Raw genomic sequence first — 57,671 nt, 5'->3', positions numbered from 1 at the left:
AAGAGTCCCTCATTATTACGCCTTTTTTTAAAAAGATGGACCTCGCTAGGCGACACAGATAAACTCTTAACTCCCATATCCAATAGTGAACTATCAACGAAATTTAGAGCTTCCTTTTTTACCCATGCCGCACGTTCTGTTCGGGGTTCTTCAGGATTATGCCCTTTACAGCCTGGATAAATATAATTTGGGTTAGAATTCTTACCAGTGCTCTTCGTTACAGCTTCTTTGAGCACAGACAACACCGATCCTAAGATAGCATCCTGATTTAATTTGGTAAATTCGTAACAATCTCTTATTAGATCAAATACTAATCGAGGTGGTAATGTTTTATATCGTCCTGCTTTTTTGAGTCTAACATGCTCATTAATTCGCGCTGGAGTGAGTCTTTTCATAGTACCAGTAGAAAATTGGCTCACACCATTTTTAGCATGTACCACATTAAGTAATTTTAAGCTATGAATGTACTGTTTAATTACATCTTTACTCATTCCTTCTGAAACATCTCTGTTAGGGACAGGCTTAAATTCTTTTTGTTCAACTTCTTCGGAAAGTTTAAGTTCTTCAATACATGCAGTAGAAAAATCAAATGGAATAATTTTTCCTTTGTAAATGTGCCAGAAAAGATGCTCGCTGTTACCTTGAGGCTTTTGTGCGAGTTTTCCACTTTTCGTGTGACTTATATAATATCCAACTGTATTTAACCAATAACATGCCTTAATACGCTCTTCTAAGGACAGTCCTAACGATTGTTCTTCATCAAGTAGCTTCCGGGTAATATATGGATTTTCAACTGCAAATTTAGCTGATTCATTTTCGTCAACTAAAATGATATTCTGCTTTAAATATTCTTTTACCTGATTGTTATAATCATAAATCCCATTAGTTATATCACCTTCCTCTGCGAGTTTAGTCATTAAAGCCATCAGAAAATCGTCAGATAAGCATGACAAATGTCGACTAGAAATATTAATATTTTCACCATAAATAAGAAATGCATTTATAAGTGCAGTCACCTTCAAAATAGACTGATACACTGTACGGCCTTTTCTTAATTTACCGCTATTTTCCAACGGATTATCAGTAGCTGTTATCCAATATTTAAAAGCAATCAATAATGGAATGTGTTTTATATTAGTAAGTTGTAAGCCATCATCTAAAATCACAACATCCCATTCTATTTTCTTACAAAAAGGTTTTTCATTCCCGTTTTGAATCTCTATATACCAGATAGGATCCATAAAATCATTTAACAACCAGTACGGCTTACGTTCATTGTAGTCATAAAGACCTGTGACATTATTTGTTGCGATTTTTAATGCCCGAAAATCACCATTAGCTACCGAAAATTCATGTAGATTAGTTAGTTCTTCTTTTGTCATCTCCGATAGCTTTAAAGACCCATTTACCACATTATCTATCAATGTTAATGACATAATAAGTTTTCCTTAAAACAATTCACATCAAGAGGATTATCCAGTGCGGCTTTATATAGAGGAATAAGTTCTTTATCTGGTCTTCGATAATTAGTTGCCTTACCATCAAGAGAAAAATGACTCAGAATAAATATTGCAGCTTGATGCCACCGCTCTACAATTGGCTTAAATACATCATGTTGTGATGCAGATTCCATCATAGTCTGTATTGCTATCAAAACCTGAAAAAGTGGGGTCGTTAACGTAAAAACTAATTCATCAATATTATCTATAATAGATTGATTATCTTCGTTGACCGTACACGTTTTTACTTGTTCAAGGTTCGTTGGTAACTCTTTTAGACCGTGGTTACACAGAAACTCTTCTAAACTATTCTCATCAAAATCTAAAGCATCAAAGAGAAATGGTGATTCTTTCAACGCTTCGAATATAATTGCGTTTTGAAACTGACGAATCCAACGTTGGTTAAAATAGTCCATAAGAGGTTTTGGTAAATAACTTTCTAACATATCGAAATCCACGTCCTTGTGCCCCAGAGCTTCTGCAACTGCCTTCAATGAGCGAGTTTCAAGATAAATTTGCAAAGCTCTAGCTTTACGAATACTGCGAGGAGTTACAATAACCGCTAGATCTTTTGCTTCATTTTTCGTTAAAACTTGATTTATCACCTTAGGATGAATTTTATATATAAATGAAAATGGTTTATTTGTATTTTTATAAGGAGAATTTTGGGGATTAACACAATATGAGTTAACAATTAACGATTTATGATAAACACTTTGATGAGATAAAGCGTGACCAAGATCGTTCGGTCGTTCAGGTTTATTTAATGACGCTTTTAGCATCATATATCGCCAATCGCTTCCTCCTTGCTCCTTTAATTTATCTCTTACATAACGAGTATGCTCTATTAATAGCATAACAATTGATTTTGAATAATCGTTTAAAACAATTTCTTGTTGGGCAATAGAAGCTCCTTTTCGGTTTTTAAAACTAACTGCCACCCATTGTTTCCCTACTTGTTTAAACCCCACTTGATTTCTATTTTTATCATAGAGTTCCCAATCTTGAAGCCAAGCTGGCGTTATTTTAGGATGTTCTAATACCAAAAGAGAAACTATTGTATTTAATGTAGATATGTTTGGTAAATTAAGCTCTTTTAATAACAAATCACCTTCACCAGAAAAACCTAAAAATCCAGTTTTTGATGAAACTCCTCCAACACCAAAACCATAGTGATAAAAAGTGGCGATTACGTTATCTAAGTTATTAATACCAATAGGGTAACCCTGCAATCTTAAACCTTTCTGAGGAAGAGGTTTAACTTGACCGCTATTAATATACTCCATATTTCTCTTGTGGCGATTAGACATTTCTTTGTATAATTTATGGCTAATAATTCGAATATGCTTAAGGTCTCGATTAACCTGTTCATGTATTAGGTTTAATACTTCTTCATCTTTTATTTCTAGAGGCATATTTACCAACCAACGATCCTCTTCTTTTTTACTTAATTTTCCGCCGATAGATATACAATGTTCATTGTCAACTGGCTCTTTAAAGGAAGGAATAAGGAACGGTTTAATTGGATCTTCAAATACATTTGTATCAATAAAGCACTGCGTAAAGTGACTAACAATTGCTGTCCATTGTAAATGAAATGTCTTAACATCATTACCATTTATCATCACCTGAAATAATAGAGAATTATAAATTCCCTCCATAAATACTGTAGAGTTTTCAGCTTTTAAAGAATGCTCTAACTTTTCTAGTGTCGTACAGTGTTTCGCAAATTCATTCATAAGAAGAATAAGGTTATTAACAACGTTTCTTGCAGTATCTCTCTTTAATGTTTGAGTGAAATTATTGATGCCTGAATGTATATAAGATGTAAATTTTTCTCCATAGGAATCAAAAATAGTTGCAAGATGAAGTTGTCTCTGGTTTCCCAACTTATCTTGATAATGCCATCCTGAATAATAAGAAAACAATTCCTTGTTGAAACCAAGTGAACTAAATATTTTAATACAAACTAATTCATCTGGTGTTTCGCTGCGATCTGATAATTTATAATTATTTAAGGTAGTGTTATGTAATAATGCAAAGTGTGAAAAGATTTTAATAAATCCTATGCTGTAAGTGTAGCTATCTCTTTTTGAGAAACCGACATGCTCACTGTACAGAAAGCCAATCAAAGCAGACAAGTGTTCATTTAATTTGTTTTTGTTGTTTCGGATGTCAAGCGCACTGTATGTAGTATTTGATGGTTGAGTCACTACACTTACATAAAGTAAGTATATATTCATATATGTTTCATACATATTCTTTCTTACTATGCGCGGTATCTTTTGCATAATATCCAATAACTCATTACGATACCCAATACCTAGAACTGATTTTAGTTTTGGGTAAAAATTTAACTGCTTTGTATTCACATTAACTAACCTAATCAAACCATTTCATTTAAACAAGTTATACAAAGATTGACAATTGTCAACGATACAGAGCACATATAAAACAAGTTAATAGCGTTAAAAACCAGTTAGTTAGATAACATTTGATAACTAAGTTAAATCTGGAAAATAACGCTAAAATCTATCCAGAAAACTAGGAGCAAATCATGTCAAACGGTCGTGTTTTACACACCATGCTGCGCGTTGGCGATCTTGATCGTTCAGTCAAGTTCTACACCGAAGTTATGGGAATGAAACTTCTTCGCACTAGCGAGAACAAAGAGTACGAATACACCCTAGCGTTTGTTGGTTACAGCGACGAATCAGAAGGCGCAGTGATTGAGCTAACCTACAACTGGGGCACGTCGGAATACGATTTGGGTAACGCATTTGGTCACATCGCGATTGGCGTCGATGACATTTACACTACTTGCGATGATATTAAAGCAGCGGGTGGCAACGTGACTCGTGAGCCAGGCCCGGTCAAAGGCGGCACAACACACATCGCCTTCGTTAAAGACCCTGATGGCTATATGCTTGAACTTATTCAAAACCGCCAAGCTTCAGCAGGCCTTGAAGGCTAAGCCGAAGATAAGCTTGTACCTAAAAGGATGGCTTAGCCATCCTTTTTATTCATGCTTTACTTGAGAATGATTACCATTTAATATTAAACCACTTTGTTAACACGGAGTGACAACAATGGATATTCGTGATTGGGAAAACCACACTCTCCTTGCCGATACAGCACTAAAAGATAACGATCCACTGCGCAGTATTCTTCATTATCAACAAGCGTTAGCCGTCAGTGACTTACTGTCTGAAGTCGCTGAAATTGAACTCGAAGAGCGGCTAATGATTTCGGTCATCTCTTGCCATAATTTGGCCAGTTTTTGGCGTAGCGTCGGTGATGATGGTTATGAGTTAAAATACCTACAGCTCGCCTCTGAGAAAGTTCTAACGATGGTACCGCAGTGCCCGAACTCTGAATGCAGCGCGTTTATCGACTCAGTCGGTTGCTGCAAAAAAGCGCTGGTGGAGTTTATGAAACGCCACCCTAACCCCACTATCGCACGTTTAGTGCAAGACATAGACACTGCAACCAACTGCAACCTCATCGCGAAATTTAAACTCAATTAAAAAAGCCTGCATAATGCAGGCTTTCATTTCTAGATTTGAGTGCGCCCTAACGAAATGACGACGCGTCGGTTACGGTCTTTACCTAATGGTGAAGCATTATCGGCAACCGGCCGGCGCTTACCATACCCCTGCACTTGAATTCGATCTTCCGGCAAGCCTAGAGATTTAAAATAACGTTGCAGCGCTTCAGCCCGTTGCTCTGACAAGCTCTGGCTAACACTTTTACTATCGGAATTATCGGTGTAGGTCGACACCAATACTAAGTCGATATCTTGATTATATCGAATGTATTCTGCTATTTGCGCCAACCGTTTTTGTGAGGCTTTATTCAGTTCGACACTGGTTAGGTCATAGTGAAGGATAGTAAATGCGATATCTTCAAAACTGTATGGCAATAAATTGGCAAGACAGTCACTGAACGTGTTGTATTTGGCTTGAAACTGAACGGACGATAACGCGACTTCAATTCGCTCGTTTCGCCCTTGCCACTCTTGGTAACTGAATGTTGGATAACGTCCTTTCTCAAGCTCAGTCAAAATGCTCCACGCCATTTGACCACCGACATAGCCATCAAACTGTTTAAAAAACGTCAGATTCGTTAATCTCTCGGCACTGTCTCCTGGGCGCCATACAGGAGGCATAGAAACAAGGGTAACATTACGGCTTTCTCCCATTGGCCGGCGCATCTTAAGCTCAAAATCCAAATTGATTTTCTTGCTGGCGTGAGATGTAAACTGCGCTTCACCAAAATTTGGAATCCGATGTGAAAGACGACACTCCAAAGGCGTATCGACAATCATCTGCCACGACGACTGCTGCGGCGTAGCCACATAATGCCGTTCAAGCGCTGCCGCTGGAAGGCTAACTGCCAGTGGCATGATGGCAAATAATAAGTAAGCTAAGGGGGTTCGTTTCAATGTCATCTCTATCTGTACCGCTAAAAAAGTGGCGACTTATTGCCGCTTAACACGTTTCCTTGACCAAGGATGCAAAAAGCTCGCCAATACATGAGAATCACTTTCTTGTGCTCGATAGTTTTTCTTACTGGAAGAATCTGCAATAATGCCGAGCTTGTCACAATAATCTGGACTCTCATGACTGAACAGAATGACCAACTGACCCTTAAAAAGCGCTTTCGAGGCTATTTTCCTGTGGTGATCGACGTGGAAACAGCCGGTTTCAATTCTCAGACTGACGCCCTGTTGGAAATCTGCGCTGTGACATTGAAAATGGATGAGGAAGGCAACCTACACCCAGCGTCTACTTTACATTTTCATATCGAACCGTTTGAAGGCGCCAACCTTGAAAAGGAAGCGTTAGAGTTTAATGGCATTCTCGACCCGTTTAGCCCATTACGCGGAGCCGTCACAGAAGAGCACGCTTTAAAAGAGATCTATAAACAGATCCGTAAAGAGCAAAAAGCAGAAAGCTGTAGCCGAGCAATCATGGTCGCCCATAATGCGAACTTTGATTTAAGCTTTGTCATGGCAGCCAGTGAACGTGCCAAACTCAAGCGCATTCCTTTCCACCCCTTTGCCGTGTTCGACACCGCGACGTTAAGTGGCCTTGCCTATGGGCAAACGGTGCTCGCACGCGCTTGTAAAGTGGCAGGAATGGAGTTTGATAATAAAGAAGCACACTCAGCGCTTTATGATACTGAAAAAACTGCTGAGCTCTTCTGCGGTATCGTCAATAAGTGGAAAGCCTTGGGTGGCTGGCCATTGACCTCTGCACAAGAGAACGAATAATCCCCAATAAATATTGAGCCGAACATGAATCCTGTCGTAATTTCTGTATGTATAATGCTGTTGCTCGCGCTGATGCGGGTCAACGTTGTGGTCGCGCTAACCTTTAGTGCGATTGTTGGCGGTTTAGTGGCCGGAATGCCGCTTGTCGAGACCGTATCTGCATTTGAGAGTGGTCTTGGTGGCGGTGCGACGATAGCACTGAGTTATGCCATGCTAGGCACCTTTGCTGTTGCCATCTCCAAATCGGGTATCACCGATCTTCTCGCTCGTAGCGTGATTAAGCGTATCCACGGTAGAGACGCCGGTGCCGCAAGCACAGGGTTAAAATATACCGTGCTGATCGCGTTGATCCTGATGACCATGTCATCGCAAAATGTCATTCCTGTGCATATCGCGTTTATCCCTATTTTGATTCCACCTCTATTAGGCGTGTTTGCCAAATTAAAAGTTGACCGCCGTTTGATCGCTTGTGTCTTAACCTTTGGTTTAATCACACCTTATATGGTTCTACCTGTTGGGTTTGGTGGTATTTTCCTCAATAACATTCTGCTTAAGAACCTGCATGACAACGGACTTGCCAGCGTTGATGCAAGCCAAGTTCCTACCGCAATGCTACTGCCAGCGGCTGGTATGTTGTTTGGCTTGGTGACCGCGATTTTCTTTAGCTATCGTAAACCTCGTGAATACCAAGAGACTGAATTAACCCAAGTAGATGAAAACCCGACACATCATATCCAAGGTAAAAACATTGCTGTCGCCGTCGTCGGCATTGTTGCGGCACTGAGCGTCCAATTAGTGACAGGCTCGATGATTGTTGGCGCACTGGCTGGCTTTATGGTGTTTACTTTTGGCGGTGTGATTGCTTGGAAAGAGACTCATGATGTGTTTACTAAAGGTGTACACATGATGGCAATGATTGGCTTTATCATGATTTCTGCGGCGGGTTTCGCTGCTGTCATGAAACAAACTGGTGGTGTCGAATCGCTGGTACAAGCCCTTTCAACCAGTATCGGTGATAACAAGCCAATGGCAGCACTACTGATGTTAGTTGTTGGCCTGCTAGTGACCATGGGTATCGGCTCTTCATTCTCAACGATTCCTATTATCGCCACTATTTATGTCCCACTTGCGGCAGCGTTCGGCTTTTCTCCAATGGCCACCATCGCACTGGTAGGCACTGCAGCAGCACTGGGTGATGCCGGGTCACCCGCTTCTGACTCGACATTAGGCCCAACATCTGGTCTTAACGCAGATGGTCAACATGAGCATATTTGGGAAACCGTGGTTCCAACCTTTATCCACTACAACATTCCACTCATCATATTTGGCTGGATTGCGGCAATGACGCTTTAGTTCATCCATCGCATAAAAAAGGTCTGGCATTTGCCAGACCTTTTGCTTTAACTCAGTCTACGTACGAAAATTACCAACCGGTAACTTCACGTAGCCCTTGACCGATTTCCGCTAGCGACTTAACGGTTTTCACACCAGCCGCTTCAAGCGCTTCGAACTTATCTTCTGCCGTCCCTTTACCACCAGAGATAATCGCACCAGCGTGACCCATGCGTTTACCTGGAGGCGCAGTCACACCCGCAATGTAAGATACCACTGGCTTGGTGACATTCTCTTTAATGAACGCTGCTGCTTCTTCTTCCGCTGTTCCGCCGATTTCACCAATCATCACGATGGCTTCCGTTTCAGGGTCTTCTTGGAACAGTTTTAGGATATCAATAAAGTTTGAACCAGGAATTGGGTCACCACCAATACCAACACAGGTAGACTGACCAAAACCTTCGTCAGTGGTTTGCTTAACCGCTTCGTAAGTCAATGTTCCACTACGAGAGACGATTCCAACTTTACCTTTCTTATGAATATGACCTGGCATAATACCGATCTTACATTCGTCAGGCGTGATAACACCAGGACAGTTCGGACCAATCATACGAACGCCAGTTTCTTCAAGCTTAACTTTAACGTCGATCATATCCGTCGTCGGGATACCTTCAGTGATCGTAACGATGAGTTCAATACCGGCATCGATCGCTTCTAAGATTGCATCTTTACAGAAAGGCGCTGGGACATAAATGACCGTCGCAGTTGCTCCAGTTGCTTCAACCGCTTCACGTACTGTGTTAAATACAGGCAGACCTAAATGCGTTTGACCACCTTTACCAGGGGAGACGCCTCCTACCATTTGTGTGCCGTAAGCGATTGCTTGCTCTGAGTGGAAAGTGCCTTGACCACCAGTGAAACCTTGGCAGATTACTTTCGTGTCTTTGTTAATTAATACAGACATTATTTCGCCTCCGCAGCAGCAACAACTTTCTGAGCAGCATCAGTGAGCGACTCAGCAGCAATGATATCAACATCAGAATTAGCCAGAACTTCGCGACCTTTATCCGCGTTCGTACCTTCAAGACGAACGACAACAGGAACGCTGACTCCAACCTCTTTAACCGCACCGATAATGCCTTCTGCGATCATGTCACAGCGAACAATGCCGCCGAAGATATTAACCAGTACCGCTTTTACGTTGTCATCAGAGAGGATAATTTTGAAGGCTTCGGCAACACGTTCTTTCGTTGCACCGCCTCCCACATCGAGGAAGTTCGCTGGTTTACCACCATGTAGGTTAACAATGTCCATTGTTCCCATTGCAAGACCTGCACCGTTAACCATACAGCCAACGTTACCATCAAGCGCCACATAGTTAAGTTCCCACTGTGCGGCATGCGCTTCACGCTCGTCTTCTTGTGAAGCATCGTGCATTTCACGCAGTTTAGGCTGGCGGTACATGGCATTAGAGTCAATGTTGATTTTGCCATCGAGACACAGCAAGTTGCCTTCACCCGTAATCACTAACGGGTTGATCTCAAGTAATGCAAGGTCATATTGAGAGAACATAGTGCCAAGACCCATAAAGATCTTCACGAACTGTTTAATTTGATCGCCTTGCAGTCCAAGTTTGAATGCCAGTTCACGGCCTTGATAAGCTTGAGGGCCAACTAATGGATCGATCGCCGCTTTGTGAATTAATTCAGGGGTTTCTTCGGCGACTTTTTCAATTTCAACACCACCTTCTGTGGATGCCATGAAAACAATGCGACGCGAACCGCGGTCAACAACAGCACCAAGATACAGTTCATTAGCGATGTTAGAAGCTTCCTCTACGAGGATTTTAGAGACTGGTTGACCATTCGCATCTGTTTGATAAGTCACTAGGTTTTGACCTAGCCATTTTTGGGCAAATTCACGGATGCCATCTTTGGTGTCATGCAGTTCTACACCGCCCGCTTTACCGCGGCCGCCAGCGTGGACCTGACATTTTACGACCCATTTTTCTCCGCCAATTTTACCCGCTGCTTCCGCCGCTTCTTGTGGCGTATCACATGCGTAACCTTCCGGCACTGGCAAACCGAATTCTGCAAACAGCTGTTTGGCTTGATATTCATGCAAATTCATTGTGTTATTCCGTAAGTTTATATCCTTTAAAGGATTTATTATTTCCATTTAGCCCTAAAGGGCTGATGACTTTTACGTCTGTAGGGTGCTTCTCAAATTCAGCCGTTGTATCGGCTCAAATGAAGGCCAGAGGTTGAGCAATCTAGCCGTTGAAGTAATCGGTGCTTAAGTGATTAAGCACCGATAAGCTTCGATTACACGTCAAGCAGAAGACGTGCAGGATCTTCTAGAAGTTCTTTAATGGTCACCAAGAAGCCAACCGACTCACGACCATCAATCAAACGGTGATCGTATGAAAGCGCCAAATACATCATTGGCAAAATCTCTACCTGACCATTGACTGCCATTGGACGTTCTTGGATTTTATGCATACCCAAAATTGCCGATTGTGGCGGGTTGATGATAGGCGTCGACATTAATGAACCAAAAACACCACCGTTAGTGATAGTGAAATTGCCGCCCATTAGCTCATCGACGGTCAACTTGCCGTCACGTCCTTTAATCGCAAGGTCTTTAATGCCTTTTTCAATGTCGGCAAATCCAAGAGTATCACAATCTTTGAGCACTGGCGTAACCAAGCCGCGAGGGGTAGAAACCGCCATGCTAATGTCAAAATAGTTGTGATACACGATGTCATCACCATCAATCGATGCGTTCACTTCAGGGAAACGCTTTAGTGCCTCGGTAACGGCTTTCACGTAGAAAGACATAAAGCCAAGACGAATACCATGACGCTCTTCGAACATATCTTTATATTGCTTGCGAAGATCCATGATTGGCTTCATGTTAACTTCGTTGAATGTCGTTAGCATCGCCGTGCTGTTTTTCGCTTCAAGAAGACGATTTGCAACCGTTTTACGCAAACGTGTCATTGGAACACGTTTTTCACTGCGAGCGGCAGCAGGCGCTTCAACCGCCGCTGGAGCATCGGATTTCGGCGCTTCTTTTGCTTTGGCAAGATGCGCTTCGATATCTTCACGTGTAATACGACCACCCACACCCGTGCCTTTGACTTGGCTAGCCTCAAGACCATGTTCGCCTAATAAGCGGCGTACCGCTGGGCTTAACGCATCATTGCTTTCTTCGGTCAAAGACGCTTTGTGGCGTTTATCAGGAGAAGATTGTGATTCTGCCGTAGTATCTTTTGTCGGTTCGCCGGCCACAGCGCCAGGTTTAAGCTTGGCTAAAAGCTGTTTAGACAGAACCGTTGCGCCTTCTTGCTCAACGATCGATTCTAAAACACCGGATTCAGGCGCAGGCACTTCCAGCACCACTTTATCGGTTTCAATATCAACTAAAACTTCGTCACGTTCTACAGCATCACCGGGTTGTTTGTGCCATGTTGCCACTGTTGCATCTGCAACCGACTCGGGTAAGTCCGGAACCAGAATTTCAATTGTCATATCTGTTTCATCCTTTTTACTTCTAGTTCTAATCTAGGGTCAGAGCGTCATCAACCAACGCTTTTTGTTGTTTCAAGTGGACTGACATATAACCCACCGCCGGAGAAGCGGATGCTGGGCGTCCTGCGTATTTAAGGTCCGCACCTTTAGGAATTGCCGCTCGGAAGTTATGTTGGCTGCTATACCAGGCGCCTTGGTTTTGAGGCTCTTCCTGACACCATACATAGTCCACAACGTTCGGATACTTCTCAATTGCCGCTGTCACGTCGTCAAGTGGGAACGGATACAACTGCTCAATACGAACAATAGCAACATCGTCCTGTTCGTTGTTGCGGCGCTGTTCGAGTAAGTCGTAATAAACTTTACCCGCACAGAAAACAACACGCTTGACTTGCTCAACAGGAAGTTCTTCCACTTCTGGAATCGCAGCTTGGAAACCACCTTCCGCGAGGTCTTCCAAAGAAGATACACAGAGTGGATGGCGAAGCAGTGACTTAGGAGACATCACAATCAAAGGTCGACGCATTGGGCGAACCACTTGGCGACGAATCATGTGATAAACCTGCGCTGGTGTTGAAGGGACAACCACTTGCATGTTTTGCTCTGCACAAAGCTGTAAGTAACGCTCTAGACGTGCTGAAGAGTGTTCAGGACCCTGTCCTTCGTAACCATGTGGTAACAGCATTGTTAGACCGCATAAGCGCGCCCACTTCTGTTCCCCAGATGAAATAAATTGGTCGATAACCACTTGAGCACCGTTGGCAAAATCACCAAACTGCGCTTCCCAAAGAGTGAGTCCGCCCGGCTCTGCCGTTGCATAACCATACTCAAACGCCAATACCGCCTCTTCAGACAACACAGAGTCAAACACTTGGAATGGCCCCTGCTTATCGTGAATATTACAAAGTGGAATATAGGTGCTGGCATCACTTTGGTTGTGGAGTACAGCATGGCGATGGAAGAACGTACCACGACCTGAGTCTTGACCTGAGATTCGAATGCGTTTGCCATCATCGACCAGCGTAGCGTAAGCCAAGATTTCTGCCATCCCCCAGTCAATCGCTTTTTCACCGGTCAACATCGCATTGCGATCGTTATATAGCTTATTAACTCGGCTTTGCAGTTTATGGCTTTCAGGATACTGACAAGCACGCTGACCTAACTCAATCAAGCGCTTACGATCAAATTGATTCGCCCATTTTTCATCCCACTCATGGCCGATATATGGAGACCAATCCACCGAATGCATTGCCATCGGACGCCACTCTTTCACCACGACTTCACCTCGGTCCAAGGCGTCACGGTATTCGTTAATCAGTTGAGTGGCGGTTTCGATATCGCTTTCGTTTTTATCAATCAAGACATCTGCATACAACTTACGTGGCGTTGGATGCTTCTTGATTTTCTGATACATCAACGGTTGCGTTGCATTAGGTTCATCCGCTTCATTGTGACCATGACGGCGGTAACAGACCAGGTCAATCACCACATCACGTTTAAACTCATTACGGTAATCAAGCGCAATGCGAGTCACAAAGGCGACGGCTTCTGGATCATCGGCATTAACATGGAAAATAGGTGCCTGAACCATCTTCGCGATGTCAGTACAGTACATCGTGGAGCGAGTATCCTTCGGGTTTGATGTTGTAAAGCCCACTTGGTTATTCACCACAATACGAACCGTACCACCAACTTGGAAACCACGCGCTTGAGACATATTAAAGGTTTCTGCAACAACACCTTGTCCAACCACAGCGGAATCACCATGAATGGTAATCGGCAGTACTTTGCTACCGTCTGAATCTTCGAGGCGATCTTGACGAGCACGTACAGACCCCATAACCACAGGGTTAACAATTTCAAGGTGCGATGGGTTAAACGCAAGCGCTAAGTGGACATCACCACCTGCCGTCGCGAAGTCTGCCGAAAAGCCCTGGTGGTACTTCACATCACCCGTACCCCAGGTTTCATCGTGCTTACCAGCAAACTCATCAAACAAATCTTGCGGCTTTTTACCCAACACGTTCACCAGCATGTTTAGACGCCCACGGTGTGCCATTCCCACAACCACTTCACGCATACCGCTTGAGCCTGCGTGACGAATTAATTCTTTTGTCATTGGAATAAGCGCATCGCCCCCTTCAAGAGAGAAACGCTTCGCGCCTGGGAATTTAGCACCGAGATAGCGTTCAAGACCTTCTGCCGCGGTCAATTCTTCTAAAAAGGTCAGTTTTTCTTCAGGGGTAAAAGAAGGTTGACCAACAACAGATTCAAGGCGTTGTTGAATCCAACGCTTTTGCTCTGTGTCTGTCATATGCATATATTCAGCACCAATCGATCCACAGTAGATCTTATTTAACGCGGCGTGAATATCTTTAAGTTGCATTGTGTCTTGACCAATAGCGAAAGAACCGACGTTAAACGTCTCTTCGAAATCGTCTTGGGTCAAATTATGAAATGCTGGGTCTAGTTCAGCCACTGTTGGGCGGATCCATAGACCTAGAGGATCTAATTGAGCTGCTTCATGTCCGCGGAAGCGGTACGCATTAATCAGCTGTAGGACTTTTACTTGTTTCGCATCGACATCAGGATCACTAACTTGGACACTGTAATGCTTCGTCTCTTGAGCGAGTCTCCGGAAGTAGTCACGGACACGTGAGTGTGGCTGTTCAGCGACACTGTCTGAGTTTTTTGGTAACTCATCAAAAACACGTACCCACTCCTCACTTACCGAGTCGGGATCACTTAGATACAGTTCGTAGAGGTCTTCTACGTACGTTGCATTGGCGCCAGCCAAGTGTGAAGACTCGAGCCATGCCTTCATCACGCCGTTGTGCATATTTTCCCTTTACCAGTAGTTTTCACGTTTGCTGCGGTCTACGCCGAGCTCTATTTAACGTCGGCGACGTTAGCCATCGCCGACCAAGATGTTGCAGTCATTAAACCGAACGGTTCACCAGCATTGACTTAATATGGCCAATCGCTTTGGTTGGATTCAGTCCCTTTGGACACACACTGACACAGTTCATAATGCCGTGGCATCGGAAAACACTGAAAGCGTCGTCCAAATTTGACAAACGTTCGTCAGTTGCCGTATCGCGACTGTCAATCAACCAGCGGTAAGCTGCAAGCAGCCCAGCTGGACCAATAAATTTATCCGGATTCCACCAGAATGACGGGCACGATGTCGTACAACAAGCACACATAATACACTCATATAAGCCATCTAAATGCGCGCGCTCTTCCGGCGATTGCAAATTTTCTCGAGACGGTGGTAAATCGCCGTCAGAAATCAAGAAAGGCTTAACTTTTGCATAGTTATCGTAAAATTGTGTCATGTCAACGATAAGATCTCGCACAACCGGTAAACCGGGCAATGGACGGATAACAATCTTACTTCCAGATAAAGCTGAAAGTGGTGTAATACAGGCTAACCCGTTCTTACCATTCATGTTTAAACCGTCTGACCCACATACGCCTTCGCGGCATGAACGACGAAACGCAATAGATGGGTCTTGCTCTTTCAGCAAAATAAGTGCGTCCAACACCATCATGTCAGAGCCTTCTTTCACCTCAAGCTCATAATCCTTCATATACGGCTTTTTATCGACGTCCGGATTATAACGATACACAGAGAAGTTCAGTTTCATTGTCGTGTCCTCCCTTAGTATGTACGTACTTTCGGTGGAAAGGCATCACGGTGAACGGGTGTCATATTGACATCACGCGTGCTCATTTCTCCGGTTTCTGGATTATAAATAGAGTGGCATAGCCATTTCTCGTCATCACGTTCAGGATAGTCGAAACGAGCGTGAGCACCACGGCTTTCCGTTCTAAAGTTTGCGGCAACCGCTGTTGAGATTGCTGTTTCCATCAAATTATCCAGCTCCAGACACTCAATACGCTGGGTATTGAACTCTTTCGATTTATCGGATAGATGACCTTGCTGTAAGCGCTCACGGATTTCTCTAAGCTCATTGAGCCCTGTCGCCATTGCGTCACCTTCACGGAATACCGAGAAGCTATTTTGCATACATGTTTGTAGATCTTTACGAATCTGCGCTGGGTCCTCACCACTGGTGCTGTTCTCCCAGCGCATAGTGCGGGCCAATGACGCCTCAATATCAGATTCGGTTGCCGGGCGAGCTTCTGCTTGAGCGGCTAAGGTTTCGCCTAAATGCAAACCCGTTGCACGGCCAAATACCACTAAATCTAGCAACGAGTTACCACCGAGCCGGTTTGCGCCATGCACAGAGACAGATGCAATTTCGCCACAGGCAAACAAGCCTTGAACTTCAACATCTTGACCTTGCGGGTTTTGCTTCAACGCTTGGCCAGAGACTTGTGTTGGTACACCACCCATCATGTAGTGACAAGTTGGGATTACAGGAATCGGCTCTTTAACTGGATCAACGTGAGCAAAGGTACGTGACAACTCACAAATACCAGGAAGACGTGATTCAAGTACATCTTTACCTAAATGATCGAGTTTCAATTTAATGTGAGGCCCCCAAGGACCATCGCAGCCACGGCCTTCACGAATTTCGATCATCATCGAGCGTGCAACAACATCACGTCCTGCCAAATCTTTGGCATTCGGTGCGTAACGTTCCATAAAGCGCTCGCCATCTTTATTAAGAAGATAGCCACCTTCACCACGGCAACCTTCGGTTACCAGTACCCCAGCGCCAGCAATACCGGTGGGGTGGAACTGCCACATTTCCATATCTTGCATTGGCACACCTGCACGCAATGCCATACCAACACCATCACCGGTGTTAATGTGAGCATTGGTAGTTGAGGCGTAAATGCGACCTGCCCCGCCTGTTGCGAGGATGGTTGCTTTCGACTTGAAGTAACAGATCTCTCCGGTTTCCATGCAGATTGCAGTACAACCGAGAATTGCGCCGTCTTGGTTTTTCACCAAATCCAGTGCATACCACTCAGAGAAAATTGTGGTTTTATGTTTAATGTTTTGTTGATACAAAGTATGCAAAAGCGCATGGCCTGTACGGTCAGCGGCAGCGGCAGTACGCGCCGCTTGCTCACCACCAAACTCTTTTGACTGACCGCCAAACGGGCGCTGGTAAATAGAGCCATTTTCAAAACGAGAAAATGGTAATCCCATTTTTTCAAGTTCAATGACTGACTCTGGGCCCGTTTTACACATGTATTCGATAGCGTTTTGGTCACCGATATAATCAGAACCTTTCACGGTATCGTACATGTGCCACTGCCAGTTATCTTGGTGAGAGTTGCCTAAGGCAACGGTAATCCCGCCTTGAGCAGACACCGTATGAGACCGTGTCGGAAAAACTTTAGACAGCAAAGCACAAGTAAGGCCTTGCTCAGAGATTTGCAGTGCAGCGCGCATACCTGCACCACCAGCGCCGATTACAACGGCGTCAAATTCGCGAACTGGAATAGTCACTTACGCACCCCACAGAATAAATAGACCAGAGAAAAAATAACCAAATAGCACAGCAATCACACCTAGCTGGAGAAACGCGCGAAGCTTGGAACATTTGATATAGTCAGTAAGAACTTGCCATAGGCCGATCCACGCGTGGATAAGCACACATACCAGAGCAAGCATGGTGAACACCTTAGTAAAAGTGCCGCCAAAAAACTGGGTCCAGGAAGCGTAATTGATGTCTGCGAAGGCGCAAAAGCCAACCAGATACACGGTATAAAGCGTCATGATGATCGCAGTGGCACGAATTAACAGATAATCGTGTACCCCATTACGACCAAAAGAAGAGATGTGTTTTACCATACCATTACCCCCGCAAGAACAGATAGGATGATTGTTACACCGAAAGCGACTTTCGCGCTCATTGCGCCAGATTCAAGCTCTTCGAAATAACCGAGATCCATGAGGAGGTGACGAATACCACCAGCGATATGGTAAGCAAGGGCAGTAAGAATGCCCCATAAAATGAACTTAACAAAAAAGCCTTCTACAATTTCAGAAGCTTCCATAAAGCCCATTTGGGACGAGAGGGATGTGGATAGTAACCAAAGCAATATACCGATCGATACAAACGTTATCACACCTGACACGCGGTGAAGGATAGAAGCGATTGCTGTGATCGGAAAGCGAATGGTCTGCAAATCTAAATTAACAGGTCTTGACTTTCTTTCTTTCACGGGCTTGCTCACTCTGCTCTATCGAGCATTTATAGTTATCAACGAAAATCAGGTTGAAAACCCACAAAAGTTACATTTAATTAACATTTAATCGCCCATATGAGCGCACCATTTTGTAAAATAAATGTTAACAACAAGAATAAAAACAGCCTTCATGATTTGTTTCTAGCCTTGAATTTATAAGGTTTTCACCATAATTCACTACGCCACTATACGGCTCGCAACATTCTAATACAATTGATGTAACAATTTTTGCTACACAGAACAGATTTTTAACTTTATACGTTCAAAAAATCATAACAAGTGCACACATCCGAGGAGAACAATTGACTTTGCTTGCGAAGGCACGTAAAAAAATGGCACACAAAACATCCTGGACGGATTAAATAATAAACAAAGGAGATTGTTATGGCAGATAAGAAAGCGACCCTTCATATTGAGGGCAAAGCGCCAATCGAACTGCCGATTATGGACGGGACACTCGGTCCGCAAGTAATCGACGTTCGTAAACTTGGAGCCAATGGTTTCTTTACCTTTGACCCAGGTTTTCTTGCCACTGCATCTTGTGAATCTCAAATCACTTATATCGATGGTGCCAAAGGTGTGCTTTTACACCGTGGGTTCCCAATCGATGAATTGGCGAATAACGCTGATTATTTAGAAGTCTGCTACATCCTTCTTTATGGGGAAGCCCCTACACGTGAGCAATACGAGAAGTTCAAAAAGACAGTGACTCGTCATACGATGGTTCACGAACAAATCGCCAGTTTTTTCCACGGCTTCCGCCGCGACGCACACCCAATGGCGGTGATGTGTGGTGTGGTTGGAGCACTGGCTGCGTTCTATCATGACTCGCTCGACATCAATAACGATTCACACCGAGAAATCGCTGCGTATCGCTTGATTTCAAAAATGCCGACCTTAGCGTCAATGTGTTACAAGTACTCTATTGGTCAACCATTCATCTACCCACGTAACGACTTAAGCTACGCAGAAAACTTCTTACACATGATGTTTGCCAACCCATGTGAAGAATACGAAGTGAATCCAATCGTCGCTCGCGCTATGGATAAAATCTTTACTCTGCATGCTGATCATGAACAAAATGCGTCAACATCAACGGTTCGTCTTGCCGGTTCTTCTGGTGCTAACCCATTTGCGTGTATCGCAGCGGGTATTGCATCACTTTGGGGGCCTGCACACGGCGGTGCAAATGAAGCATGTTTGAGAATGCTGGAAGAAATCGGCAGTGTCGATAAGATTCCTGAGTTTGTTGCGCGAGCAAAAGACAAAGATGACCCATTCCGCCTGATGGGCTTTGGTCATCGCGTTTACAAAAACTACGACCCACGAGCCACGGTGATGCGTGAAGCGTGTCATGAAGTACTTACTGAGCTTAATATTCAAGATCCACTGCTTGATGTGGCAATGGAACTGGAAAAAATTGCCTTATCTGATGAGTACTTTGTTGAGAAGAAACTATACCCGAATGTGGACTTCTACTCAGGGATCATTTTGAAAGCGATTGGTATTCCTGTCTCCATGTTCACCGTTATCTTTGCGATGTCACGTACTATCGGTTGGATTGCACACTGGAATGAAATGCACAGTGACCCAACTAATCGTATCGGTCGTCCTCGTCAACTTTATACCGGTAAGCAATCACGTAAATTTAAGCCATTGCACGAACGTGAATAACGACTTGGTCATCAAAAAAGCGAGCTTCTAAGCTCGCTTTTTTTATTGCTAGGGATTGCATCCAATCTCAAGATAGTCGTCATCAAACTGGATTATCGATATCAATAAATTCCACGTCCAAATCATACGTTTGACTTAACCACTCACCCAACGCTTTCACCCCATAACGCTCAGTCGCATGGTGCCCTGCCGCAAAATAATGAATATTTTGTTCACGTGCACTGTAAGTCGTGCGTTCAGAAATTTCACCGGAAAGATAAGCGTCTAAATAATTCGCTGCCGCAAGCTCAATAAAGTCCTGTCCTCCTCCGGTGCACCAACCGATGGTTTCAATCTGATTTCCGTTGCCACTCGCAATATGCAGCGGCTGCCGATTCAGCACCTGAGCAATCTTTTGGCCAAACTGCTCTGCGCTCATCGGTTGTTTTAGTCTCCCTTGCATCACCACAGATTGAGGCGTCGGCTCAAGGCCACCAAGCACTTCAATATCCAGCAACTGAGCTAATTGTGCGTTGTTGCCCAATGTCGGATGAATATCAAGCGGTAAATGGTACGCATACAAATTAATATCATGTTTGATTAATTGACGAATACGCGTCCCTTTCATGCCTCGAATAGGCTCAGCCTCGCCTTTCCAGAAATAGCCGTGATGGACCAATATCGCATCTGCATTTGCTTCAATTGCTCTCTCAATGAGCGCCTTAGACGCCGTTACCCCGGTAATGACTTTTCTCACTTCAGATTTGCCCTCAACCTGAAGTCCATTCGGGCAATAATCTTTGATTAAATGCGGTGAGAGTTCCGCATTGAGTCGCTGTTCGAGTTCTAAATGATTCATTCGGGCTTCCCATCTTGTTCAATGTGAGAGGTTATAGCAATTTCAGGTTACAATGTCGAAATTATCCATTCAAGAGTGTAGCCGCCACATCGCATGCAGCATTTTTATCAGTGGGTCATTGAAACCCCAGCTCTATTTGAGCTTGAGCAATCAGCACCTTTTACCAGTTTCGAGCACTTAGGCTTATCTCAACAGCGCCCCGAAGCCATGGTTTATCAAGGTAACCCTCGCTTAGGGTTCGTATATCAGTACCTATGCGACCAAGTCTTGAAACATTCATCACAATTCGAGGTTGTCGAGCAAGAAATTCAACTCAATCAAAATGGTAAGACTCTCGGCGCAATTGATTTCATCGTTCGCGATCATCAGCAATCACAATTGCAGCACTGGGAAGTCGCGATTAAGTTTTACCTTCTGCACGGAGATAGTTGGTATGGCCCAAACGCGCACGACCGTTTAGATAAAAAGCTTCAGCGAATGCTCGAGCATCAACTGACTTTGACCCAGCATCCCGCGTTTATCGAGCAATACCCTGACTATCAGCACCTATTTACCCAATTACTCATGCAGGGACGGCTGTATACCAACCCGTTTTCTGCTCAAGCAGTCCCTCAATATTGTCTTGGCCATAAACTGAACTCAAGCCAAATCCAAGGCTATTGGTGCTACTCACATCAATGGCATCATATTGGAGAACCTCTCTTCGCACTTGAAAAACATCAATGGGCAACAGGGCTAGAGCCTCAACATCAACACACTCCAATCACTGAATTTTCCGGGCGATTTATTCATGCTCAAAGCGCAAGTGGTCAATTTTGGTTTATCGTTAATGAACAATGGCCACATGATAATAACTAATCACGTGCTCGGCTAAACGAAAAAACAAAAAAAGGCGACACAGTAACCTGCATCGCCTTCATGTTATTAATCAGTCTGTGTTATAAACCGGCTTCTGCAAATACTTGATTCACAATCTCTTGTGCTTCTTGTTCAATTTGCTTGAGGTGCTCAGCACCCTTAAAGCTTTCACAGTAAATTTTGTACACGTCTTCAGTACCTGACGGACGAGCAGCAAACCAGCCATTTTCTGTTGTTACTTTAAGGCCACCAATTGCCGCATCATTGCCTGGCGCATGAGTTAAACGCGCGGTAATGGCATCGCCGGCTAAAGTATCGGCTTTCACCATTTCTGCTGACAACTTTTTCAATACGTCTTTTTGTGGACCATTGGCGACGGCTTGAATTCGGTTGTATTGAGATTCACCGTGTTTCGCGGCCAACTCTTCATAATACTGCTGTGGGTTTTTGCCAGTCATTGCAGTGATTTCAGCAGCAAGAAGGCAAAGAATGATACCGTCTTTATCTGTAGACCATGGCGTACCGTCTTTACGCAGGAATGAGGCTCCCGCACTTTCTTCGCCGCCAAAGCCAAAGGTGCCGTTATATAAACCGTCGACAAACCATTTAAATCCAACCGGGACTTCACACAACTGGCGACCAAGATCCGCGACCACGCGATCGATCAATGCACTAGATACAAGGGTCTTACCTACCGCAACGTCCTTGTTCCATCCTTGACGATGACGGAATAAGTAATCAATACATACGGCAAGGTAGTGGTTTGGATTCATCAAACCTTTTGGCGTAACGATACCGTGACGGTCGTAATCGGGGTCATTACCAAATGCCAAGTCATATTGGTCCTTTAATGCCAGTAAACCTGCCATAGCATACGGTGATGAACAATCCATGCGAATCGCACCGTCTTTATCCAACGACATAAACTGGAACGTTGGATCAATGGCTTCGCTCACCAAAGTGATATCGAGCTTGTACGTCGCCGCAATTTGGCGCCAGTAATCAATACCGCTACCGCCAAGAGGATCAACTCCGATTTTAAGCCCTGACTTTTGAATCGCTTCAATATCGATGACATTGACGAGGTCATCAATATAAGGCTTAACTAAATCACGCTCACTATAAAGCTCACTCGCTTTTGCCTCAGACAGTTCCATGCGTTTCACGGCGGCTAGGTTGTCTGCAATTAAAGCATTGGCGCGATCTTCAATCGCTTGAGTCAGCTCTGCTTCGGCAGGGCCACCGTGAACAGGGTTGTATTTAATACCACCATCTTGTGGTGGGTTATGAGATGGCGTAATCACAATACCATCCGCTTTTTCGGCGTGAGTTTGGTTGTAGGTTAAGATTGCATGAGAGATACCCGGAGTTGGTGTGTAGCCACCCTCTTGTTGGGCAATTACTTGAACACCGTTTGCAACCAGAACTTCGACCACGTTCGCAAATGCCGGTTCAGACAAAGCATGGGTATCTTTACCCACAAACAGAGGGCCAGTTGTTCCCTGCTGAGCGCGTATTTCTGCTACCGCTTGCGCGATCGCCAAAATATGATTTTGATTAAATGTAGATTTGTCCGCGCTACCACGGTGACCAGAAGTACCGAAAACAACTTTATGTTCGGGGTTGCTTGAATCAGGTTGAAGTAGGAAATAATTCGAAACCAAAGCTGGAATATTATGCAGGTCTTGCTGCTGCGCTTTTTGGCCCGCTCTAGGGTGGTTAGCCATCATGACATCCTTTCTTGAAAATAATGATGAGAAATCAAAAGCCTCATAATAACCAGATGTACTGTATCATTAATGAGGCTTTTGTCAGACTTTTCATTAAATCGATTGGGTCACTTTCTCAATAAGCTCCGCAGGGAAGTTCATACGCGTCATGACTTGGTCGATCATTTGACGCTTACGGCTGGTGTTGGTATTCGTGATAACCCAAAAAGGCGAGTTAGGAATCGCTTTTGGTTTCGTGGTATTGCCACTTGTCAGTAGGGTCTGTTCGTTATCAGCAAAGTAGACTCGCTTGCGTCCTTTCACTTGAGCCGCTTCAGAAAAACCTTGGGCATCCAATTTATACAAAGTCGAAAGAACCAACATAAAACGGTCAATGGCTTTCTTAAGACCCGCAAACTCATCCGAAATCAATAAACCACGCATCTCTTTGACTAAATCATACGTTGTCTCTTGTCCTGCATCTTTGCTGACAACAATCCCTTTGGTTGGTGCAGATGTCAATTCTGCCACTTGGGCTTGCGGCGCTACGTAAGGCGCTTGCGCTTGACCATCGACATTTAGCAGACGGCGCAGAATATCCGATGCGCTCTCACCAATATGCTGGGTTTGACCTGCGATGTAACGGTATAGATCCTCATCAACCTCTATTGTTTTCATTCGCTTTTCACAATCTCTATGTTTAAACTCGGATGAATTATAACGAGATCTTCGCCGAGACTCTACGATAAACCAGTCACGAATAAGATAAAAAATGTCACAGCAGCTCAACTATAAAATTCAAGGTGAGGGTCACACCATTGTTTTGATCCATGGACTCTTTGGTAATTTAGACAATTTAGGCCTTTTAGCACGTGATTTAGTCCTTGATCATCAAGTGCTGAGTGTCGATCTTCGAAATCACGGTCAGTCCTTCCACAGCCAAACCCATGATTATGCTTCAATGGCTAAGGATATCGTGGAACTCCTATCGAATCTTGGCATCAAAACCTATACGTTGGTGGGCCATTCAATGGGTGGCAAAGTCGCGATGCAAGTCGCCAACTTGTCTCGTCAAAATACTTCAGCGCTGATTGTGTTAGATATGGCGCCAGTACAATATCACCAACGCCGCCACGATGACGTATTCGCGGGGTTGTTTGCGGTATTAGACCACAAGCCCGCTTCGCGGAAAGAAGCGATGGCGATTCTGGAACAACATATTGACACCGATGGTGTACGTCAATTTCTGAGTAAATCCTTATATAAGGAGGGGCAACATATGACATGGCGCTTCAATGTTCATTCCTTATATCAAAATTATCTGAACATTCTGGCATGGGAAACTCAGGCAAGTAACACCGTGCCAACCCTTTTTATTAAAGGCGCAAACTCCGATTACTTAACCCGTGAGTACCAACCACAGATTCAAGCTCAATACCCGATAGCCAAAGCTCATGTCATCGCCAACACCGGACACTGGCTACACGCGGAGAAACCCGCGGAAGTATTGAGGGTAATGCGCCGTTTTCTTAGTAAATAACGTATATTTCGGTGTTAAACGTAAAAAATCCTGCGAATATTCTACTTGTCATTACGCACTGAATTAACTTTGTGGATTAACAGTGGTATAGTTCGCGCAATAAAATTAGGCATAAAGGGATTCCATGCTTTACGACTATATGAACGTCATTGAGTCTATTGGATTAGACTTACTGTTTGCTGCGATTTTCTTTTTAATTGGTATGGCAATTAAAGATGTATTGAAATCCGGCAATGTTCCTCCTTTTGGGCGTCGTATTGTATGGTTGGTTTTGTTTCTCGGCTGTGCTGGGTTTATCGCCAAAGGGATAATTCAGTTAAGTTGGGAAGGAACGGGCTTAGGCTAATCCGTTTTATCGCTAATCACAGACAAGAGTAAAGGTAACGAATCTATGGCAAGTGTAGGTATCTTCTTTGGTAGCGACACAGGTAACACTGAAGCCGTTGCGAAGATGATTCAAAAGCAACTCGGCAAAAAATTAGTTAATGTCCAAGACATTGCGAAAAGCAGTAAAGAAGACATCGATAATTTCGATCTGCTTCTGCTTGGCATTCCAACGTGGTATTACGGCGAAGCACAGTGCGATTGGGATGATTTCTTCCCTGAACTTGAGCAAATTGACTTCTCGACCAAACTCGTTGCTATTTTTGGCTGCGGAGACCAAGAAGATTACGCTGAATACTTTTGCGATGCGATGGGCACGGTACGTGACATCGTTGAAGCAAAAGGCGGCACTATTCTAGGTTATACATCAACCGAAGGTTATGAATTCGAAGCATCTAAAGCGGTGCTAGAGGATGACGATAGCCAATTTGTTGGATTGTGTATCGATGAAGACCGTCAGCCTGAGCTAACCGAGCAACGTGTCAACACGTGGTGTGAGCAGATTTACGAAGAGATGTGTCTCGCTGAGCTCGAAGACTGATAACCATCCCCTGACTGTTCAGGGGATTTTTTTATCTACTTTCAACCGCTAAAGATTATTCCGCGGTGGTTAACTCTCGGTAAGCCGTCTTTTTTCTGACATAAAGCGTTCGCTGTACTTGCGAGACCACTTCGCCTTGAACATTTTTTATATGGATATCAAATATCGGGAAGTATTTATCGCCAGTTACAGTCTGTTGCAAAATGGCGTCAAGCTGCCCCTGAGAAATCACAAATTCAGCAAACAAATCCGTAGTACCCGGTTTAATAAAGTTGATGCTTGCTTGTTTATCCCACACATAATATTGATGGCCTAAAATACGCATCAACATCAGGGCATAAATCGGGTCAGTTAACGAAAAAATGCTGCCGCCATATTGCGTTCGATTGGCATTTTTATTCCACCAGCGCAGTTTGAGTTTAACGTTAACTTGCCGAAAATCCTGACTAATTTCAGTAATTTTAATTCCCGCTCCCCAGAAAGGCGGCCAACTGTTTAACAAAAATTTTGCCACGCTTGGGGTTAAAAGCTTAGATAGCGAAGAATTCATCCCTGTACTCCATCCAAATTGATTAAGTTAATAAATTGTAACTGGTCGGATGTTTGTAATCAGTGATTATCGTACAATTTTATGACGACCCTCTAGTAACCCCTTGAAGTTCGTGGTTTATTGTTCCCTTATACTAACCTATAATATTCGGAATAGTGAGTGCTGTTTATCGCTGCAGATCATCAACAGGAATGTATATGTCAGACAACAACCAAGCGTTGAAGGATGCTGGTCTCAAAGTAACCCTTCCAAGGCTAAAGATTTTAGAAGTACTACAGCAGCCTGAGTGCCAACACATCAGTGCAGAAGAGCTGTATAAAAAGCTGATTGATCTCGGCGAGGAGATTGGTCTTGCCACGGTGTACCGTGTATTGAACCAATTTGATGATGCGGGCATTGTTACTCGTCATCATTTTGAAGGGGGTAAATCCGTCTTTGAACTCTCAACCCAACATCACCACGATCACCTAGTGTGTTTAGACTGTGGCGAGGTGATTGAGTTTTCAGATCAATTAATTGAAGACCGTCAAAAAGAGATTGCGGCACGTTACAATGTTAACTTGACCAACCACAGTCTTTATCTCTATGGCAAGTGTGGTGATGGGAGTTGTAAAACTAACCCTGATGCACATAAAGAGAAGAAATAATAAAGGCGCTTATAGCGCCTTTTTTGATCGACAAACCTATTTAAAAGGCACATTTCTGTGCCTTTTTAGTTTCTAATCACCAATCTTTGCCCACGTATCACGAAGGCCAACGGTACGGTTGAATATTAACTTGTCCGCGCTTGACGTTGTATCAGCACAGAAGTAGCCCGTACGTTCAAACTGGTAGCCGGCTTGCTCTTGCGCCTGACCCAGGCTTGGTTCCACATAGCCATGTTTAATAACCAAAGACTCTGGATTAATGGTTTCAGCAAAGTTATCAGACGCCGCTGGGTTTGGTACGGTAAACAGACGATCGTACAAACGAATTTCAGCAGGCAGCGCTTTATCCGCTGATACCCAATGAATAACGCCTTTCACTTTTCGACCATCGGCTGGATTCTTGCCCAACGTTTGGTCATCGTAGCTACAGTAAATCGTTGTGATATTGCCTTGGTCATCTTTTTCAATGCGTTCAGCCTTAATCACATAAGCGCCACGTAAACGCACCTCTTTACCCAACACTAAACGTTTGTACTTTTTATTGGCTTCTTCACGGAAGTCTTCACGCTCAATCCAAACTTCACGAGTAAACGGAACTTCACGGCTGCCCATCTCAGGTTTGTTTGGATGATTTGCCACGTTCAAGGTTTCGACTTTACCTTGCTCGTAGTTTTCAATCACTAACTTAACTGGGTCAATAACCGCCATTGCACGTGGTGCGTTTTCATTCAAATCATCACGAATACAAGACTCTAACGAGCTCATTTCAATCATGTTATCTTGCTTGGTGACACCAATGCGTTTACAAAACTCACGAATCGATGCAGCAGTAAAGCCACGACGACGCAAACCAGAGATGGTTGGCATACGTGGATCATCCCAACCATCAACCAGTTTCTCGGTCACAAGTTGGTTCAATTTACGCTTAGACATCACCGTGTACTCTAAATTCAAGCGACTGAATTCGTACTGATGTGGCGTGCAATCAATCGTAATGTTTTCAAGAACCCAATCATAAAGACGGCGGTTGTCTTGGAACTCAAGCGTACACAATGAGTGAGTAATGCCTTCCAATGCATCTGAAATGCAGTGAGTAAAATCGTACATTGGATAAATGCACCATTTATCACCAGTCTGATGATGCTCGGCAAAGCGCACACGGTATAAGACGGGATCGCGCATAACCATGAACGACGAACCCATATCGATTTTTGCACGTAAACATGCACTACCTTCAGCAAACTCACCTGCTCGCATTTTTTCAAATAGTGCAAGGTTCTCTTCCACACTGCGATCGCGATACGGGCTTGGTTTACCTGGCGCTTTTAAAGTGCCACGGTATTCACGAATTTGATCTGGGGTTAACTCTTCAACGTAAGCGAGGCCTTTATTAATAAGCTCAATCGCATACTCGTAAAGTTTATCGAAGTAATTGGACGAATAGCAGATATCGCCACTCCACTGGAAACCTAACCAGCTTACGTCATTCTTAATCGATTCAACGTATTCCACATCCTCTTTTTCAGGGTTGGTGTCGTCAAAACGTAAGTTACATTGTCCCTGGTAATCCTGAGCAATACCAAAGTTTAAGCAAATGGACTTGGCGTGCCCGATATGCAGATAGCCATTCGGCTCTGGCGGAAAACGAGTATGCACGCTTGTGTGTTTGCCATCCGCTAAATCTTTATCGATGATTTGGCGAATAAAATTCGATGGACGAGCTTCAGCTTCACTCATCTATAGCACCTCAATTGTTTTAGTATTGTCAGAGAAAGGGTTTGTACCTGTAATTAGGCCACAAATTATATTAGCGGTAATGATCCACAATTCTTTGCGAATGCACAACTATATCTCGAGTTTTCTTGAAAAATAATCACGACCAACGCTTAAACCACCACCAACTCGATGTTTGTGCCACTATGATTAAGCCGCGCCAGCACAATACGTGACAATTTAGTTGGCAAATGTCGTTCAATTTCTATACGTTTTTACAAAAAAAGCCCCCTAAATAGGAGGCTCTATGATGGATAACCAAAAGTATTATGAGGAAGTTGAAACCTCAGATAAATCTTCGTTTTGGTCAATATTTTTCATTTCACCGGCAATGATTTCCGCAAGCGGTCCCAAGATAACTTGTAGGTTGTTAGAGCCAAGTTTAACCACGCCCATTGCACCTAAATCTTTGAGCTGCTGCTCATCAATCACTGACATGTCTTTTACCGTCAAACGAAGGCGGGTAATACAAGCATCAATGTTCGATAGGTTTTGATGACCACCAAGCACTTTTAAATACTGTTTAGCCAATTTATTTGACTCTTTTGCCCCTTGCAATGGTTGACCAGCGCGACCTTCAACCTCGTCTTCACGTCCTGGTGTTTTGAGGTTAAAGCGCACGATAACCGTTCTGAACACAACGTAATAGATAGCGAAGAACACCAATCCTTGGATAATCAACATATACCATTGAACCGCCAATGGGTTACGCGTAGAAAGGAATAAGTCGACAAAACCAGCGGAGAAACCAAAGCCTGCAATCCAGTGCATGGAAGCGGCAATAAACACCGAAATACCCGTTAACACGGCGTGCAGCACATAAAGCAGTGGCGCAAGGAACATGAATGAAAACTCAAGTGGCTCCGTTACCCCTGTAAAGAAAGAAGCAAATGCAGCCGCAATCATGATGCCTGCCACTTTTTCTTTGTTCTTGGCGGTCGATGTATGGTAAATCGCAAGAGCAGCACCAGGTAGACCAAACATCATAATTGGGAAGAACCCAGCTTGATACATACCCGTTACACCGGCAACGGCGGTTCCTTCTGCGATAGATTTTGCGCCACCTAAGAAATTAGGAATATCATTAATCCCAGCAACATCAAACCAGAACACTGAGTTTAATGCGTGATGAAGACCAACAGGAATCAACAAGCGGTTAAAGAAGGCATAAATCCCCGCACCTGCAGACCCCATGCCTTGAATCGACTCACCAAAATGTACAAGCCCACCATAAATCGCTGGCCAAATGTACATGAGAACAAAAGAGAGAAGGATACCAACGAATGAAGTTAAGATAGGAACAAGGCGCTTACCTGAGAAGAAAGCCAGCGCTTTATGCAATTCAACTGTCGAATAACGGTTATAAATTTCGGCAGAAATGATGCCCACTAGAATACCTACAAATTGGTTTTGAATTTTACCAAATGCGGCAGGAACTTCTGAAGGGTCAATACCTTGGATTTGTGCAACTGCACCAGGTGACAGCAGGGTTGTAACCACATACATACACACCAAACCAGCCAGTGCGGAAGCACCATCTTTGTCTTTCGACATACCGTAAGCGACACCGACAGCAAATAACCATGACATGTTGTCAATAATCGCTGCTCCCGCTTTAATAAGGAACCCCGCTAATGCAGAGTTAGCACCCCAGCCGGTCGGGTCAATCCAGTACCCTACCCCCATGAGGATGGCCGCGGCGGGCAAAGTTGCCACCGGAACCATCAGCGCTTTACCTACGCTTTGAAAATAACCAAGAATATTCACCTTATAGTTCCCCCTATAGGATATTTATTATCTTGAACGACTTTTTTTATCCGCTCAATTTAGTTCCCCCAGTTTATGGTTTTAATTTTGCTCCGCAAATTAAAACCTTACCTTTTGTGATCATTATCACCGCAAAGTTCTGCAATATAGGGTTTTTGCTAGCAAGATCATAAAACTTATTTCATGTTGTAAAAAATGATAATATAATCTCGTAAACCGCGTTATTCTTGACATTCAGCGTCATCAATACCCAAAAAAATTTATAAACAATGAAGAAAACAGCCCTAGGTCTTGTCATAAATATCGCATAATGTGAAAAAACCGAAGATTTTATCACCTAAAAGTTACTTTTCTTCATTTTATTTTGCCTGACCATGTAAACAAACAAGAGACAATCTGCCATTGTTGTTTGACGGAAATTTTAGGCGTAACCAAAGAACAAGAATCGATAAAAGGATTAGCTGACCATGTATGCGCTAACGAACTGCAAAATATTCACCGGCTCTGACGTATTGCTTCACCATGCGGTCGTCGTAAAAAATGGGGTCATTGAACAAGTCTGCCGTGAAGAACAACTGCCGCACAACATTGAAAAGAAAGATTTGGCGGGCGCAAATTTAAGTCCTGGCTTTATTGATTTACAACTCAATGGTTGTGGTGGTGTGATGTTTAACGACGACATCACGCCTGCCGCGCTAGAAACAATGCATCGCGCCAATTTAAAATCTGGATGTACCAGCTTTCTTCCTACCTTGATCACCTCATCCGATGAGGATATGCAGCGGGCTATCGCGGTCACACGTGAGTATCAACGCCTAAACCCAAACCATTCACTTGGCTTGCATCTTGAAGGGCCCTATCTTAACGCCGCGAAAAAAGGCATTCACAATGTGGATTACATTCGCCCTTCAAACCAAGCAATGATTGAGACAATTTGTGACAATGCGGATGTCATCGCCAAGGTGACCCTAGCACCAGAAATCAACGATCATTCACATATTCAACGCCTTCACCAAGCGGGTATTGTTGTGTCAATTGGTCATACCAATGCAACCTACATCGAAGCCCGTCAAGGCTTTGAATCCGGTATTCGTTTTGCGACTCATCTATTCAATGCGATGACGCCTAGTGTTGGCCGTGAACCTGGAGTGGTGGGCGCTATCTTTGATACTCAAGACGTCTATGCTGGTATTATTGCAGATGGCTTCCATGTTGATTACGCGAACATTCGTATCGCCCACAAAATTAAGGGCGAAAAATTAGTATTAGTGACGGATGCCACAGCTCCTGCAGGCGCTAATATGGATTACTTTATTTTTGTTGGTAAGAAAGTATATTACCGAGATGGTAAGTGTGTTGATGAGAATGGCACACTAGGCGGCTCAGCGCTCACGATGATAGAAGCGGTTAAAAATACCGTTGAGCACGTCGGTATCGCGTTGGATGAAGCGCTGCGAATGGCAACATTATATCCTGCCAAGGCAATCGGTGTAGACAGTAAACTCGGCCGTATTCGAGAAGGAATGGTCGCAAACCTCACCGCATTTGACCGCGACTTCAACGTTGTAAAAACGATAGTTAACGGACAAGACGAGTAAACATAAAGCATGAATGGCGGACAGATAGGTAACGTAGATCTAGTAAAACAACTTAACAGCGCAGCTGTGTATCGCCTGATTGATCAACAAGGCCCGATATCACGAATTCAAGTTGCGGATGTTAGCCAATTAGCCCCCGCCAGTGTTACCAAGATTACCCGTCAGCTTCTAGAACGCGGTTTAATCAAAGAAGTAGCGCAGCAAGCCTCTACAGGCGGTCGACGCGCTATCTCCCTCACGACTGAAGTGGAGCCTTTCCACTCGATTGCCGTGCGGCTTGGGCGAGACTATATCCACCTCAGCTTATATAACCTCGGTGGTAAAGAACTGGTGTCTGAACACCAAGAATTTTACTACACCAGCCAAACTCAACTTACCGACGGATTGATCACGCACATTCGCCAATTTATCGATAATCAGCAGGGCTTCATTAAACAACTGATCGCGATTGGCGTCTCATTACCAGGTTTAGTTAATCCTGAATCTGGTGTGGTGGAATACATGCCTAACGTTGCAGTGAGCAGCTTAGCCATTTCTGATTTGATCGTAGAAACCTTTCAAGTACCGTGTTTTGTCGGCAATGATGTTCGTGGTATGGCGCTTGCTGAGCACTATTTCGGAGCCAGCCAAGATTGTCAGGATTCGATTTTGGTTAGCGTTCATCGAGGCACCGGTGCAGGTATTATCGTCAATGGACAAGTTTTTCTTGGCCACAACCGTAACGTTGGCGAAATTGGTCATATCCAAATCGATCCACTCGGCGAACAATGCCAGTGCGGTAACTTTGGCTGTTTAGAAACAGTGGCTGCCAATCCTGCGATTGTAGAGCGGGTAAAAAAACTGATCGCCCAAGGCTATGAATCAAGCTTATCTCAAGCAGAGCACATTACAATTACCACGATTTGCCAGCATGCCAACCAAGGCGATGAGTTGGCTAAACAAAGCTTAGTGAGGGTCGGAAACCAGTTAGGAAAAGCGATTGCGATCACCATTAACTTATTTAACCCACAGAAAGTGGTGATTGCCGGCGATATTATTCAAAGCCAAGACATTGTTTTTCCTGCAATACAACGTAATGTCGAAAATCAATCCTTGAAGACATTTCATCAACAGTTACCGATTGTGGCGTCCGAAATCGATACTCAACCGACCATTGGAGCTTTTGCAATGATTAAGCGGGCAATGTTAAATGGGGTTTTGTTACAAAAGTTACTTGAAAATTAACAACAAACTCTCACAGTTAGATAAACTTAAGGGCTAAGTATACTACCTAGCCCTTTTTTGTATTAAGCGAGTAAACGTCAGCCATGGATCTCATTCTTATTAGCGCCGCTTTTGTCGCGGGTTTCATTGCGTTAAAGTGTCACCTTCCTCCTCTGGTCGGCTTCTTACTTGCAGGGTTTGGCTTGCATGCTTTCGGCTACACCACCAATGACACCATTATTGAATTGGCGGATCTTGGGGTCACTTTATTGTTGTTTACCATCGGCCTGAAGCTGGATGTCAAAGTCTTGATGTCGAAAGAGATATGGGCTGGCGCAACACTGCATAATCTCCTTTCTACTGCGCTGTTTAGTGTTGTCCTCGTGGGCCTTAAAGTGCTTGGTGTGAATGCATTAGCATCAATGGACTTTGCACAATTAGCCTTACTTGGCTTCGCTCTGTCATTTTCAAGTACGGTCTTTGCGGTAAAGTCATTGCAAGAACGGGGTGATATGAATGCAACCTTTGGCACCATCGCGATCGGGATTCTTGTTATGCAGGACATCTTCGCGGTGGTGTTTCTAACCGCATCAACCGGAAAGTTACCTCATTGGTATGCGATTGCCCTATTTGCCTTACCACTGGTTCGCCCGCTATTTTTCAGATTGATGGATAAAGTCGGCCACGGCGAAATGTTGATCTTATTAGGCGTTTTCCTCGCCTTAGTCGTTGGCGCTGGACTGTTTGAATTGGTCGGAGTGAAGCCGGATTTAGGCGCGCTGATTCTGGGTATGTTACTCGCTCAACATTCAAAAGCGTCAGAACTCTCGAAGTCACTCTTCAACTTAAAAGAGCTGTTTTTGATCTGTTTCTTTCTTAATATCGGACTGTCGGCACAACCAACCTTATCCGGCCTCGTCCTCGCTCTATTAGTGTTGTTACTCTTGCCGTTGAAAGGCGTTCTTTACTTTTGGGTATTGAACCGATTTAAATTTCGAGTCCGAACGTCTTTAATGGCCTCTTTCAGCCTACTCAATTACAGCGAGTTTGGCCTAATACTGGGTGGGCTTGCGTTTAAGATGGGATGGATGAGTGACGACGTACTGGTCGCACTCGCGCTTGCGGTGTCAATGTCATTTATCATCGCATCGCCAATTAATCGTAAAGGCCATGAACTCTACCAAAAATCCGCCAAATGGTTAAAAGAACAGGCGGCGGAAAATCTCAATCACCGCGATCAGCGTATTAACCCAGGACATGCACAAATTCTCATTCTGGGCATGGGGCGTATTGGATCGGGAGCCTATGACGAACTTCGAGCTCGCTATGGAAAAATTAGCTTAGGAATCGAAGTACGGGAGGATGCAGCGCATGAGCATCGCAGTTTAGGTCGTAATGTGATCTGTGGCGATGCGACAGACTCTGATTTTTGGGAACGAATTTTAGATACCGCTAACGTCAAATTGGTTTTGCTCGCCATGCCTCACCATCAGGGTAATCAAATAGCCTTACAACAGCTTCAAGCGCGCGGATTTAACGGTCAAATCGCGGCCATTGCCGAATACCCCGACCAAGTGGAGGATTTAATGGAATCAGGCGTTGACGCCGCGTTTAATATTTATCGCGAAGCCGGGGGCGGGTTTGCTCGCCACGTGTGTGACCAACTGAAGCCAAACTTTAATCAACCCTAAAAACTCAATCATGCTAAGGCGGTCATAAGACCGCCTTATTTGTCCCCTTTTCTCACTTCCTTACACCAAAAGTGGCTAAAATCTACCCCGAGTTAGATTTCATTTAATTATTTTCAATATAATTAAAAAAAATTTACCACAAAGCATTTTAAGTATTATTTTGAACACTTTCTGGTTGCATTTATTAATCAAAGTGGCAAATTATCTTCAAAGCAGTAAAAAACGTTCAACAAAGGAATTGGTTATGTGTTCTATCTTCGGCATTTTAGACATAAAAACAGACGCGCAAGCGCTTCGTCCTGTTGCATTGGAAATGTCTAAAAAATTGCGTCACCGTGGTCCTGATTGGTCAGGAATTTACTCATCAGAGCGTGCGATTTTAGCACATGAGCGCCTTGCGATTGTTGGTCTCAACAGTGGCGCTCAACCAATTTATAGCCCTGATAAAAAACTGGTTCTTGCAGTTAACGGTGAGATCTATAACCACAAAGAAATTCGTCAACGCTACCAAGATAAATACGATTTCCAGACCGACTCTGACTGCGAAGTGATCTTAGCGCTGTATCAAGAGATGGGTGCGGATCTATTGGAAGAGTTGAACGGTATTTTCGCTTTCGTTCTTTACGATGAAGAAAAAGACCAATTCCTAGTTGGCCGTGATCACATCGGGATTATTCCGTTGTACCAAGGTTATGATGAACATGGTAACTATTATGTGGCATCAGAAATGAAAGCCCTAGTGCCGGTATGTCGTACCATCAGTGAATTCCCTCCGGGTTGCTACTACGGCTCGCAAGATTCGTCTCCGGTTCGTTACTATCTACGCGACTGGAATGAATATGCAGCGGTTCAAGGCAACACCACCAGCAAAGAAGAGTTAACCGAAGCACTAGAAGCCGCCGTTAAACGTCAATTGATGACCGATGTACCTTATGGCGTATTATTGTCTGGTGGTTTAGATTCCTCCATCACTTCGGCAGTGGCTAAACGCTTTGCGGCAATGCGTATCGAAGATGACGATAAATCAGCTGCTTGGTGGCCCCAGCTACACTCATTTGCTATTGGCCTTGAAGGCGCCCCCGATCTAAAAGCGGCACGTGAAGTGGCTGAGCAAATTGGTACGGTTCACCATGAAATGACCTACACCATTCAAGAAGGGTTAGATGCGATTCGTGACGTTATCTATCATATTGAAACTTATGACGTCACGACGATTCGAGCATCAACACCTATGTTTTTGATGGGACGTAAAATCAAAGCCATGGGGATTAAGATGGTGCTTTCCGGCGAAGGCGCTGATGAAATTTTTGGTGGTTACTTGTACTTCCATAAAGCACCTAATGCTCAAGAGTTCCATGAAGAAACGGTTCGTAAATTGTTAGCTCTGAACATGTTTGACTGCGCGCGAGCTAATAAATCATTGGCCGCATGGGGCGTCGAAGGTCGTGTTCCATTCCTTGATAAAGAATTTATCGATGTCGCGATGCGCTTAAACCCAGCCGATAAAATGTGCGGTAACGGCAAAATGGAAAAACACATTCTTCGCGAATGTTTTGAACATTACCTGCCTGAATCTATCGCATGGCGTCAAAAAGAGCAGTTCTCTGATGGTGTCGGTTATGGTTGGATTGATACTCTTAAAGCGGTTGCAGCCGAGCGTGTTACGGATCAACAGATGGAAACGGCTTCTTTCCGCTTCCCATACAACACACCAACCACCAAAGAAGGCTACATGTACCGCGAGATTTTTGAAGAATTATTCCCGCTTCCATCTGCCGTTGAGTGTGTTCCAGGTGGACCATCGGTCGCTTGTTCTTCTGCTAAGGCAATTGAATGGGATGAGTCGTTCAAAAACTGTGTTGACCCATCAGGCCGCGCGGTTCAAAACGTACACAACGACGCCTATGCCGAAGGGGCTTAATCGTTAACTCAGTTTTCCATTGAACGTAAAAAGCGCAGAGTCATCAACTCTGCGCTTTTTTATGTCAGTGAGTAACGTGCCAACGTCTCAGTCGAATTCAATATCGTGATTATCAATACTCATTTCAACAGGAGTGCTCAAAAGCGTGACCAGTAGAATAGAGCGAGTTTCACCGTCAGGCTCTTGATAGATAGCATCTATCCCCGCAAATTGCCCGCTTTTGACACGAAGCGACTGCCCCTTTTTCGGCACTTCACTTTGCATTTGCTCATCGAGCTGTTCCATTTGCTTGAGCGACACGACTAAATCGCCTTGCAACTGCTGAGGCATCGCACCTTGCCGAACAAAGTCGATCACTCCCCGTGTTGAGCGAATCGTGGTAAACGTGGGGCCGATTTCACAATCAAACCGAATAAAAATATAGGAAGGAAACAGAGGCTCTTGTTTCAGCTGACGCTTACCGCGAACTATTTTCTCGACACTTATTTGTGGGTAGTAACATTCAACACCTTGATGTTCAAGGTTGAGCTTGGCTCTTAACTGCTCTCCCCGCTTGCAGTAAACCAAATACCAGTTTTTCATAGACATCAACCAGTGCACAATTTTGCTTATACTAACATTTCTCAAAAACGCAGCAAACTGCTCCAAGTTAAGTCCAACGCCACCGACAGCACAATTCCATTTATGAAATCATAGATTTCGAACCACTCATTGCGATAAAGATCACGCAAATTTCTTTTTGTTTCAAATAATTACAGCACAATGTAGGCAATGCCGTACAAATGCAAATTTACAATATATTTATCTAGTCAGTATAAATAAAGTAAAATATTCAGCTCACATAAGATCCATAAGCAGAATATATGTCAAACCAACATCATCAAATCATGGGCCACCCACGCGGCCTATTCCTTCTTTTTGGTACCGAACTTTGGGAACGCTTTTCCTACTACGCAATGCGTGCAATTTTGGTACTTTACCTGACCGATGCAACGATCAATGGCGGTATGGGTTGGAGTACTAAAGATGCTCTCGATCTATACGGTATATACACTGGGCTCGTTTATATCACCCCGCTGATTGGTGGATGGTTGGCTGATAACTATTTAGGTCAACGTCGCTCTGTGTTAATTGGTGGTGCGTTAATGGCCATCGGCCAGTTCACGCTGGCACTGCCTCATAACGCAGTATTTGGTTTAAATGACGTCCACGCATTCTATCTCGGTCTCGGCCTTCTTATTACCGGGAATGGCTTATTTAAGCCGAATATTTCCACTATGGTTGGTGATCTCTATGATGAAGGTGACCACCGTCGTGATGGCGCATTCACTATTTTCTACATGGGCATCAATTTAGGCGCGCTCCTTGCTGGTGTCATTGCGGGTTCAGTTACCGACAGTTTTGGTTGGAAATATGGCTTTGTCACAGCTGGAATCGGTATGGTCATTAGCTTGATTATGCAAATGATGTTTGCGGGTCGTTGGTTGGGTAAAATTGGCGTCGTTCCAGCTGCAAAAAGAGATCTGGATAAAAAGCACGCAAAAAGCAAACAACCCTTAACCAAGCAAGAACGCGATCGACTCAAAGTTATTCTAATTATGGGCCTATTCGTCATTGTCTTCTGGGCTGGCTTTGAACAAGCAGGTGGCCTGATGAATATCTATACCCAAGAATATACTGACCGTATGATTGGTGGGTTTGAAGTGCCAGCCGCATGGTTCCAGTCTCTCAATCCATTCTTCATTATTACTCTTGCTCCAGTACTGGCTGCACTCTGGGTGAAAATGGGGAAACGCGAACCGAGCTCACCAGTTAAATTTGCTGTTGCTTTACTCTTCTTAGCGCTTGGGTTCTTGTGCATGGTTGGTGCCGTAATGGAGCAAGGAGGCGATGTTACTGTCAAAACGTCGATGTTGTGGCTTGTTGGCGCTTTCTTCTTCCATACTCTTGGTGAGCTTTGCTTGTCTCCAATCGGGCTTTCAATGGTAACTAAGTTAGCCCCGCTACGTTTAGCCTCTCTAATGATGGGTGCTTGGTTTGGTTTTAATGCGATTGCCAATTACGTCGCTGGGCTAATCGGTTCACATGTCGGCGAGCTTGGCGCGATGTCAATCTTTGGCGGTATTGCCATTGCAGCAACCATTAGCGCCGTACTACTTCTTCTGTTTTCTAACCAGTTAGTGAAATGGATGCATGGCGCAGAGGGTGGAGAGCACGATGAAAATGAGCAGCCTCAAGCAGAGGTTCAAACTGCGTAATCTATGATCATCAATAAAAAAGGCACCACTTCGGTGCCTTTTTTATTTGGACATCTAGGAATCAATTAGGCATTCTTCTCACGAATTAATTGCGCCATTAAATCAACATGCGCGGCATCCGCATTTAGGCATGGAACGTAATTAAACCCCTCGCCTCCAGCTTCCATGAATAGCTCCTGATTTTGCTCACATATCTCTTCCAACGTCTCCAAACAATCGACAGAAAATGCTGGGCAGATAACGTCCAATGTCTTAATTCCTTGGTTGGGAAGCGTTTCAATGGTTTTGTCCGTGTAAGGCTGTAACCACTCTTCTTTGCCAAATTGAGATTGATAAGTCATCTTAATTTGCTGCTCAGAGAGCCCCAATTCAATCCCCAATAAACGAGTCGTTTCGGCGCAGTGTTGAGGATAAACATCGCCGTTATCCGCATAGCGCTTTGGTATGCCATGGTATGAACACAGTAATAAGTCACCGCGCCCATGTGTTTGCCAAGACTCACGCACTTTATCTGCAAGCGCTTTAATAAACAGTGGGTGGTTATGATAATCACCAATAAAAGAGAGCTCCGGCAAATAGGCCGATTGGTTGAACACTTTCGCAAGCCCATCAAATACCGCTGCCGTTGTTGTCGCTGAATACTGAGGATATAAAGGCAGCACGACCAACCGTTCAACACCCTGGGCGAGTAGCGCTTCCACGCCTTGTTTTAGGCTAGGTTCGCCATACGTCATACCTAGCTCAACAGGGAGATTTAACTGTTCATGCAAGGCGTCACGTTGCTGCTGAGAATACACCATCAATGGCGACCCTCCTTCCATCCAAATCGATTGGTACAGCTTGGCAACTTTCGGAGAGCGGATCGGTAAGATGATGCCATGTAAAATGGGACACCATAACCAACGACTCATATCAACAACCCGATGGTCATGAAGGAACTCGCTCAAAAACGATTTGACTCCGGAGGCGGTTGGTGCGTTTGGGGTACCTAAGTTGGCAAGTAGCACACCCGTCTTTTTATGTTCGTTCATCTCACCCTTTTCTATTTGTTATCGTCGCCTTCTCTCTACGCCAAACACGCTCGGCAAGATCAAAAAAAGCGACTCTTAAAGTCGCTTTTTACTATAACAATTTCATTCAAATACGGGTAGACGAATTACGCCAATGCCTTCTCAATATCTGCACTGACTTCATCAACTGGCTTCGTACCGTCGAACTGAAGGTATTTAGTATTGCCCTGCTCAGCTTCTTTGCCATAGTACTGAATAAGAGGAGCTGTTTGCTCATGGTAAACACCAAGACGTGCACGAACTGTTTCTTCTTTGTCGTCATCACGGATCACTAAGTCTTCACCAGTAATATCATCTTTACCATCGACTTTCGGTGGGTTGTACACCAAATGGTAAGTACGTCCTGAAGGTAAGTGCGCACGACGACCAGCCATACGTTCAACGATCACATCATCTGCCACGTCGAATTCGATCACGTAGTCGATATCCACGCCCATTGCTTTCAAACCGTCAGCTTGAGGAATGGTGCGAGGGAAACCGTCTAGCAAGAAGCCTTTTTCGCAATCGTCTTGAGCGATACGCTCTTTGATAAGCCCGAGAATAATGTCATCAGACACTAGTTGTCCGGCATCGATAACAGCTTTCGCTTGTTTACCTAACTCAGTTCCTGCTTTGATTGCAGCACGTAGCATGTCACCGGTTGAGATTTGTGGAATGCCGTATTTTTCTTGAATGAACTGAGCTTGTGTGCCTTTACCTGCACCTGGAGCACCTAGAAGAATGATGCGCATGTGTAATCCTCTTTAGATAAAAGTTTTATACCGAAGCTCACTGTGTCGCGACCACAAAAAGGTAGCTACGATAAGTTTCGGTATAAGATGACTTAAATTAGGCGTGCAAAATACACGCGTTGCTGTTCACATTCAAGTCTTGGATTTTATCACAACTTCAGGTAAAGAGGCGGCGTTTAAGACTAAAGAATGCCTTTTGATATCGATTTCACGACATAAACACCGAATTTAGCCGAAGATGTGTAAATTTCATTTAAAAACAAGATAAAAGCCCGCTTTATGCGGGCTTTTGCTTATTAATTTAGCTTATGACTTAGCCAAAAGTTGGTTAATGGCCCCAACGAATTGAGTTGGATCTTCCATAGAGCCACGTTCCGCTAACATTGCCTGACCTAGCAGAACTTCAACCCAACGCCCAAAGGCTTCTTGATCCGGTTCATCTGCCATGCGCTTAACAAGATCATGATTTGGGTTAATTTCAAGAATGTACTTCACTTCTGGCGCAGCTTGGCCAGCCGCTTCTAGTAGCTTGGCCATTTGCGTTCCCATCTCAAAATCATCGGTAACCACAACGGCTGGGGTTGATGCCAGTTTGAACGTGGTGCGGACTTCTTTCACGCGTTCACCCAAGTACTCCTTGGTACGCTCAACCACAGACTTAAACTCTTCCTCGGTTTCTTTTTGCTTCTCTTTTTCCGCTTCGTCTTCAAACTTGCTGAGATCCAAACCGGCTTTGGTGATGGACTGGAACTGCTTACCATCAAACTCGGTGAGGTAGTTCATCAGCCACTCATCAATGCGGTCATACATTAAGATGACTTCCAAACCTTTGGCTTTAAACTGTTCAAGGTGTGGGCTATTTTTCGCTGCTGAGTAGCTATCCGCGGTGAGATAGTAAATCTTATCTTGTCCTTCTTTCATACGCTCGACATAAGAAGCAAGCCCGACATTTTGCTCAGACGACTCATTTTCGGTCGACGCAAAACGCAGTAGTCCCGCGACTTTCTCTTTGTTAGAGAAGTCTTCCGCTGGGCCTTCTTTCATAACCAAACCAAACTCTTTCCAGAAGGTTTGGTATTTTTCTGGGTCGTTTTTCGCTAAACGCTCAAGCGTGGTGAGAACACGCTTAGTACAAGCGTTACGCAGTGATTGGGTCACTTTGTTATCTTGAAGAATTTCGCGCGATACGTTGAGCGGCAAATCATTAGAATCAATTAAGCCACGAACAAAACGCAGATAAGATGGCATAAACTGCTCAGCATCATCCATAATGAAGACGCGCTGAACATACAGTTTCAAGCCACTCTTATGGTCGCGATTCATCATATCCCAAGGTGCTTTCGCCGGGATATAGAGTAAGCTGGTGTAATCGTTTTTACCTTCAACACGGTTATGTGCCCAAACGAGTGGTTCAGCAAAATCGTGTGAAACGTGTTTGTAGAACTCTTGATACTCTTCGTCGCTGATGTCCGATTTAGAACGAGTCCAAAGCGCTTGTGCTTTATTGACTTGCTCCCAGGTTTTTTCGTCGGTTTCGTTACCTTCGTCATCTCGAACTGTGGTCTGAATAAAGACCGGAATACCAATGTGATCAGAATATTTGTTGATCACTTCGCGCAGGCGCCACTCGTTAAGGAACTCTTTACCTTCGTCACGCATATGCAAAACGATGTCAGTACCTCGAGACTCTTTGCTTACCGTCTCGATGGTGTAATCCCCTTCACCAGCAGAGTGCCACTGAACCGCTTGATCAGCGGCAAGACCCGCAGCTCGAGTTCTTACAGTTACAGCATCAGCGACAATAAATGCCGAGTAGAAACCAACACCAAACTGACCAATCAATTGAGAGTCTTTACTCTGATCATCGGATAATTTGGAAAAGAATTCTGCGGTTCCTGATTTGGCGATGGTACCAAGGTGTTCAATGACATCTTCTCGGCTCATACCAATCCCGTTATCAGAAATAGTCAGTGTGTTGGCCTCTTCGTCAAACGAGACTTTCACACCAAGATCCGCATCACCTTGGTATAGATCGGGGTTAGATAACGCTTGAAAGCGCAATTTGTCAGACGCATCCGAAGCGTTAGATATCAGTTCTCGTAAAAAAATCTCTTTATTGGAATATAAAGAGTGAATCATCAAGTGAAGTAGTTGTTTCACTTCTGATTGAAAACCACGAGTTTCTTTATTGTTAGTAACAGTTTCGCTCATGTTTGCTCCATAACCTAGTTACATAGCCATCACTTGCAATCGCACAAGTGATGAGTCGGAATGAGTTTGGTACTAAAAGTGAGGGTGCTAAATGTAAATTCAAGGTCAAACAGCATAAAAACATTGTTTTTTTGACATAAATTTTATTATTCTTGGGATCTAAAAAAATATAAATTCTCCTAGGGTTTCGTTTATTCCTACAAGGAGTAGACTTAGCCCAGCATTAAATATAAAAACATGTAGTGGTCTTACCCATGAGTCAAATTGGCACCAAGTTTAATCTGGCAAATCGTTTCATCTTCGACCCCAACAGCAATTCTCTTGTCGATTTAAACAACGAAAGTGATGTTATCCGTTTAGGAAGCAATGAAAGCCGCATCCTATTACTACTTGCCGAAAAACCCAATGAAGTGGTAACTCGTAACGAGTTGCATGATTTTGTATGGCGCGAACAAGGCTTTGAGGTCGATGATTCAAGTCTCACTCAAGCCATTTCTACGCTACGTAAAATGCTTCATGATTCCACGCGCTCACCGGAGTTTGTAAAAACCGTCCCTAAGCGTGGCTACCAGCTAATTTGTCTGGTCGAGCAAACCAATGAACTTCAAGATACAACCCCAAGCGCGCCACCGAGCATCTCATCAATAAGCGAACACCTTGAAGAAACGCCGACTTCGCAGAATGCGCCATCATCTGTAGATGAAACGGCGGTATCCATGCCTCAGGTGGAGAGTATCAATTCAACCGATATCGAATTGAGTAAACCCACGTACGAGACACAACCAGAAACGGAAAAGTTCTCATGGTTAAGTAAAACATTACTCGTATTGGCGGTGTTGCTACCCGTTTGTGTGCTTCTTTTTTCGCAGCCCAGCCAATCCACATTTCGTGACATCGCCGTTTATCATGATGTCCCTGTAAAAACACCGATTAGCCATCCATCATTACAAAATTGGCTGGGTTCGATTGAACGTTGTATCAATCAGTACAATGAGCGGTCTCACATCAACGGTGTTGCCCCTGAAGAAATCATCGCTACTGGAGGCCAAAATAATCAGCTTGTTCTCAACTACATTTATCCTCTCAATCATTCAGAGAACAATGTGACCTTAAGAATCTTCACCGATGAGAGCGGTCTTAATAGGGTGTGCCAATAAGGATGAAAAATATTAATCAAAAGATTGTTGGGTTAGTCATTCTGCTTTCGGTCGGTTTTAGCGCTTGGTTGTATTGGGGAAGCGACTTGAAAATGGAGCAGGTATTAACCTCTCGAGAGTGGCAATCAAAAATGGTCACCATCATCAACGAGCAAGAACAAAATGAGGGAGTTGGCCCACTTCAAAAGGCGATCGCAACCTCCAACGTAAAATACCTGCCGAACGGTCATTACATTCGTGTCGCAGCTATTACGCTATACGCAGAGAACAGCGAGGAAACCAGTGTTTTACGCTTTTCTGAAACCGGTGACTGGGGCATCAGTGATAACTATTTGCTGGTCTCCCCCACTGAGTTTAAAGATGTGTCGGCACAAACCGCAAAAAACTTCTCTCAATCTCAGTTAGCCTTGATTACTCAACTGTTTAAAGTGGATGCTCAGCAAAGCCGGCGCATCGATATCGTCAATGATAAAACCTTATTGCTGACCAGTTTAAGCCATGGGTCAACGGTGTTATTCTCAAACTAATCCCTCTAGGAGGTTCACTACGGTGAGCCTCTTTTTTATCATCGTCTTAGTGAAAGAGAAACCATGACAAAAGCTAAAATTGATATCTATTATTGTCGTCAATGTAACTGGATGCTGCGCGCAAGTTGGTTAAGCCAAGAGCTATTACATACTTTTAGTGAAGACGTAGATCAGGTGGCTCTTCATCCTGATACGGGTGGGCGTTTTGAAATTTTCTGCAATGGGGAGCGCATTTGGGAGCGCAAACAAGACGACGGGTTTCCTGAAGCGAAAGTTTTAAAACAACGCGTTAGAGATGTGATAGACCCTGAGCGAGATTTAGGACATTCTGACAACCATAATAACCGAGCCTAAAAGCTCGGCTGTTATGCTCACTGTCTTCAACCATCAAATGAATACGTCATCAAGGTTTGACCATCAAAATCTCGAACGAAAAGTTGTTGGCTGTCCATGTCGACTTCGCCATAACTTGGTACATACTCCTGACGTGGAAATGTCGTTGAGCCCGGATTAAAAATAACACAGTCATCGTCTAATTGAGCCACCGGAATGTGCGTATGTCCATGAACAATGACATCCCCAGCTCTGAGTGCTGGTCGTTTAGCGCTATTGTAGAGATGACCGTGGGTTAAAAACAGACGACGACCATTCGCCAGCAATACCCAAGCGTAGTCCGCAAGCATTGGAAAGCCTAAAAGCATTTGATCGACTTCGCTATCACAGTTTCCCCTCACCGCAATAATACGCTCAGAGTAACGATTTAAACACTGAGCAACCTCGGCTGGTTGATAGCCATCCGGAATCGGGTTTCGAGGTCCGTGGTTGAGTAAGTCCCCTAATAAAATGAGCGTCTCAGCACCACTTTGTTCAAAGGCAGCAAGCATCTTTTCGGTGGCTGGTAAACTGCCATGCAAATCGGAAGCAATAAATAATTTCACAACGCCTTCTCCTTTAAATCCCTAAGGACATTGTACCGATTTTGCTACCCATCGTCATCGGTCACCATGCCGTTCAAGACAATGTTGTTATAGCTCACCATTCCGATAACCTCACCCGATTCAATGACAGGCGCCCGACTGATACCAAAACGCTCAAACAAACGAGCGCAATATTTCAGTTCCATATCAGGACTCACCGATAATGCCGGTTTCGTCATAATTTCATAAATATTAGTGCGTGTGGTCGCCCGATTTTGCGCCAACACCTTCTTAGCGATGTCATTCATTAAAACCAAACCAAATTCATCATGCTCATGGCGCTTATTAACAACCAAAGCTTTAACTTGATGCTTTTTCGCTAACAAGATGCCTTCTTTAACCGTGGTTAATCCATCCACCATTACGTAACTGTTCGCCATCACATCCCGCACACAGATTGCTTTATGTCCCATCACAACTCATCCTCCACGACTTTGGTTAGACGTTCAACTTGATGACTAACTCCCACGGCATCTTCTATATCGATTTGAATCGCAATTCCCTGCCCAGATTGGCTTTCAAATTCCCCGACCTGATTGATAGTTTCTAATATGTGCCGCGCAAGATGCTCTTCAACCACAAACAGCAAAACGTCTTTTTGTACCTCTAATGTCAGTCCTAAAAACGTCGGCTTTTGATTGAGACCTTGACCTCGGGCATTATTGATAACGGTCGCCCCCGTTGCGCCAGCCTCACGCGCAGCATCAAGTACCGCATCGGTTTTACTGTCTTCAACAAATGCTACCAATAATTTAAATCGCATCGTGTTTCTCCTTTTGCTCAATACGTTGAGTCCACCACTGTGTGATCTGCGCATAAGCCATGACGGATATAATCGGAAATAAGCTCGCAAAGGCGATAAGACCAAAACCATCAATCATCGGACTGCGCCCAGGTACGGTTGATGCCAGCCCCAAACCTAGTGCTGCGACAATCGGTACAGTCACGGTTGACGTAGTGACACCGCCAGAATCATAAGCCAGAGGAATGATCATTTTAGGTGCAAAGTAGGTTTGCACCACCACCACTAAATACCCAATGATAATGTAATAATGAATAGGGTCGCCAACCACAATACGATAGCAGCCCAAAGCAATCCCAATGGCAACACCAAATGCAACGGATATTCGTAAGCCGTTCACTCGTATGCTCCCCCCTGAGACTTGGTTGGCTTTAAGCGCAACAGCGATCAAAGCTGGTTCAGCGATGGTGGTGCTAAACCCGATACAAAACGCAAATAAATACACCCAGTAGTAATCTATCGCTTTTAATTGATGTGAAGGAACCCATTGCATCTCATGTAAAAACTTGGTGTCTGTTAGCTGCTTTGCCATCGTATCACCAAGTGGAAATAAGGCTTTCTCAAGCCCAATCAAAAAAAGTGATAACCCGATTACCACATAGACAAAGCCCAGTATGACCTTGGGTAAATTCGCCACAGGCTTTCTCAAAATAACCCACTGGAAAACCACAATCATCGTCACTATTGGCGCCACATCCCCCAGCGTTCCGAGCAATGATGCCCACCACGACTGCCAGATCATACAACCACCCACATGCCGTAAAGCATGACGAAAATCATCGGTAACAAGGACGCAAAGGCAATTAAGCCAAAGCCATCAATCATTGGATTGCGACCTTTTATCGCTGAAGAGAGCCCGATGCCGAGCGCGGTCACTAGAGGGACCGTAATCGTTGACGTTGTGACCCCACCGGAGTCATAAGCAATGCCAATAATAGATGGAGGTGCCACCAGCGTTAGAGCCACAACCGCCAAATAACCACCAATAATGAACCTTTGAATGGGCCAGCCTTTCACAATACGTATGACTCCAAGAACAATGGCTACCCCAACGGACAATGCGACGGTTAATCGCAGCCCTAACGCATAACTCTCTATGTCCTCAATCCCGCTATGAATCATTCCTCCGTGAGCCGCGACTTCACTCGCTTCATCAGCGATGGCAGTGAGCGCCGGTTCTGCCACCGTGGTACCAAACCCCAAACAAAATGCAAAAACCAATAACCACATTAACGACCCTTTGCGAGCAAACGCTTGTGCCATCGTTTCTCCAATTGGAAATAGCCCAAGTTGCAGTCCGAAAACAAACAGCGTCAACCCCAACACAACCAAAAAAAGCCCACTTAGAATTGATAGCAAATTAGGTAGAGACTGCCCAAGCACGCCCCATTGGAAAAATGCGATGACAACCACAATCGGCAATAGATCTTTAAGGCTTGAAAGCATCGCTTTTAATAATGAAAAAAATCCGCCCATTCCTTCCTCACTTAGCTGACCTTCAAAGCTTGGCACAGCGCAGGTAAAGGGGTGTGATCCGACACTGAGCTTAGACATTTTTATGACTCGTCATGGGCTGTTTTGTTAACTCGAGACTTTGAAAGCACTAATGGACATCAACGGTTGACAAATTTATGTGTGTGAGTTTGTCTAAGTGACTATAATTCAAAGACTAAAGAAAGGAGGTGCGAATGGATATCTTGATCACCGGTGGTACAGGTTTCATTGGACGAGAACTGTTAAAATTGCTTTCGACCCATCGAATTACACTTGTTACACGCCAGCCCTCCAGAGCCAAACAGACGCTTGCGCATGCTGACATGGGAAATATCCACTATATTTCCAGTCTCGATGAATTCAGTGATTTTAATCAATTTGACGCGGTGATAAACCTCGCCGGAGAACCCATCGCAGATAAACGTTGGACCGCGGCGCAAAAAAGCAAGATTTGTCAAAGTCGTTGGCAACTCACCGAGCAGTTAGTTGAACGTTTCCATGCGAGCACAGAAGCGCCTTCGGTCTTTATCAGCGGGTCAGCCGTTGGCTATTACGGTGACCAACAGCAACATCCTTTTGATGAGAGCCTGCAGGTGAATAACTCACAATTTCCTCATCAGGTTTGCGCACGCTGGGAAGAAATCGCGTTACGAGCGCGCTCTGAGCAAACTCGAGTATGTTTATTGAGAACAGGCATTGTATTAGACCCCAGCGGCGGTGCATTACAAAAAATGCTTTTACCTTACAAAATGGGCATTGGAGGTCCTATTGGTTCAGGAAAGCAATACATGCCATGGATACATCGCCAAGATATGGTTAAAGCGATTGAATTTCTACTCAACACCCCGCATGCTCAGGGAGCGTTTAATTTATGCGCTCCTCATCCTGTCACTAACCGCGAATTTAGTCACCAATTGGCTAAAGCACTTAAAAGACCACATTTCCTTTTTACCCCCAAATGGGCAATTCGTTTGCTAATGGGAGAAAGTTCAGTACTGCTTTTTGACAGTGCGCGTGCCAAACCCAAAAAGCTCACCGAGTTAGAATTCACCTTCACGTACTCAAGACTAAAACCCGCACTGCATAATTTATTTGCACATACCGAATAACTTCAGCCATGACGAGATTATGACTTCACCATTAAATACAAAAATTGTCTTTATCACTGGGTGCTCCACCGGAATTGGTTATCAACTGGCTCAACAGCTCAAACAACGCGGATACCGGGTGATTGCCTCATGCCGAAAAGCCCAAGACGTTGAACGTTTGAGAAAACAAGGCCTCCATTGCCTACAACTTGATCTCAATAGCAGCCAATCAATCCAATCCACTGTTGAGTACTTATCACTGATTAAAGACGGGGATCTGTACGCATTAATTAATAACGGTGCATATGGTCAACCTGGTGCACTTGAGGACTTGCCAACTCAAGCGCTACGCGAACAGTTTGAAACGAACTTCTTTGGCTGGCATGAGCTCACAACCCGTTTACTCCCGATTTTACTGCGCCAACCTAACGCAAGAATAATTCAAGTCAGTTCGGTACTCGGCTTTGCTGCAATGAAATACCGCGGAGCGTACAACGCATCCAAATTTGCATTAGAAGGATGGACCGACACTCTCCGTATTGAGCTTGCCAGCACCAATGTGCAAGTAAGTTTAATCGAACCGGGCCCCATAGAAACGCAATTTCGTGCTAATGCGCTTGCGGCATTTAAACGCTGGATACAACGTGAAGGAAGCCGACATAAAACTCAGTACGAACGAGAACTAGAGCGACTCTCAAAAGCTACCTCAAAAAATCGCTTTGTCCTCCCTGCACAAGCATGTGTTCCACCTGTTATCGATGCACTCGAAGCAAAGCGTCCAAAAATTCGCTATCGAGTGACCACGCCAACAAAAGTATTTGCTTGCTTGAAACGCCTGCTTCCCGCTCGTATGCTGGATAGGATCTTGAACAAGGCCGCATAACATTTGCTTAAAATGTAATCAAATCGTAATACTGAGACTTTAAACTCATCTCCAATCACACTTCACGGCGTTGCATTTGGAGAACAAAATGACACTAAACCAATTAAATTGGCTTGGCGTGGGCATTGCTCTCACGATTTTATTGCTGATTTAATCAGCGATGTGCGCTTACTTGTATTTTTAAAACACTGCGTTAGGCGGTGTTTTTTGTTTCTTTTCCTCGCCTACTCCTTGAATCTTTTTTTATTTCCCCCCACATAGAAAGAAACAGCCACTGATTTAGGATAACAAGATGCAATCCCCTTTTATTGTCGAGCTTAATGAACAGAACTTTCGAGAAGTCCTTGAGGGTTCAATGCAAACGCCCGTTCTGATTCACTTCTGGGCTTCTATGAGCCAAGAGAGTGCGGATTTGATCACGCCACTGCAAACATTGGCTCAGCAATATAACGGCGCATTCACACTTGCGTTATTGGACTGTGAGCAACAGCAAATGATCGCCAGTCAGTTTGGCGTTCAAGCACTGCCAACTATCGCGTTGTTTGTTAACGGCCAACCTGTTGATGGTCTAGGCGGTCCTCAACCCATAGAGGCCATTGAGCAAATGCTAACCAAACATCTGCCAAGTCAGGACGAGCTTCAATTGCAGAATGCGCAGTCCATGATTGCTCAAGGCAATTATGTGGATGCGCTTACTGTCTTACAATCGCTTGCCGAAGAGCTCAAAAACCACGGCGAAGTAAAGCTACTGATTGCCGACTGTTTATTAGAGACTCAGCAGTTTTCACAAGCGGAAGCCCTGCTTGAGACCATTCCGCTCGAATACAAAAATCACAATGAGTACAAACAGTTAGTTTCTAAATTAGAATTACACCAGCAAGCCGCTGACAGCCCTGAAATTCAAGCACTTGAAGCACAATTACAAAGTGATGGCAATAACCCTCAATTAGCCCATGACTTGGCGGTTCAATATCATCAAGTAAGCCGTGATGAGGAAGCACTCGCTCTACTGTGGAGTTATGTATCGAAGGATCTCAATGTATTAGATGGTGAACTGAAAAAAGTATTTATGGACATTTTAACAGCGTTGGGACAAGGCAATGTCATCGCCAGTAAATATCGCCGTCAATTATATTCTATCCTTTATTAATAGGATTTTCTTGTTATCACATAGAAAGGCCAGCTATTTGCTGGCTTTTTTATTTACACATGTCATTAAAAAACATTTAAATCAAAAAATTAAATAACTTAATGTGTAGAATTAAGTAAGTAATAGAATAAACATTTCCCCTATTATATTTTCAGCATCATCGTCAATTTAGGGGTTATTTCGACATCAACCAAAGATATTTTCTCACTTATTTATTATCAATAAATTTGATTTAGTAAATTTTTTTGATCTTTTCTTGATTAAAAACATACTTATTAACGCATGTTTCACTATCTCAATCGAGGTTATTATGAAATTATTAAGTATGATGTCGGCGTTCGTTCTCTCACTACTTTTTAGCTTTTCAGCCGTTGCTGATCAAAATGCAGGAAGTTCAGCGACTGGGCCTAATGTAGATTGTAAGATGGCAGATGGAAGCGTAAAGACCTTTCCAATGGTCATCTGCAAGTATTACCGAGGAATATAATAATCAATTGAATGGCGTAAAATAAGGAGCCGATGCTCCTTATTTTTATTCTGTGTCTAATAACCACGCTAATATTTGTTTTTTCTCTTCGCTGCTTGCTTGCTCATACCAATAACTCAGCATTTGTGTTGGTTGTGATTGGGTGACCATCTTGGTGTTAATACTATTACGATTTGCGAAAGCCCAATCTCTAAACTTACCTTGCTCAGTCGTCGACGCTTTGTCATACCAATAAGTGATCATTTCCTGAGCACGGCTGACTTGCGAAGTAACTTGTGCCGACTGGGATTGAATATTGTCGTGATTGGGCGATTCATTCAGATAGGTGGCCTCTTTCCGAACAGCGGAGAAATAGGCTTTAGGTATCGAAAACTTGACCGTATGTTGGTGATTTTCAGCCGTTAATGTGAATTCAACAAACTCCGACGGTTCGCTATCAATATATTGCTCAGAAATGGGGAATGTAAACCACTGACTGACTGTGCAGTGCTCTGTGCATGTTTCCGCTATAGGGCGATCATTGGTGAGTTGATAACGCTTTTGCCCGATTTGTACATAAGAAAAATGATCGTAATTTTTAAAATAGCTGACTTCCCCCGAAATAGATGATGACTTGGTGGTTTCCTGCCCTGATTTTGGAAAAACGCCAATATAACTTAATTGTGATTTAACAATATTTTGCCCAGATAAAGCCTGAGTCTCCGGAGTGATCGATTTACCCGTAACTTGTACAAAGTCCCGCCTCTCTGTTGTACTTTTGATTACATCAGTAAACTCGCTTGTGCTGTTCAGCGTACTGCATCCGCCAGCACCAAGCATAACAGCCAAGACTATCCAAGCTTTTAATTTATTCATACAACGTATCCTTTGTCATTATGAAAACACCGACCTGAGGCCGGTGTTTTGTCAAAAAAGGTAGAGGCTAACTCTTAGAATCCGTATTCAAGCCCGACACGCACGAATGCCAATTTATCACTCGAATCGTAAGCGTCATGCTGACCTACGCGCAGATATGGCACAAACCCATTATGAACGTACATTAACTGTGCCGATACAACTTCATCGCCATCATTTTGATTGACACCCTCTAGCTCAGACTCATCATTTGCCGCGTAACCCAGTTTAAAGCCCCAAGGCCCATTCCAGTATTGACCAATAATAGAATATGAACTCTGCTCAGCATCCAATCCTGTTGTAGCCCAATCAGTATATTGAGCTCCATCCGCGAATTTATACGCTCCCGCTAAGCCAAATCCCGCAGGTAAAGGCAGTTCAAAGCCAATGATGTACGCTGATGCATCAACATCAACACCATCAACTTTAGAGTTGTTTTCATAACCACCATGTAACGTCACAATATCTGCAACATTATAGTGAACCGCCGCGCCAAAGTGATTTGACCCATCAGTGCCTGTATCACCTCGCCCCGCTGACAAACTAAACGTCAACCCACCGAATGCTGGCGAATCATAACGTGCAATATCACCTTTACGGTCATAGTGCGCTTTTACATCACCACCCCAGTCAAATACACGTCCGAGACCTGGGTTTGAGTATGGCCAGTCAACGATTTCATACATTGGAGTGAGCATACGACCAAAGCGAACTTGCCCCCAGTCACCACGAAGACCTAAGAAAGTATCACGAGCACCAAGTGTCGATCCCGAGCCATCCTCACCAACGTAACCAGATTCAATTTGCATAAACACATTCACATTATCGAACATGTCTTTACTTGCACGAAAACCAATCCGTGACTCGTTTTCGTAGTCGTAACCATTCCCATCTTCTTGATAGAAAGCAGAAATTGCTGCGACACCGTATACATCAACTTTAAAATCAGAAAGAACGCCAATTTGACCTGTTTCTTCCGCCGCCATTGCGCCTGTTGAAGCAAAGGCGACTACTGCGCCAAGTAATGTGCGTTTAAACATTTTGTCCATGGAAAAGAACTCCTAAATATGGATATAGCTGTTTAGATTACTTTTCACCTTAAGTTGGCCGCCGAAGGGAAAAGCACTCCTTTTATTGAAAAATCAGACTTATTGTTGTGTCTGTTTTCCTTATCTGCATACACCACGTGTATCCATGTCTAAGAGATTATCCGGGAGGGAAGAAACATCAATCTATACTTATTTTTTTTCTAAAAAAATATGAGTCACTACAAATTTTAATCCGCAGATTGATCTGCCTCGAAAATATTAAAAATTAAGTAAGCATTGGATTAAAGTTAATATAATTCAATGCTTTAAATAAAATAAAATAAAATATAATTTGAAGTCACTCGCAGAGTTATCAACGATATTTTTCTTAATATCAGACTATGAGGTCAATCACAGTGTTATAATTGCCGCTCGACGAGATATTTATTTTTTGAAAAAAATAAAGCCCACTCATTGATATGAATGGGCTTTTTTATTTAACAACCGATAGGATGTTCTAAAGCAAATCGACCAAATCTTGCTCCGTTTTGATTTCTACACCCAGTTCTTGGGCTTTAGCCAGTTTGGAGCCAGCGTTATCTCCGGCAAATAAAATATCCGTATTTTTTGATACACTCCCCGTCACTTTCGCGCCTAAGTTCTGTAGCGCTTCTTTTGCTTGAGTTCGTGTTAACTGCGTTAACGAACCAGTAAGCACGACCGTTTTTCCTGCTAACGGCTGCGGGGTGGATTCATCTGGAACTTCAATATCAGGCCAGGTCACGCCCAGTTCGATAAGATCTTGAATCACTTTCTGATTCTGCTCTTCCGCAAAGAACGCAGTGATGTGGCTGGCCACAATTTGGCCAATGTCTTGAACCTCAACCAATTGTTCTAAACTTGCCGCCTGAATCGCATCAAGAGTTTTGAAATGATTGGCAAGATTTGATGCTGTCGCTTCTCCGACTTCTCGAATACCCAATGAGTATAAAAATTTAGCCAGTGTCGTTTGCTTAGCCACATTTAATGCGTTGACAATATTCTGAGCCGACTTAGGTCCCATTCGCTCAAGTACCGTAATCACGCCAGCACTCAAGCGGAAGAGATCCGCGGGTGTCGTCACCATTTCACGTTCAACAAGCTGCTCAATGACTTTGTCACCAAGGCCATCGACATCCAACGCTTTACGAGAAACGAAATGCTTCAGCGCTTCTTTGCGCTGCGCGCCACACACCAACCCTCCAGTGCAACGAGTGACCGCTTCTCCTTCGACGCGTTCGACTTCAGAATCACACACTGGGCAGTGAGCCGGAAATACAATATCTTTTACCTCTTCTGGACGTCGCTCTAGTACCACCGAGACGACTTGCGGAATCACATCTCCCGCACGGCGAATCACGACGTGATCGCCAATTTTTACGCCCAGCCGGTCGATTTCATCCCGATTGTGCAGTGTTGCATTACTGACCGTCACACCGCCGACAAACACGGGTTCCAATTTGGCAACAGGTGTAATCGCCCCAGTTCGTCCAACTTGAAACTCAACGTCACGTAATAGCGTAATTTCTTCCTGAGCGGGAAACTTATAAGCAATGGCCCAGCGTGGCGCTCGAGCAACAAAGCCTAGCTGCTGCTGAATCGCAATATCATCGACTTTGATAACCACACCATCAATTTCGTATGAGAGTTGGTCTCGACGCTCAAGAATATCTTGATAAAAGGCTTTAACTTCTTGCATAGAACCAACACGTCGAGTTTCTGGACACATTGGCAGTCCCCAACGTTTTAGTTGTAGAAAGCGATCATAATGGCTGGGGGCTAGCTCAACGCCTTCAACAACACCGACACTGTATGCGTAGAAGTTGAGGGGGCGCGTTGCGGTAATGCGTGAATCTAACTGTCTCAAGCTCCCTGCGGCTGCATTACGCGGATTGACAAAGACTTTTTGTCCTTTCTTCAACGCTTGCTGGTTGAATTGCTCAAATCCCGCTTTAGGCATAAATACTTCACCGCGCACTTCCAAACGCTGAGGCCATCCCTCACCTCTCAGTTTCAACGGTATGGCCTTAATAGTACGAACATTCTCTGTAATATTTTCGCCATTAGCCCCATCCCCACGGGTAGCAGCACGTACCAAAACACCATTTTCATATAAGATACTCACCGCTAAGCCATCCAGCTTAGGTTCACAGCAGAAACCATCAAGCGCTGCCGCAGGAATTCGGTCTTGCATCCGCTTGTAGAAACTATCGATCTCTTCATCATCAAAAGCATTATCGAGAGAAAGCATCGGTATTTCATGGGCAACGGTTTCAAACCCGTCAAGAGGAGCCCCTCCCACTCGCTGTGAAGGTGAATCTATCGTTATAAGATCGGGATGTTGTGCTTCAATCTCCTGTAGCTCACGCATTAAACGGTCGTATTCTGCATCTGGTATCTCGGGGGAATCTTCAACGTAATACTTTACCGAATGGTAATGAAGGGTCTCTTTTAATTGATTGAGCTTTTCTTGAATCTCTGTCGACATAACGAACTCTAGTCTTAATAATTTATCTTGGTCTATTCGGCGTCAGCGCTTGAATAAGTTGCTTGCAGTATCATACCTTAATCTGAGCGCGATACCGATAACAAAAAAGGCCCCATAACTAGGAGCCTTTCGAAGTATTACTGCGATGAATTTTACGCGCTTTGCTGCGCTTTAAACTTCTGAATTTGAGCACGATAGGTGTCAAGCTTATCAGGCGTTATCAAGTTACGTTTATCATCCAGCACATTGCCACTGAGATCATCCGCAATTTGCTGCGCCGTTTTCAGCATCAGTTTAAAGTTTTGCTCTGGATCGCCATAGCAAGGCAATGTCATAAAGAATGAGATACCTTTGGTGGTAAAGGTTTCAGGATCATCATGCTTGAGAGTACCAGGTTGCATCATATTGGCGACGCTAAATAACACTTTGCCCGTCCCCGACATGTCCGCATGGCGATGAAAAATATCAAGCTCCCCGTAGAGCAACCCATTTTGCTGCATGCTATCAAACAGCTTGGTTCCGACAAACGGCTCACTGCCAGAACAATGGACATTAAGCACAATCACTTGCAGGTCATCTTCGGGGGTTGCTTTCGAATCATCTTCAGTGCTTGGTTTCACCACTGGCTCTTGTCGCGGCTCAGGCTCAGGCTCAGGCTGAATCTCAACCGAAGGTAGCTCTTCTTCGACGGGCTCACGACGAGCACGAATAAATGGCGGCGGCGTTTTATCCTGCTCCTCATCATCATGTGACGTCATTTTTTCGCCAGTGAGCGGATCGATATCTGTTTGAGTCGCACTAAAGTCAGGCTCTTTCCGTTCTTTACGAATGATCTCAAAATCATCTTCTGGCGCAAATGTGGGCTCAGCAATATCATCTTGCTCATCTTTGTTGATTTTTAATTTGCCAAGCGGTTTATCACCAAACTTCGCCTTTCCTTCTTTTTTGCTGGTCCACAAACCGTGGAACAATAGTGCGGCTATCGCTAAGGCACCAACAATAATGAGTACGAATCGCAGTTCCTGCATTGCTTGCTCTCAGTTGCTCGAAAAGAAAATTAAGTCAGTAATTAAAACAAGTTACTAACAATAATAAAATACGCGTTATTTACTTACTTTACCAAAACTAACCACTGTTTTAGAACAACTTAATGTTAGAAGTTCCCATGATGTTGTGATTTTGAACACGCTTTTTTTCTTGTAAGATGCATATTCGCTCAATCAATCACAACTTAGTAGTGACACATATGGATAATCAATTAAAACAAAGAACCGGATTTGGTTACTTTTTCTACGGCTTAGAAATTGCCATGATGCCCAAAATTCGTCGTTTTGTGCTCCTACCTCTTCTTGCCAATATTATTTTGGTCGGCGGTGCGCTGTTCTATTTATTCGCCCACCTTAATGGTTGGATAGAACAATTAATGGGACAGTTACCAGGGTTCCTTGCCTGGCTCAGCTACATTATCTGGCCGCTACTAGTATTAACCATTCTTGCGACCTTCTCTTATTTTTTTAGTACTCTGGCCAACTTTATTGCCGCGCCGTTCAATGGGCTATTAGCCGAAAAAGTTGAAGAACGTCTCACCGGAAAAAAAGTGAGTGATGACGGTTTCATGAGCGTGGTCAAAGACATTCCTCGAGTCCTAGCCCGTGAATGGCGTAAACTGGTTTATCTACTCCCAAAAGCGATTGGCTTATTCATTCTGCTGCTCATCCCCGCATTGGGGCAAACGGTGGGGCCCATTCTTTGGTTTATATTTACTGCTTGGATGCTGGCCATTCAATATTGTGACTATCCATTTGATAATCATAAAGTCAGCTTTAACGACATGAGACACAATTTGAAACAAAAACAAGGCAAGGCTTATGGGTTTGGAA

Annotated in this window: 52 protein-coding genes (2 of these 52 running past the window's edge); 22 read left to right on the top strand and 30 right to left on the bottom strand. The window is 44.1% G+C overall.

The features are described from left to right. Together ACFFUV_RS01165 and ACFFUV_RS01160 are read right to left on the bottom strand one after the other, a co-directional pair. Positions 1–1,436 carry the 5' portion of an integrase gene (locus ACFFUV_RS01165; protein ID WP_390189102.1) on the bottom strand. The gene continues 955 nt to the left of window position 1, outside the view, so only the first 1,436 of its 2,391 coding nucleotides appear in the window; the start codon lies at positions 1,434–1,436; its stop codon lies beyond the left edge, outside the window. Next, entirely contained in the window at positions 1,427–3,871 is a 2,445-nt protein-coding gene (locus ACFFUV_RS01160; RefSeq protein WP_390189101.1) for a hypothetical protein, read from the bottom strand. The genes ACFFUV_RS01165 and ACFFUV_RS01160 overlap by 10 nt, the downstream gene beginning before the upstream one ends. A gap of 185 nt (positions 3,872–4,056) precedes the next feature. Between ACFFUV_RS01160 and gloA the strand changes: the two genes are divergently transcribed. Continuing rightward, a complete protein-coding gene (gloA, locus tag ACFFUV_RS01155; RefSeq protein ID WP_390189099.1) occupies positions 4,057–4,473 on the top strand; it encodes a lactoylglutathione lyase in 417 nt (138 codons plus the stop codon). A 115-nt stretch (positions 4,474–4,588) separates the two neighbouring features. Continuing rightward, on the top strand, positions 4,589–5,026 hold the full coding sequence (locus ACFFUV_RS01150; protein WP_390189097.1) for a DUF2753 domain-containing protein: 438 nt from the start codon (positions 4,589–4,591) through the stop codon (positions 5,024–5,026). A gap of 29 nt (positions 5,027–5,055) precedes the next feature. Here the strand turns inward: ACFFUV_RS01150 and motY are convergent, their stop codons facing one another. Beyond that, positions 5,056–5,904, bottom strand: a complete 849-nt coding sequence (motY, locus tag ACFFUV_RS01145; protein WP_390191791.1) for a flagellar protein MotY — start codon at positions 5,902–5,904, stop codon at positions 5,056–5,058. A gap of 216 nt (positions 5,905–6,120) precedes the next feature. Between motY and rnt the strand changes: the two genes are divergently transcribed. Together rnt and ACFFUV_RS01135 are read left to right on the top strand one after the other, a co-directional pair. Continuing rightward, positions 6,121–6,774, top strand: coding sequence for a ribonuclease T (rnt, locus tag ACFFUV_RS01140; RefSeq protein WP_390189095.1), 654 nt, complete (start codon positions 6,121–6,123; stop codon positions 6,772–6,774). Positions 6,775–6,798: 24 nt separating this feature from the next. Continuing rightward, positions 6,799–8,127, top strand: coding sequence for a Na+/H+ antiporter family protein (locus ACFFUV_RS01135; protein ID WP_390189094.1), 1,329 nt, complete (start codon positions 6,799–6,801; stop codon positions 8,125–8,127). A 70-nt stretch (positions 8,128–8,197) separates the two neighbouring features. Here the strand turns inward: ACFFUV_RS01135 and sucD are convergent, their stop codons facing one another. The 8 genes from sucD to sdhC form a co-directional block, all read right to left on the bottom strand. Further along, positions 8,198–9,070, bottom strand: a complete 873-nt coding sequence (sucD, locus tag ACFFUV_RS01130) for a succinate--CoA ligase subunit alpha (RefSeq protein WP_390189093.1) — start codon at positions 9,068–9,070, stop codon at positions 8,198–8,200. Further along, positions 9,070–10,236, bottom strand: coding sequence for an ADP-forming succinate--CoA ligase subunit beta (sucC, locus tag ACFFUV_RS01125; RefSeq protein ID WP_390189092.1), 1,167 nt, complete (start codon positions 10,234–10,236; stop codon positions 9,070–9,072). The genes sucD and sucC overlap by 1 nt, the downstream gene beginning before the upstream one ends. A gap of 194 nt (positions 10,237–10,430) precedes the next feature. Then, a complete protein-coding gene (gene odhB / locus ACFFUV_RS01120; RefSeq protein WP_390189091.1) occupies positions 10,431–11,639 on the bottom strand; it encodes a 2-oxoglutarate dehydrogenase complex dihydrolipoyllysine-residue succinyltransferase in 1,209 nt (402 codons plus the stop codon). Between the two features lie 28 nt (positions 11,640–11,667). After that, positions 11,668–14,478, bottom strand: coding sequence for a 2-oxoglutarate dehydrogenase E1 component (sucA, locus tag ACFFUV_RS01115; protein WP_390189090.1), 2,811 nt, complete (start codon positions 14,476–14,478; stop codon positions 11,668–11,670). A 100-nt stretch (positions 14,479–14,578) separates the two neighbouring features. Continuing rightward, the gene (locus tag ACFFUV_RS01110; RefSeq protein ID WP_390189089.1) at positions 14,579–15,289 is read right to left on the bottom strand and encodes a succinate dehydrogenase iron-sulfur subunit; all 711 of its coding nucleotides are present in this window, start codon (positions 15,287–15,289) and stop codon (positions 14,579–14,581) included. Between the two features lie 14 nt (positions 15,290–15,303). Further along, positions 15,304–17,070: a succinate dehydrogenase flavoprotein subunit gene (sdhA, locus tag ACFFUV_RS01105; protein ID WP_390189088.1), complete on the bottom strand. Its 1,767-nt coding sequence runs from the start codon at positions 17,068–17,070 to the stop codon at positions 15,304–15,306. Further along, positions 17,071–17,415 (bottom strand): succinate dehydrogenase, hydrophobic membrane anchor protein, encoded by a 345-nt coding sequence (gene sdhD, locus ACFFUV_RS01100; RefSeq protein WP_390189087.1) that lies wholly within the window; start codon positions 17,413–17,415, stop codon positions 17,071–17,073. It abuts the gene before it with no gap. Continuing rightward, positions 17,409–17,801: a succinate dehydrogenase cytochrome b556 subunit gene (gene sdhC, locus ACFFUV_RS01095; protein WP_390189086.1), complete on the bottom strand. Its 393-nt coding sequence runs from the start codon at positions 17,799–17,801 to the stop codon at positions 17,409–17,411. The genes sdhD and sdhC overlap by 7 nt, the downstream gene beginning before the upstream one ends. Positions 17,802–18,197: 396 nt before the next feature. Here sdhC and ACFFUV_RS01090 point away from each other — a divergent pair, with 396 nt between their 5' ends. Beyond that, on the top strand, positions 18,198–19,487 hold the full coding sequence (locus ACFFUV_RS01090) for a citrate synthase (protein WP_390189085.1): 1,290 nt from the start codon (positions 18,198–18,200) through the stop codon (positions 19,485–19,487). Between the two features lie 82 nt (positions 19,488–19,569). Here the strand turns inward: ACFFUV_RS01090 and ACFFUV_RS01085 are convergent, their stop codons facing one another. Then, a complete protein-coding gene (locus ACFFUV_RS01085) occupies positions 19,570–20,325 on the bottom strand; it encodes a Nif3-like dinuclear metal center hexameric protein (protein ID WP_390189084.1) in 756 nt (251 codons plus the stop codon). A gap of 93 nt (positions 20,326–20,418) precedes the next feature. On the opposite strand from ACFFUV_RS01085, the gene ACFFUV_RS01080 reads away from it, so the two are divergent. Continuing rightward, on the top strand, positions 20,419–21,183 hold the full coding sequence (locus ACFFUV_RS01080; RefSeq protein WP_390189083.1) for a DUF1853 family protein: 765 nt from the start codon (positions 20,419–20,421) through the stop codon (positions 21,181–21,183). An 80-nt stretch (positions 21,184–21,263) separates the two neighbouring features. Here ACFFUV_RS01080 and pgm read toward each other — a convergent pair whose 3' ends face one another. Both pgm and seqA read right to left on the bottom strand, forming a co-directional pair. Next, complete coding sequence (gene pgm / locus ACFFUV_RS01075) at positions 21,264–22,910, bottom strand: phosphoglucomutase (alpha-D-glucose-1,6-bisphosphate-dependent) (RefSeq protein WP_390189082.1); 1,647 nt, start codon at positions 22,908–22,910, stop codon at positions 21,264–21,266. Positions 22,911–23,006: 96 nt separating this feature from the next. After that, positions 23,007–23,570: a replication initiation negative regulator SeqA gene (gene seqA / locus ACFFUV_RS01070; RefSeq protein ID WP_390189081.1), complete on the bottom strand. Its 564-nt coding sequence runs from the start codon at positions 23,568–23,570 to the stop codon at positions 23,007–23,009. A 94-nt stretch (positions 23,571–23,664) separates the two neighbouring features. Here seqA and ACFFUV_RS01065 point away from each other — a divergent pair, with 94 nt between their 5' ends. The 3 genes from ACFFUV_RS01065 to fldA all read left to right on the top strand — a co-directional run bounded on the left by ACFFUV_RS01065 (position 23,665) and on the right by fldA (position 25,357). Further along, positions 23,665–24,432, top strand: a complete 768-nt coding sequence (locus ACFFUV_RS01065; protein WP_390189080.1) for an alpha/beta fold hydrolase — start codon at positions 23,665–23,667, stop codon at positions 24,430–24,432. A gap of 124 nt (positions 24,433–24,556) precedes the next feature. Further along, entirely contained in the window at positions 24,557–24,778 is a 222-nt protein-coding gene (locus tag ACFFUV_RS01060) for a DUF2788 domain-containing protein (RefSeq protein ID WP_390189079.1), read from the top strand. A gap of 45 nt (positions 24,779–24,823) precedes the next feature. After that, positions 24,824–25,357 (top strand): flavodoxin FldA, encoded by a 534-nt coding sequence (gene fldA, locus ACFFUV_RS01055; protein ID WP_390189078.1) that lies wholly within the window; start codon positions 24,824–24,826, stop codon positions 25,355–25,357. A 55-nt stretch (positions 25,358–25,412) separates the two neighbouring features. Here fldA and ACFFUV_RS01050 read toward each other — a convergent pair whose 3' ends face one another. Next, positions 25,413–25,907, bottom strand: coding sequence for a DUF4442 domain-containing protein (locus ACFFUV_RS01050; protein ID WP_390189077.1), 495 nt, complete (start codon positions 25,905–25,907; stop codon positions 25,413–25,415). Positions 25,908–26,104: 197 nt separating this feature from the next. On the opposite strand from ACFFUV_RS01050, the gene fcrX reads away from it, so the two are divergent. Beyond that, positions 26,105–26,554: a ferric iron uptake transcriptional regulator FcrX gene (gene fcrX / locus ACFFUV_RS01045; protein WP_390189076.1), complete on the top strand. Its 450-nt coding sequence runs from the start codon at positions 26,105–26,107 to the stop codon at positions 26,552–26,554. A gap of 72 nt (positions 26,555–26,626) precedes the next feature. On the opposite strand, the gene glnS is transcribed toward fcrX, so the two are convergent. Continuing rightward, a complete protein-coding gene (gene glnS, locus ACFFUV_RS01040; RefSeq protein WP_390189075.1) occupies positions 26,627–28,291 on the bottom strand; it encodes a glutamine--tRNA ligase in 1,665 nt (554 codons plus the stop codon). A gap of 303 nt (positions 28,292–28,594) precedes the next feature. Further along, positions 28,595–30,094, bottom strand: coding sequence for an N-acetylglucosamine-specific PTS transporter subunit IIBC (gene nagE, locus ACFFUV_RS01035; protein ID WP_390189074.1), 1,500 nt, complete (start codon positions 30,092–30,094; stop codon positions 28,595–28,597). Between the two features lie 467 nt (positions 30,095–30,561). Between nagE and nagA the strand changes: the two genes are divergently transcribed. The 4 genes from nagA (at position 30,562) to asnB (ending at position 36,507) form a co-directional block, all read left to right on the top strand. Then, complete coding sequence (nagA, locus tag ACFFUV_RS01030; protein WP_390189073.1) at positions 30,562–31,692, top strand: N-acetylglucosamine-6-phosphate deacetylase; 1,131 nt, start codon at positions 30,562–30,564, stop codon at positions 31,690–31,692. A gap of 9 nt (positions 31,693–31,701) precedes the next feature. Then, positions 31,702–32,916 carry a DNA-binding transcriptional regulator NagC gene (gene nagC / locus ACFFUV_RS01025; RefSeq protein WP_390189072.1) on the top strand — a complete coding sequence of 405 codons (1,215 nt, stop codon included), beginning with the start codon at positions 31,702–31,704 and terminating at the stop codon, positions 32,914–32,916. An 83-nt stretch (positions 32,917–32,999) separates the two neighbouring features. Next, a complete protein-coding gene (locus ACFFUV_RS01020) occupies positions 33,000–34,586 on the top strand; it encodes a cation:proton antiporter domain-containing protein (protein ID WP_390189071.1) in 1,587 nt (528 codons plus the stop codon). 244 nt (positions 34,587–34,830) lie between these two features. Further along, complete coding sequence (gene asnB, locus ACFFUV_RS01015) at positions 34,831–36,507, top strand: asparagine synthase B (protein ID WP_390189070.1); 1,677 nt, start codon at positions 34,831–34,833, stop codon at positions 36,505–36,507. An 87-nt stretch (positions 36,508–36,594) separates the two neighbouring features. On the opposite strand, the gene rfaH is transcribed toward asnB, so the two are convergent. Then, positions 36,595–37,089, bottom strand: coding sequence for a transcription/translation regulatory transformer protein RfaH (gene rfaH / locus ACFFUV_RS01010; protein WP_390189069.1), 495 nt, complete (start codon positions 37,087–37,089; stop codon positions 36,595–36,597). 281 nt (positions 37,090–37,370) lie between these two features. Here rfaH and ACFFUV_RS01005 point away from each other — a divergent pair, with 281 nt between their 5' ends. Then, on the top strand, positions 37,371–38,765 hold the full coding sequence (locus tag ACFFUV_RS01005) for a peptide MFS transporter (protein WP_390189068.1): 1,395 nt from the start codon (positions 37,371–37,373) through the stop codon (positions 38,763–38,765). Between the two features lie 65 nt (positions 38,766–38,830). On the opposite strand, the gene hemH is transcribed toward ACFFUV_RS01005, so the two are convergent. From hemH to htpG, 3 genes are all read right to left on the bottom strand, one after another. Further along, the gene (gene hemH / locus ACFFUV_RS01000; RefSeq protein ID WP_390189067.1) at positions 38,831–39,796 is read right to left on the bottom strand and encodes a ferrochelatase; all 966 of its coding nucleotides are present in this window, start codon (positions 39,794–39,796) and stop codon (positions 38,831–38,833) included. 125 nt (positions 39,797–39,921) lie between these two features. Continuing rightward, positions 39,922–40,566, bottom strand: a complete 645-nt coding sequence (gene adk / locus ACFFUV_RS00995; RefSeq protein WP_390189066.1) for an adenylate kinase — start codon at positions 40,564–40,566, stop codon at positions 39,922–39,924. Positions 40,567–40,872: 306 nt separating this feature from the next. Then, complete coding sequence (gene htpG, locus ACFFUV_RS00990) at positions 40,873–42,777, bottom strand: molecular chaperone HtpG (protein ID WP_390189065.1); 1,905 nt, start codon at positions 42,775–42,777, stop codon at positions 40,873–40,875. A 254-nt stretch (positions 42,778–43,031) separates the two neighbouring features. Here htpG and ACFFUV_RS00985 point away from each other — a divergent pair, with 254 nt between their 5' ends. The 3 genes from ACFFUV_RS00985 to ACFFUV_RS00975 all read left to right on the top strand — a co-directional run bounded on the left by ACFFUV_RS00985 (position 43,032) and on the right by ACFFUV_RS00975 (position 44,815). Continuing rightward, positions 43,032–43,934, top strand: coding sequence for a winged helix-turn-helix domain-containing protein (locus ACFFUV_RS00985; RefSeq protein WP_390189064.1), 903 nt, complete (start codon positions 43,032–43,034; stop codon positions 43,932–43,934). An 11-nt stretch (positions 43,935–43,945) separates the two neighbouring features. Then, positions 43,946–44,461, top strand: a complete 516-nt coding sequence (locus ACFFUV_RS00980) for a regulatory protein ToxS (protein WP_390191788.1) — start codon at positions 43,946–43,948, stop codon at positions 44,459–44,461. A gap of 63 nt (positions 44,462–44,524) precedes the next feature. Continuing rightward, on the top strand, positions 44,525–44,815 hold the full coding sequence (locus ACFFUV_RS00975; protein WP_390189063.1) for an Rdx family protein: 291 nt from the start codon (positions 44,525–44,527) through the stop codon (positions 44,813–44,815). A gap of 26 nt (positions 44,816–44,841) precedes the next feature. Here ACFFUV_RS00975 and yfcE read toward each other — a convergent pair whose 3' ends face one another. Genes yfcE through ACFFUV_RS00950 form a run of 5 tightly spaced genes read right to left on the bottom strand, consistent with a single transcriptional unit; the run spans position 44,842 to position 47,716 of the window. Next, on the bottom strand, positions 44,842–45,399 hold the full coding sequence (yfcE, locus tag ACFFUV_RS00970) for a phosphodiesterase (protein WP_390189062.1): 558 nt from the start codon (positions 45,397–45,399) through the stop codon (positions 44,842–44,844). A gap of 44 nt (positions 45,400–45,443) precedes the next feature. Then, a complete protein-coding gene (locus tag ACFFUV_RS00965) occupies positions 45,444–45,851 on the bottom strand; it encodes a CBS domain-containing protein (RefSeq protein ID WP_390189061.1) in 408 nt (135 codons plus the stop codon). Next, positions 45,851–46,201 carry a P-II family nitrogen regulator gene (locus ACFFUV_RS00960; protein ID WP_390189060.1) on the bottom strand — a complete coding sequence of 117 codons (351 nt, stop codon included), beginning with the start codon at positions 46,199–46,201 and terminating at the stop codon, positions 45,851–45,853. The genes ACFFUV_RS00965 and ACFFUV_RS00960 overlap by 1 nt, the downstream gene beginning before the upstream one ends. After that, positions 46,191–46,982 (bottom strand): DUF1538 domain-containing protein, encoded by a 792-nt coding sequence (locus tag ACFFUV_RS00955; protein WP_390189059.1) that lies wholly within the window; start codon positions 46,980–46,982, stop codon positions 46,191–46,193. Before ACFFUV_RS00955 ends, ACFFUV_RS00960 begins: the two co-directional genes overlap by 11 nt. Further along, on the bottom strand, positions 46,979–47,716 hold the full coding sequence (locus ACFFUV_RS00950; protein ID WP_390191786.1) for a DUF1538 family protein: 738 nt from the start codon (positions 47,714–47,716) through the stop codon (positions 46,979–46,981). The genes ACFFUV_RS00955 and ACFFUV_RS00950 overlap by 4 nt, the downstream gene beginning before the upstream one ends. A 212-nt stretch (positions 47,717–47,928) precedes the next feature. Between ACFFUV_RS00950 and ACFFUV_RS00945 the strand changes: the two genes are divergently transcribed. From ACFFUV_RS00945 to ACFFUV_RS00935, 3 genes are all read left to right on the top strand, one after another. Beyond that, positions 47,929–48,843 (top strand): TIGR01777 family oxidoreductase, encoded by a 915-nt coding sequence (locus ACFFUV_RS00945; RefSeq protein WP_390189058.1) that lies wholly within the window; start codon positions 47,929–47,931, stop codon positions 48,841–48,843. A 19-nt stretch (positions 48,844–48,862) separates the two neighbouring features. Next, a complete protein-coding gene (locus ACFFUV_RS00940; RefSeq protein WP_390189057.1) occupies positions 48,863–49,705 on the top strand; it encodes an SDR family oxidoreductase in 843 nt (280 codons plus the stop codon). Between the two features lie 292 nt (positions 49,706–49,997). After that, entirely contained in the window at positions 49,998–50,855 is an 858-nt protein-coding gene (locus ACFFUV_RS00935) for a co-chaperone YbbN (protein WP_390189056.1), read from the top strand. Positions 50,856–51,387: 532 nt separating this feature from the next. Here the strand turns inward: ACFFUV_RS00935 and ACFFUV_RS00930 are convergent. The 4 genes from ACFFUV_RS00930 to zipA form a co-directional block, all read right to left on the bottom strand. Beyond that, positions 51,388–52,197, bottom strand: a complete 810-nt coding sequence (locus ACFFUV_RS00930; RefSeq protein ID WP_390189055.1) for a DUF2057 domain-containing protein — start codon at positions 52,195–52,197, stop codon at positions 51,388–51,390. 74 nt (positions 52,198–52,271) lie between these two features. Beyond that, positions 52,272–53,285: a porin gene (locus ACFFUV_RS00925; RefSeq protein ID WP_390189054.1), complete on the bottom strand. Its 1,014-nt coding sequence runs from the start codon at positions 53,283–53,285 to the stop codon at positions 52,272–52,274. A 496-nt stretch (positions 53,286–53,781) separates the two neighbouring features. After that, positions 53,782–55,791, bottom strand: a complete 2,010-nt coding sequence (gene ligA, locus ACFFUV_RS00920) for an NAD-dependent DNA ligase LigA (protein WP_390189053.1) — start codon at positions 55,789–55,791, stop codon at positions 53,782–53,784. 152 nt (positions 55,792–55,943) lie between these two features. Then, positions 55,944–56,819, bottom strand: coding sequence for a cell division protein ZipA (gene zipA / locus ACFFUV_RS00915; protein ID WP_390189052.1), 876 nt, complete (start codon positions 56,817–56,819; stop codon positions 55,944–55,946). A 218-nt stretch (positions 56,820–57,037) separates the two neighbouring features. Here zipA and cysZ point away from each other — a divergent pair, with 218 nt between their 5' ends. Further along, positions 57,038–57,671, top strand: the 5' portion of a protein-coding gene (gene cysZ, locus ACFFUV_RS00910; RefSeq protein WP_390189051.1) for a sulfate transporter CysZ. It continues 122 nt past the right edge of the window; 634 of the gene's 756 nt are visible here — the first part of the coding sequence; the start codon lies at positions 57,038–57,040; the stop codon falls past the right edge of the window.

The sequence above is a fragment of the Vibrio olivae genome (assembly GCF_042428525.1).
In the GTDB taxonomy this organism is placed as follows: Bacteria; Pseudomonadota; Gammaproteobacteria; order Enterobacterales; family Vibrionaceae; genus Vibrio; species Vibrio olivae.
Note: the sequence above shows the minus strand (reverse complement) of the source record. Positions and strands in the feature narration are given on the sequence as shown.

Coding starts and splice junctions, on each gene's coding strand:
- ACFFUV_RS01110 (WP_390189089.1), bottom strand. CDS start 15,289: ATGAAACTGAACTTCTCTGTGTATCGTTATAATCCGGACGTCGATAAA.
- ACFFUV_RS01065 (WP_390189080.1), top strand. CDS start 23,665: ATGTCACAGCAGCTCAACTATAAAATTCAAGGTGAGGGTCACACCATT.
- ACFFUV_RS01050 (WP_390189077.1), bottom strand. CDS start 25,907: ATGAATTCTTCGCTATCTAAGCTTTTAACCCCAAGCGTGGCAAAATTT.
- htpG (WP_390189065.1), bottom strand. CDS start 42,777: ATGAGCGAAACTGTTACTAACAATAAAGAAACTCGTGGTTTTCAATCA.
- ACFFUV_RS00930 (WP_390189055.1), bottom strand. CDS start 52,197: ATGAATAAATTAAAAGCTTGGATAGTCTTGGCTGTTATGCTTGGTGCT.
- ACFFUV_RS00965 (WP_390189061.1), bottom strand. CDS start 45,851: ATGGGACATAAAGCAATCTGTGTGCGGGATGTGATGGCGAACAGTTAC.
- ACFFUV_RS00975 (WP_390189063.1), top strand. CDS start 44,525: ATGACAAAAGCTAAAATTGATATCTATTATTGTCGTCAATGTAACTGG.
- sucC (WP_390189092.1), bottom strand. CDS start 10,236: ATGAATTTGCATGAATATCAAGCCAAACAGCTGTTTGCAGAATTCGGT.
- gloA (WP_390189099.1), top strand. CDS start 4,057: ATGTCAAACGGTCGTGTTTTACACACCATGCTGCGCGTTGGCGATCTT.
- ACFFUV_RS01090 (WP_390189085.1), top strand. CDS start 18,198: ATGGCAGATAAGAAAGCGACCCTTCATATTGAGGGCAAAGCGCCAATC.
- motY (WP_390191791.1), bottom strand. CDS start 5,904: ATGCCACTGGCAGTTAGCCTTCCAGCGGCAGCGCTTGAACGGCATTAT.
- adk (WP_390189066.1), bottom strand. CDS start 40,566: ATGCGCATCATTCTTCTAGGTGCTCCAGGTGCAGGTAAAGGCACACAA.
- ACFFUV_RS00950 (WP_390191786.1), bottom strand. CDS start 47,716: ATGGGCGGATTTTTTTCATTATTAAAAGCGATGCTTTCAAGCCTTAAA.
- ACFFUV_RS00945 (WP_390189058.1), top strand. CDS start 47,929: ATGGATATCTTGATCACCGGTGGTACAGGTTTCATTGGACGAGAACTG.
- ACFFUV_RS00940 (WP_390189057.1), top strand. CDS start 48,863: ATGACTTCACCATTAAATACAAAAATTGTCTTTATCACTGGGTGCTCC.
- ACFFUV_RS01060 (WP_390189079.1), top strand. CDS start 24,557: ATGCTTTACGACTATATGAACGTCATTGAGTCTATTGGATTAGACTTA.
- asnB (WP_390189070.1), top strand. CDS start 34,831: ATGTGTTCTATCTTCGGCATTTTAGACATAAAAACAGACGCGCAAGCG.
- ACFFUV_RS00935 (WP_390189056.1), top strand. CDS start 49,998: ATGCAATCCCCTTTTATTGTCGAGCTTAATGAACAGAACTTTCGAGAA.
- ACFFUV_RS00960 (WP_390189060.1), bottom strand. CDS start 46,201: ATGCGATTTAAATTATTGGTAGCATTTGTTGAAGACAGTAAAACCGAT.
- zipA (WP_390189052.1), bottom strand. CDS start 56,819: ATGCAGGAACTGCGATTCGTACTCATTATTGTTGGTGCCTTAGCGATA.
- ACFFUV_RS01020 (WP_390189071.1), top strand. CDS start 33,000: ATGGATCTCATTCTTATTAGCGCCGCTTTTGTCGCGGGTTTCATTGCG.
- fcrX (WP_390189076.1), top strand. CDS start 26,105: ATGTCAGACAACAACCAAGCGTTGAAGGATGCTGGTCTCAAAGTAACC.
- sucD (WP_390189093.1), bottom strand. CDS start 9,070: ATGTCTGTATTAATTAACAAAGACACGAAAGTAATCTGCCAAGGTTTC.
- nagC (WP_390189072.1), top strand. CDS start 31,702: ATGAATGGCGGACAGATAGGTAACGTAGATCTAGTAAAACAACTTAAC.
- pgm (WP_390189082.1), bottom strand. CDS start 22,910: ATGGCTAACCACCCTAGAGCGGGCCAAAAAGCGCAGCAGCAAGACCTG.
- seqA (WP_390189081.1), bottom strand. CDS start 23,570: ATGAAAACAATAGAGGTTGATGAGGATCTATACCGTTACATCGCAGGT.
- ACFFUV_RS00955 (WP_390189059.1), bottom strand. CDS start 46,982: ATGATCTGGCAGTCGTGGTGGGCATCATTGCTCGGAACGCTGGGGGAT.
- ACFFUV_RS01080 (WP_390189083.1), top strand. CDS start 20,419: ATGCAGCATTTTTATCAGTGGGTCATTGAAACCCCAGCTCTATTTGAG.
- ACFFUV_RS01005 (WP_390189068.1), top strand. CDS start 37,371: ATGTCAAACCAACATCATCAAATCATGGGCCACCCACGCGGCCTATTC.
- ACFFUV_RS00985 (WP_390189064.1), top strand. CDS start 43,032: ATGAGTCAAATTGGCACCAAGTTTAATCTGGCAAATCGTTTCATCTTC.
- hemH (WP_390189067.1), bottom strand. CDS start 39,796: ATGAACGAACATAAAAAGACGGGTGTGCTACTTGCCAACTTAGGTACC.
- ACFFUV_RS00925 (WP_390189054.1), bottom strand. CDS start 53,285: ATGGACAAAATGTTTAAACGCACATTACTTGGCGCAGTAGTCGCCTTT.
- ACFFUV_RS01135 (WP_390189094.1), top strand. CDS start 6,799: ATGAATCCTGTCGTAATTTCTGTATGTATAATGCTGTTGCTCGCGCTG.
- rnt (WP_390189095.1), top strand. CDS start 6,121: ATGACTGAACAGAATGACCAACTGACCCTTAAAAAGCGCTTTCGAGGC.
- nagA (WP_390189073.1), top strand. CDS start 30,562: ATGTATGCGCTAACGAACTGCAAAATATTCACCGGCTCTGACGTATTG.
- sucA (WP_390189090.1), bottom strand. CDS start 14,478: ATGCACAACGGCGTGATGAAGGCATGGCTCGAGTCTTCACACTTGGCT.
- glnS (WP_390189075.1), bottom strand. CDS start 28,291: ATGAGTGAAGCTGAAGCTCGTCCATCGAATTTTATTCGCCAAATCATC.
- ACFFUV_RS01085 (WP_390189084.1), bottom strand. CDS start 20,325: ATGAATCATTTAGAACTCGAACAGCGACTCAATGCGGAACTCTCACCG.
- sdhD (WP_390189087.1), bottom strand. CDS start 17,415: ATGGTAAAACACATCTCTTCTTTTGGTCGTAATGGGGTACACGATTAT.
- ligA (WP_390189053.1), bottom strand. CDS start 55,791: ATGTCGACAGAGATTCAAGAAAAGCTCAATCAATTAAAAGAGACCCTT.
- fldA (WP_390189078.1), top strand. CDS start 24,824: ATGGCAAGTGTAGGTATCTTCTTTGGTAGCGACACAGGTAACACTGAA.
- odhB (WP_390189091.1), bottom strand. CDS start 11,639: ATGACAATTGAAATTCTGGTTCCGGACTTACCCGAGTCGGTTGCAGAT.
- ACFFUV_RS01150 (WP_390189097.1), top strand. CDS start 4,589: ATGGATATTCGTGATTGGGAAAACCACACTCTCCTTGCCGATACAGCA.
- rfaH (WP_390189069.1), bottom strand. CDS start 37,089: ATGAAAAACTGGTATTTGGTTTACTGCAAGCGGGGAGAGCAGTTAAGA.